This window comes from Kutzneria sp. NPDC052558 (assembly GCF_044547355.1).
Lineage (GTDB): Bacteria > Actinomycetota > Actinomycetes > Mycobacteriales > Pseudonocardiaceae > Kutzneria.
Genome location: NZ_JBIUAG010000002.1, coordinates 112219 through 169407 on the forward strand (window position 1 = coordinate 112219; position 57189 = coordinate 169407).

The following is a 57189-nucleotide window of genomic DNA, read 5'->3' on the forward strand; positions in this document are numbered from 1 at the left end:
GGGAGTCCAGGTGGCCCTGCCAGTGGCCGCTGGCGTTGTGCTCGGTCTGCCCGTGCCGCCACAGCAGGATTCTGCTCAGGGTCATGAACCGTCCTCACTGGCCCCGTCGTCGAACGGGATCTCCGGGCAGTCCTTCCACAGCCGCTCCAGGCCGTAGAAGACGCGCTCCTCGGTGTGCTGGACGTGCACGACGACGTCGACGAAGTCGAGCAGCACCCAGCGGCCCTCACGGGCGCCCTCGCGGCGGACCGGCTTGGTGCCGGCCTCCCGCATCTTCTCCTCGACGGCGTCCACGATGGCGCCGACCTGACGCTCGTTGGGCGCCGACGCGATCACGAAGCAGTCCGTGATCACGAGCTGGTTCGACACGTCCAGCACCTTGATGTCGTGCGCCTTCTTGTCGGCGGCCGCTGCCGCGGCCACCAGCGCCAGCCGTCGTGCCTCGTCGGTGGCTGCCACGTCACTCCCAGCGTTGTTTACCTACGGTTGAGTGCAAAGGGTACCGTCCCCGGTCCCGCGAAAAACCCGTTGACCTGGGTGGGGCCCTCGCGATCAGATATCGGCACACGGCCGCAAGGGGTGGCCCAACCGAAGGGAGGTGTGCGAATGCTCGGGAAGTCTCTCGGCGCGCTCGCGCTTCGTCCCGTCGGGCGTACGCGATAGCGCGCCAGGACTGACGAGTACGGGTCCCCCGGTCCAGGCGCCGGATCGGGGGATTCCCGTCAGGTCAACACTGGTAGAGGCCGCGCTTGGTGATGTACTGCACCACCCCGTCCGGCACCAGGTACCAGACCGGCTGCCCGACGCAGACCCGGGCGCGGCAGGCCGTGGACGAGATGGCCATCGCGGGCACCTCGATCAGGCTCACCGAGCCCTCCGGCAGGTGGTGCCCGTCGAGTCGGAACCCCGGCCGGGTGACGCCGATGAAATGGGCCCGGGTGAACAGCTCGTCGACCCGCTTCCAGGACACGATCTGCGAGAGCGCGTCCGCGCCGGTGATGAAGAACAGGTCGTCGTCGGGATACCGGTCGGCCAGGTCGGCGAGCGTGTCGGCGGTGTAGGTGGGGCCGCCGCGGTCGATGTCCACGCGGCTGACCGAGAACCGCGGATTGGACGCCGTCGCGATCACTGTCATCAGGTAGCGGTCCTCGGCGGCGGCCACGTCGCGGCCGTCCTTCTGCCAGGGCTGCCCGGTCGGCACGAAGATGACTTCGTCCAGCTCGAACTTGGCCTGGACCTCGCTGGCCGCCACGAGGTGGCCGTGGTGGATCGGGTCGAAGGTGCCGCCCATGACCCCGATCCGGCGCTTGTCGGTCATAACGGTCCAGCGTAGGCAGCCCTCACCCGAACGGCCTGCGCGCACGCCGAAGTGTGAGGAACGGCTAGTCGAGCGGCCGGGGCGCCCGCCGGCAGCAGGCGCCCCGAACCGCTCAGTCCAGCGGGGCCACGACCTTCTCGGTGCCGACCTCGCGCACCAGGATGGCCTCCATCGGGCACGACTCGGCGGCGGTGACCACCTCCTCGTCGGCGTCGACCTCGTCGGCGACCGGGGTCCCGTAGCCGCCGTCGAGCGTGAAGTACTTCGGCGAGGTGCCGGCGCACACGCCGGAGCCGATGCACGTGCCCGAGTCGATCGAAATCTGCCAGCGGCCGTCTTCCGTCACGCTGTCCTCCTCAGCCGGTCCAGGAACGGGTCAATCTTCTCTCACCAGGCGACCGGCAGCGCCTGGAGGCCACGGATGAGCCGTCCCTGCTTGAACGGCACCTCCTCCACCGGCACGGCGAACCGCAGGCCGGGCAGCCGGCGCAGCACGGTGCCGACCGCGACCTGGAGCTCCAGCCGGGCCAGCTGCGCGCCCAGGCAGTGGTGCACGCCGTGGCCGAACGCGATGTGCGGGTTGTTCTCCCGATGGAAGTCGATCTCCTCGGGGTGGTCGAACACGTCGCCGGCACGGTTGGCCGAGGCCATCGCGGTCAGCACGGCCTCGCCCGCCTTGACCACCGTGCCGCTGAGCTCCACGTCCTCGAGGGCGATGCGCGGGGAGCTCACGTTGGCGCCCAGCGGGGTGATCCGCAGCAGCTCCTCGATGGCCGGGTTCAGCAGGCCGGGGTCGTCCTGGAGCTGGCGCAGCAGGTGCGGCTGGGACAGCAGCGTGTAGATGAAGTTGCCGGTCTGGTTGGCGGTCGTCTCGTGCCCGGCGACCAGCAGCGTGATGCCGAACTGGACCAGCTCGGCCTCGGTCAGCCGGTCTTCCTCGTCACGGGCCCGGACCAGCTCGCTGAGCAGGTCGTCGCTGGGCTGCTTGCGGTGCGTCGCGACCAGGTCGGCCAGGTACGCCTTGAGCGCGTCCCGGCCCGCCTGGATCTCCTCGACGGAGTGCGCGGTCAGCGAGAGCACCGCGTCCGACCAGGCCCGGAACTGCGCGCGGTCCTCGTAGGGCACGCCGAGCAGCTCGCAGATCATGGTGATCGGCAGCGGCAGGGCCAGGCCCTCGACCAGGTCGGCCGGCGGGCCCTGGGCCTCGATGTCGTCGAGCAGGCCGTCCACGACCTCCTGCGCCCGGGGCCGCAGCATCTCGATGCGCCGCATCGTGAACGCCTTCGCGACCAGCTTGCGCAGCCGGCTGTGGTCGGGCGGATCCATGGTCAGCAGGCTGGAGTCGGTCTGGATCAGCGGCATGGCCCGGGGGACGTCGGCGCCGAGCGTGGCGGCGCGGCTGAACCGCTGGTCGCCCAGGACGGTCTTGACGTCGTCGTAGCTGGTGGCCAGCCAGGCCTCGCCGCCGTACGGCATGCGCACCCGGCCCAGCTCGCCGGCGTCGCGCAGCCGGCCGTACTCGGGGTCGAGGTCAAGGCGCTGGGCCTCGCTGAACGGGTAAGGGCACGCACCGCGGTCGACTGTCGTCATGTCAGGCTCCCCATGGCCGAACTGAGATGTAAGCTTCCGCTTACATCTCTGACGATAAGCATCCGGCTACCCCGCGTCAACTGATGGGATCGGTGTCGACCCTCTCGAGCAGCACGGCCGCGGCCTTCAGCACCAGCCGGGCCACGGCCTCCGGATCGGCGCTGGCCAGGGGCTCCTTGCGCACGACAGAACGCAGCGTGCCGACCCCGACGATCAAGGCCAGCGCCAGGTCGACCCGCAGGTCGGCGTCCCCGGCGTCGGTCAGCGAGCCCAGCGCCTGGAGATAGTCCTGGCTGAGCTGCTTGCGGATCGCGTCGGCGGCGCTGTCGTGATTGCTGGAGCGCAACGCCGCCAGCCACACGCTCTCCTGGGCGTCCACGCGGTCCGGGTTGAGCATTCGGGCCAGGGTCCTGGCCAGCAGCTGCTCGGGCGGCGACTCGGTGACCAGCGCCTGGTTCTCGGTGGCCAGCACGACGTGGAACAGGTCTTCCTTGCTGCCGTAGTAGCGGAACAGCAGCGCCTGGTTCACGCCCGCCCGGTCGGCGATGTCGCGGACCGTCGTCCGCTCGTAGCCGCGTTCGGTGAACAGCTCCTGGGCGGCGCGCAGCAAGGCCGCCCTGGTCGCCGATGCGTCACGTCTGCGGTGTTCGGGCGCTTCTGAAGTCACGCCCGTGAACGTACCGGCGGGATCAGGAGGAGGCGCGGACGTGACCGTCGCCCCACACCACCCACTTCGTCGAGGTCAGCTCGGCCAGCCCCATCGGGCCGCGGGCGTGCAGCTTCTGGGTGGAGATGCCGATCTCCGCGCCCAGGCCCATCTCGCCGCCGTCGGTGAACGAGGTCGCGGCGTTCACCATCACCGCGGCCGCGTCGACCCGGGCCACGAAGTCCCGTGCCGCCCGCACCTCGTCGGAGACGATCGCCTCGGTGTGGCCGCTGCCGTGCTCGCCGATGTGCTCGACGGCCTCGTCCAGCGAGTCGACGACCCGCATGGCGATGTCCAGGGAGAGATATTCGGTGTCCCAGTCGGCGTCGACGGCCGGCACCACGTCGGCCAGCTCGGCGGCGCGCTTGTCGCCGTGCACGGTGACGCCGTGCTCCTTGAGCCGGCGCACGGCCTCGGGCACGAACCGCTCGGCGACGTCCGCGTGCACCAGCACGGTCTCGGCGGCGTTGCACACGCTGGGCCGGCGGGTCTTGGAGTTGATCAGAATCCGGTGCGCCATCTCGAGATCGGCGGCCCGGTCCACGTAGACATGGCAGTTGCCGACGCCGGTCTCGATCGTCGGCACGGTCGCCTGCTGCACGACGGCGGAGATCAGGCCGGCTCCGCCGCGTGGGATGACCAGGTCGACCAGGCCGCGGGCGGTGATGAGGTGGTGCACGGAGGCACGGTCGTGACACGGCAGCAGCTGGATCGCATCGGCCGGGAAGTCGTTGTCCGCCAACACCTCGCGCAACACCTTGACCAGCGCGGTGTTGGAGTGCTCGGCGCTGGAGGAGCCGCGCAGCAGCACCGCGTTGCCGGCCTTGAGCGTGAGGCCGGCGGCGTCGACCGTGACGTTCGGGCGAGCCTCGTAGACGATGCCGACGACCCCCAGCGGCACCTGCACCTGGCGCAGCTCCAGGCCGTTGGGCAGGGTCGAGCCGCGGCGCACGTCGCCGACCGGGTCCGGCAGGCCGGCGACCGAGCGCAGGCCGTCGGCGATGCCGGCGATCCGCTTCTCGTTCAGGGCGAGCCGGTCCAGCAGGGCGTCGCCGATGTCGGCGGCCCGGCCGGCGGCGAGGTCCTGCTCGTTGGCGGCCATGATGTCGGCGGCCTTGGCCTCGAGGGCGTCGGCCATCGCCAGCAGCACGGTGTTCTTGCGCTGCGTGTTGGCGGTCGCGAGGGTCTTGGCGGCGACTCGGGCCCGCCTGGCGGCGTCGTGGACCTGGTCCAGCAGCTCGTCGGTCACCTGTAGGATTGTAGAACAATCTCGCTCGGCCCGGAATATGCCCGTCGACCTCGGGCGGCCGAGGCATTGCCAGAATCGTGGTGTAGGCATGTGGTCATGGACGACCACGCCTTGCGCGAGCAGGCCGAGGAACACCTCCAGGCCCTGGCCGGTCCGGAGGCGAAACTCCGCGACGACCAGTGGACGGCGATCAGTGCCCTGGTGTCGCAGCGCCGGCGCGCGCTGGTCGTGCAGCGCACCGGGTGGGGCAAGTCGGCGGTGTACTTCATCGCGACGGCGCTGTTGCGCTCCCTCGGCGAGGGGCCGACGGTGATCGTGTCGCCGCTGCTGGCCCTGATGCGCAACCAGGTGGAGGCGGCGGCCCGCGCGGGGGTGCGCGCGGCGACGATCAACTCCGCCAATCTCGGCGAGTGGCAGGACGTCCAGGACGCCGTCACCGCCGGCGGCGTGGACGTGCTGCTGGTGAGCCCGGAGCGGTTGAACAACCCCGACTTCCGCGACAACGTGCTGCCCAGCCTGACCGCGAGCGCCGGCCTGCTCGTGGTGGACGAGGCGCACTGCATCTCCGACTGGGGCCACGATTTCCGCCCCGACTACCGGCGGCTACGCACACTGCTCGGCGAGCTGCCGGAAGGCGTGCCGGTGCTGGCGACGACCGCGACCGCCAACGACCGCGTGGTCCGGGACGTCGCCGACCAGCTGGGCATCGGCGGCGCCCAGACGGTGGTGCTGCGCGGCCCGCTGGACCGGGAGAGTCTGCACCTGGCCGTGGTCACGCTGCCCAGTCCGGCGGCGCGGCTGGGCTGGCTGGCCGAGAAGCTGACCGAGCTCCCCGGCTCCGGCATCGTCTACACGCTGACGGTGTCGGCGGCCGAGGACGTGGCCTCTTTCCTGCGCGAGCGCGGGTTCGAGGTGGCGGCGTACTCCGGCAAGACCGACCCGGCCGAACGCGAGCGCGCCGAGGCGGACCTGCTGGCCAACCGGGTCAAGGCGCTGGTGGCCACCTCGGCGCTGGGCATGGGTTTCGACAAGCCGGACCTGGGCTTCGTGGTGCACCTTGGCGCGCCGCAGTCGCCGATCGCCTACTACCAGCAGATCGGCCGCGCCGGCCGCGGTGTGCGGCGGGCGGAGGTGCTGCTGCTGCCGGGACGGGAGGACCGGGAGATCTGGCAGTACTTCGCGTCGCTGGCCTTCCCACCGGAACACGTGGTGCGGCAGGTGTTGGACGCGTTGGCGGGCAGCGACCGTCCACTGTCGACGGCGGCGCTGGAGCCGATGGTGGAGCTGTCCCGCAGCCGGCTCGAAGTCGTGCTCAAGGTGCTGGACGTGGACGGCGCGGTGCACCGCGTGCGCGGCGGCTGGGTGTCGACCGGCCAGCCGTGGCAGTACGACGAGGAGCGCTACGGTCGGCTCGGCGACGCGCGCCGGGCCGAGCAGCAGGCCATGCTCGACTACCAGGCCACCGACGGCTGCCGGATGGAATTCCTGTTGCGGCAGCTGGACGATCCGGCCGCCGCGCCGTGTGGGCGGTGCGACAACTGCACGGGACGGCGGTGGAGCGTCGAGGTGTCCGGGACCGCGGCGACGGCCGCGCAGGACCGGCTGAATCGGCCCGGCGTGGAGATCGCGCCGCGCAAGATGTGGCCGAGCGGCATGTCCGGGCTGGGCGTGCCGCTGTCCGGCAAGATCTCGGCCGGGCAGCAGGCCGAGGAGGGCCGGGCGTTGGGCCGGCTCACCGACATCGGCTGGGGCAACCGCCTGCGTGACCTGCTGGCCGACACCACGCCCGACCAGCCGGTGCCGGACGACGTCTTCCAGGCCTGCGTGCAGGTGCTCGCGTCGTGGAAGTGGGACCAGCGGCCCTCCGGCGTGGTGACGATCGGCTCCCGCCGCCGGCCGAAGCTCGTCGCCAGCCTCGGCGAGCGGCTGGCCTCGATCGGGCGGCTGACCTATCTCGGCGAGATCACCTCGGCCGGCGAGGGCACCCGCCGCAGCAACAGCGCCCAGCGCCTGGCCGGTCTCTGGCAGGGGCTGCACGCCCCGTCCTGGCTCGCCGACGGCGCCTTTGCCGGCCCCGTGCTGCTGGTCGACGACCTGGTGGACAGCGGCTGGACCATGACGTTGGCCGCGCGCCTGCTCCGGGAAGGAGGTGCGCCCGCGGTTCTGCCCTTCGCGCTCGCGGTCACGAACTAGAAGCTCGTCGGTCGGCCTGTAACGCGAGGGACCCCCACGAGCGATCTCACGACAATCCGCTCATCACGGAGGAGAGTCGTGAGCACTCTGGGGACGGCCGACCGGCAGGCGCTGCTGCTGGCCCGGGCCGAAGAATTCGCGAAGATCATCCTGGTCACCGTGCGCCGGGAGTTTCCCAATCACATCAGCCACCTCATGACCGGGCCGGGCGACCTGCCGAACCGGCCGAAGGACGTCTATCCGGCGTTCTACGGCTGCCTGGACTGGCACTCGTGCGTGGAGATGCACTGGGCGGCCGTGCGTCTGCTGCGCACGGCGCCGGACCGGGTGCCGGGCGACGAGATCCGAGCGGTGCTCGACGAGCATCTGACGGCCGACAACATCGCGGTGGAGACGCGCAGCTTCACCGAGTTCAGCAAGCACGCGCGGCCGTACGCCTGGGGCTGGGAGCACATGCTCCAGCACGAACTGTCCACCTGGGACGATCCCGACGCCCGGCGGTGGGCGGCGAACCTGACGCCGCTGACCGAGACGATCACGGACGCGTTCGTGAGCTGGCTGCCGAAGGCGACCTACCCGGACCGGCAGGGCGCGCACTTCAACAGCGCGTTCGGCCTGTCCCGGGCGCTGCCGCAGGCCCGCGCGCTGGCCGAGCGGGGCGAGCCGGGGCTGCTGACGGCCATCTCGGACGCGGCGCACCGCTGGTTCGACAATGACATCGACTATCCGGCCCGGTGGGAGCCAGGCGGCGCCGATTTCCTGTCGCCGGCGCTCTGCGAGGCGGAACTGATGTCGAACCTGTTCAGCCCAACCGAGTTCACCCAATGGTTCGATCGATTCCTGCCGGACATCGCAAACAGCGGCCTGTTCACACCGGCCGTCGTTTCCGATGACTCCGACGGCCAGATCGCGCATCTGCACGGAGTGAACCTGAGCCGGGCCTGGTGCCTGCTCCGACTGGCCGCAGCCCTTCCTCCGACCGATGTCCGCCGGGCCGAGATGCCCAGCGCGGCGGCCACGCACGCGCTCCCGGAACTGGACCTGACCAGCGGAACGGACTACATGGTCGAACATTGGCTCGCCGCTTACGCGGTGCTGCTGCTGACCTGACGCAAAGGGGAGCAAAACGGATTTATCGCCGCCGGAGAACCCCCCGAAAGTAGCTACCGCGGCACGATCACGCACTGAAAGATCGGTACGGGTTCCGCCGGGGAATCTGATCAGTTCCCCGGCGGAATTCCGGGAATTAACGCCTGTCCCTCCACCACCCCTGCATGGCCCTCCCGCGTCGCCGATCAGCGAGTGGGAGGCGCCGGTGAAAGGATCGGAAATGCTCGCCACTCGTCTCACCCGTGCCCTGGTCGCGGCCGCGCTGGCCAGCGCCAGCCTGGCCGGCACGGCCGTCGCCGCCACCGCCCCCGCCGGCTTCGGGCCGCACATCAGCTTCGGCCACGGCGCGGGCAGCAGCTTCTCCGGCGGCAACTGGGGCGGCTACGCCAGCTTCGGCAGCTGGACCACCGCGACGGCCAGCTGGGTCGAGCCGTCGGTCACCTGCCGGTCCACCAACGACCTGTTCGCGCCGTGGGTCGGCATCGACGGCGACGGCTCCTCCACCGTCGAGCAGACCGGCGTCGCCACCGACTGCTCCAGCGGGCACGCCGTCTACCAGGCGTGGTACGAGATGTACCCGGCCGCGCCGGTGTACTACAGCAACGCCGTCAGCGCCGGCGACCACTTCACCGCCACCGTCACCCGCTCCGGCAGCAGCTACACGCTGACCATCAGCGACACCACCAAGGGCTGGACCAAGACCACCACCAAGTCGCTGAGCACCGCCAAGCACTACTCGGCCGAGGCGATCATCGAGTCGCCCACCGACTCGTACCCGACCGTCAGCGGCAACACCATCTCGTTCACCGGCGTGAAGTTCGACGGCAAGACCCTCAAGGCCACCAACCCGTCCGCGCTCAACGCCGACGACCGCGGCACCAACACCTGGATCCCCGGCGCCGTCGGCGCCGACGGCACCAGCTTCTCGATCACCAGGCACTGACCAGCGCCTGCGGCAAGGCAGCCGCACCCGTCACGGGCGACCCCTGTGGCGGGTGCGGTTCTCATTTTTCCGGGGCACGGCCCTATGTGGTCCGGGGCAGCGCTAGACGCGGGTCGGGAGCGGGACCAGGTCGTCGGCGTGCACGACCTCGCGGCGCTGCTCGGGGGCGAGGTTCTGGCTGGAGCGGCCGATCATCGTGGGGAGTTCGACGGCGTCGAAGGCGACCACGCCGCGGGCGACGACCTTGCCGGCGAGGTCGGTGAGGTCGACCACGTCACCGGCGTCGAAGTCGCCGTGGACGCCGGCGATGCCGGCGGCCAGGAGGGAACGGCGGCGGGTCACCACGGCGGCGACGGCGCCGTCGTCGAGGGTGAGCCGGCCGGCGGAGTCGGCGGCGTGGGCGAGCCAGAAGCGGCGGGCGGACAACCGGGAGCCGGTGGCGGCAAAGGCGGTGCCGGTAGTGGCGTTGGTGAGAGCGCCGGCCGCATCGCCGGCGGTTGCCGAGGCGGAGGTCGCCAAAGCAGAGGCGGCGTCGGCGGCGGAGGCGAGGAGGACGGGGATGCCGGCGGAGGACGCCAGGCGGGCGGCGGCGAGTTTGGAGGCCATGCCGCCGGTGCCTACGCCGGAGGCTCCGGTGGCGCCGGCGATGACGTCGGCGAGGTCGGACTCGTCGGCGACCTCGGTGATGCGGCGGGCGCCGCCGAGGCGGGGGTCGCCGTCGTAGAGGGCGTCCACATCGGACAGGAGGACGAGGGCGTCGGCGCCGATGAGGTGGGCGACGAGGGCGGCGAGGCGGTCGTTGTCGCCGAAGCGGATCTCGTCGGTGGCGACGGTGTCGTTCTCGTTGACGACGGGGACGACGCCGAGGGCGAGCAGGCGGGAGAAGGTGCGCTGGGCGTTGCGGTAGTGGGAGCGGCGCACGACGTCGTCGGCGGTGAGGAGGAGCTGGCCGACGGTGAGGTGGTAGCGGGCGAAAGAGGTGGCGTAGGCGTGCACCAGCTCCAGCTGCCCGACGCTGGCGGCGGCCTGCTGGGTGGCAAGGTCCTTGGGGCGCTTGCCGATGCCGAGCGGGGCCAGGCCGGCCGCGATGGCGCCGGAGGACACCAGCACCACCTGGCTGCCGGCGGCCGACCGTGCGGCGAGGGCGTCAACCAGGGCGTCCAGCCGGCTGGGGTCCAGCCCTCCGACCGCGGTGGTCAGTGAGGACGATCCGACCTTGACCACGATCCGCTTCGCGGCGGCGACCGCCTGGCGGGCCTGCGACACGCCCTACTCCTCGTCGAAATCAGACTCTGTGTCGTCGTCGGCCGGCCACTCGCCCGGGGTCCGCCGGGCCTTGCGGGCCGCCTTGCGCTCGGCCGCGCCGACCCGGCTGTTGGTCTCCAGCCGGACGTCGGTGCCGCGACCGGTCATGAGTACCGCGATGCCGGCCGGCGTGGACGGTTCCCAGTCGAACGTCACATCGCCGATGGTGACCGGGCAGCCCGGCACCGCGCCGGCCTTGGCCAGGGCCTCCTCGACGCCGAGCCGGGCCAGCCGGTCGGCGAGGTAGCCGACGGCCTCGTCGTTGGAGAACTGGGTCTGGCGGATCCAGCGCTCGGGCCGGCTGCCGCGCACGATGAAGCCGCCCTCGTTCTCCGGGTCGGGCTCGACCCGGAAGCCGGCGTCGTCGACGGCGATCGGCCGCAGCACGATGCGGGTGGGCTCCAGGATCGGCTGCGCGGCGCGGTGTTCCTCGACGGCCTTGGCCAGGGCGAAGCTCAGCTCCCGCAGCCCGGTCCGGCTCACGGTGGAGATCTCGAACACCGGCAGACCGCGCGCCTCCAGTTCGGGGCGGACGAGCTCGGCGAGGTCCTTGGCGTCGGGCACGTCGGTCTTGTTCAGCACGACCAAGCGCGGCCGGTCGGCCAGCTCGCCGCCGAGCGACGGGGTGTACCGGGCCAGCTCGGTCTCCAGCGCGTCGATGTCGGACAGCGGGTCGCGGCCGGGCTCGAAGGTGGCGCAGTCCACGACGTGCACCAGCACGGCGCAGCGCTCGATGTGCCGCAGGAAGTCCAGGCCGAGGCCCTTGCCCTCGCTCGCGCCGGGGATCAGGCCGGGCACGTCGGCCATGGTGAACACGGAGTCGCCGGCGGTGACCACGCCCAGGTTGGGCACGAGCGTGGTGAACGGGTAGTCGGCGATCTTGGGCCGGGCCGCGGACAGCACGGCGATCAGCGAGGACTTGCCGGCCGAGGGGAAGCCGACCAGGCCGACGTCGGCGACGGACTTGAGCTCCAGGACCAGGTCCCGGGCCTCGCCCTCCTCGCCGAGCAGCGCGAAGCCGGGCGCGCGACGGGCCTTGGAGGCCAGCGCCGCGTTGCCGAGGCCGCCGCGGCCGCCCTGGGCCGCGACCAGCCGGGTGCCGGCGCCGATCAGGTCGGCCAGCACCTCGCCGTCGGGGCTGAGCACCACTGTGCCGTCGGGCACGCGCAGTTCGAGGTCCTCGCCCTGGGCGCCGTCCTTGTTGGAGCCCTGGCCCTGCCGGCCGTTGGTGGCGCGGGCGTGCGGGCGGAAGTGGAAGTCCAGCAGGGTGTGCACGCTGGGGTCGACGACCAGCACGACGTCGCCGCCGCGGCCGCCGTCGCCGCCGTCCGGGCCGCCCAGCGGCTTGAACTTCTCGCGGTGCACCGAGGCGCAGCCGTTCCCGCCGTTACCGGCCGCCACGTGGATGGTCACGCGGTCAACGAAGCGAGACACGAGAAGTACTTCCTTCCAGAGCATGAAAAACGAGGGGTGACCGGTGCTGTGCGCCGGTCACCCCTCGTCAGATATCAATCCTCAGGCGGAGGCGACAACCTCGACCGGGACGATGTTGACGGTCTTGCGACCGCGCTTGGCGCCGAACTCGACAGCGCCGGCGGCCAGGGCGAACAGCGTGTCGTCCTTGCCGCGGCCCACGTTCACACCGGGGTGGAACTTGGTGCCACGCTGGCGGATCAGGATCTCGCCGGCCTTGACGACCTGACCGCCGAAGCGCTTGACCCCAAGGTACTGCGGGTTGGAGTCACGGCCGTTACGGGAGCTGGATGCACCCTTTTTGTGTGCCATGGCTGATCAGGTCCTCTACTTGGTGATGGCGGTGACCTCGACGCGGGTCAGCTTCTGACGGTGACCCTGGCGCTTGTGGTAACCGGTCTTGTTCTTGAACTTGTGGATGCGGATCTTGGGGCCCTTGGTGTGCTCGACGACCTTGGCGGTCACCGAAACCTTGCCCAGGGCGTCGGCGTCAGCGATGACATCGGAGCCATCGACGACGAGCAGCGCTGGGAAGCTGACTTCGGCGCCCGGTCCACCGTCGAGCTTCTCGACCTGGACGATGTCGCCGACGGCAACCTTGTACTGCTTGCCGCCAGTCTTGACGATCGCGTACATCGGGACGGAAGTCTCCTGCTACTCGACGTTGACGGGGCACGCACGGCCCAAGCACAGGGAACATCCCCAGAGGAAAACCAACACCGAGGAATTCCAACCAGCTTGGACTGGCGCGCGACGGGGCCCTCCGGATGGGGGCCAAACAAGAGGTTACGGGCCGGGTGGACGGGAGGTCAAACCGGGGTCCCCGTAGCCGGCACAAGGTGACCGTGGTCACCCCGGACAGGCGTCACCGGCCCGTGGGCGAGTGCCCACGGGCCGGTGAAACGCCTGGTCAGTCCTGTGTCGCAGTGCCCGCCGACGGCGGGCCGGCCGGCCGGGACGCGGCCCGGCGGCGACGCCGTGTGGTGGAGGCCACCGGCTCCGGCTCGGACGCGTGGTGGCCGTTGGCGGCGGCGGTCGGCTGCTCCGGCACCTCGTAGGCGACGGAGACCCCGGCCTGCCCGGTGACCGCGGCCGCGGCGACCGCGGGTGCGGCCTCCTCGACCGGGCCGGCGGCGGCCTCGCCGGTGGCGACGGCCGGCTCGCCGGACCAGCCGAAGGCCGACCGGGCCGGCTCAGCGGCCGATTCGGCGGCAGCGACCGGCTCGGACGCGGACGGCTGGCCGACGGCTTCGCTCGGGGTGGACAACGCCGCGGCGGCCTCGGTGGCCGCCAGGGCCTCCGCGGCCGGCGAGGCCTCGGTCTCGACGACCCGCTCGGAGGTGTGCGCGCCGGCGGTGGAAGCGGCCTCGCCAGCCGGGCCATCCGTCTCGGCGACGGCCGCCGGGGCGGCCTCGTCCTGCCCGCCGGCGGTGGCGGCCTCCTCCGAGGTCACCTGCTCGACGTCGGCGGCCGGCTGCTCCTCGGTGCGGTGCCGGTTGCGGTTGCGCTTGCGACCCGATCCGGCCGGCTTCTCGGCCGGAGCCTGCTGCTGCTGGCCGCCGTTGCCGGTGGACGAGCCGGTGGCCTGCCCGTTGCCGCCGTTGCCGTTGCCGTGGCTGTGCCCGAGCGGCTCGGTGCTGACCACGACGCCCCGGCCGCGGCAGTGCTCGCAGGTCTGGCTGAACGCCTCCAGCAGGCCGGTGCCGACCCGCTTGCGGGTCATCTGCACCAGGCCCAGCGAGGTGACCTCGGCGACCTGGTGGCGGGTGCGGTCCCGGCCAAGGCACTCGGTCAGCCGGCGCAGCACCAGGTCCCGGTTGGACTCCAGCACCATGTCGATGAAGTCGATGACGATGATGCCGCCGATGTCGCGCAGCCGGAGCTGGCGGACGATCTCCTCGGCCGACTCCAGGTTGTTCCTGGTGACCGTCTCCTCCAGGTTGCCACCCGATCCGGTGAACTTCCCGGTGTTGACGTCGATGACGGTCATCGCCTCGGTGCGGTCGATGATCAGGTAGCCGCCCGAGGGCAGCCAGACCTTGCGGTCCAGCGCCTTGGTGATCTGCTCGTCGATGCGCTGCTCGGTGAACACGTCGTTGAGACCGACGTGCTTGCGCAGCCGGTCGGCCAGGTCGGGCGCGACGTGCCGGACGTAGCCGTCGATCGTCTCCCAGGCCTGCTCGCCCTGCACCACCAGCTCGGAGAAGTCCTCGGTGAACAGGTCGCGCACGACCTTGACCAGCAGGTCCGGCTCCTCGTAGAGCAGCTGCGGGGCCTGGGCCTTGGGCGCGTCGGCCTTCTCCTTGATGACCTCCCACTGGGCCTGCAGACGGCGCACGTCGCGGCCCAGCTCCTCCTCGGCGATGCCCTCCGAGGCTGTGCGGATGATCACGCCGGCGTCCTCGGGCACGACCCGCTTGAGGATGTCCTTGAGGCGCTTGCGCTCGTTGTCGGGCAGCTTGCGGCTGATGCCGGTGGCGCCGCCGCCGGGCACGTACACCAGGAAGCGGCCGGGCAGGCTGATCTGGGTGGTCAGCCGGGCGCCCTTGTGGCCGACCGGGTCCTTGGTCACCTGGACCAGCACGCTGTCGCCGGTGGACAGCGCCTGCTCGATCTTGCGGGCCTTGCCCTCCAGGCCGGCGGCGTCCCAGTCCACCTCGCCGGCGTAGAGCACGGCGTTGCGGCCGCGGCCGATGTCCACGAACGCCGCCTCCATGCTGGGCAGCACGTTCTGCACCCGGCCGAGGTAGACGTTGCCGACCAGCGACCCGGTGCCGGCCGAGGTCACGAAGTGCTCGACGAGCACCCCGTCCTCCAGGACGGCGATCTGGGTGCGGTCGCCGCGCTCGCGCACGACCATCTTGCGGGCCACGGCCTCGCGGCGGGCCAGGAACTCGGCCTCGGACAGGATCGGCACGCGGCGGCGGCCGGCCTCCCGGCCGTCCCGGCGGCGCTGGCGCTTGGCCTCCAGCCGGGTCGAGCCGCGCACGCTGCGCACCTCGTTGTTGGCCGCGGTGGCCTCGGCCCGCTCCTCTTCCCGGGTCGGCGGCGCGTTGCGCACGTGCACGACGGTGTTGGGCGGGTCGTCCTCGGCGGCGGCCGCCTCCTCGTCGGAGCCGCCCTTGCGGCGACGACGGCGGCGACGGCGACGGCTGCCGCCCGCGCCCTCGTCGGCGTCGCTGTCCTCGGTGGACTCGGCCTCGGCCGGCTCCTCGGGCTCGCCCTCGGCCGACTCGGCGTCCTCATCGGACTCGGCGTCGGCGCTGTCCTCGGGGCCGCCCTTGCCGCGACCACGGCCACGGCGGCCGCGACGGCGGCGGCGACGGGCGTTGCCGTCCTCGTCGTCGTCGGCATCGACGGCCTCGTCGGCGGCCTGGGTCGGCTCCTCGTCCTCGTCGTCCTCGACGACGAGCTCCTCGACGACCACCGGCTCGGCGGCCTTGCGGCGGCGCGAGGGGCGGGGCTCGACGGCCGCGGTGGGCTGCATGAACACCACCGACGGCGGGGCGAAGACCGGGGCCAGGGCCACCGCGACCTCGTCGTCGGCGTCCTCGGGCTCCGGCTCGTCCTCGGCTTCGACCCGCTCGGCCAGCGCCTGGGCCAGCTCGTCGTTGGCGACGAGCACCTCGTCGGAGTCGTCCTCGACGTCCTGGCGCCCGGTGGCCAACAGGGTGGCGGCCACCTGCTCGGCGACCTCGCGGCTCACGCTGGACTGCGGGCTGCGCACGACCTCGCCGAGGTCGGCCAGCGCGGCGAGCACCTCTCGGCTGCTCGTGTCCAGCGCCTTGGCCAGCGCGTGCACCCGCAGCTTGGGAGGGAACTCGGGAATGGGTGTGGTGCCATCCCCGCCGGGCCCGCCGGCGGGGATCCTCGTCTTCGACATGTAGCTCCTCCGCCCCCGGGCGCGTCCAGTGTCTGGACCGCGGCCACACAGGGGCCCGTTCTGTTCTGTCTCCGTCGCGGTCGGCGACGGGAAACCTTGCCTGGCGCCACCCGGCTTCCTGGCGGGGCCAGGCCTGCGGGCGGCAGGTCATTCGACGACGGGCTGGTCCGGCTCCTGCTCCCTGGCCGGGTCCGCCGTCCCGCGCCCCTCGGGGGCGAACGGGTCGGCGAGCCCACCCGCGTCGTCGAGCCGCCCCTGCGCCAACCGGGTCGCCTTGGCGGGTACCGGGGGCTCGAGGCCGGCGACGACGCGGAGCGCACTCAGCACGTCATCGGGTCGTACCGCAGGGGTCAGCTGCCGTACCACCATCACGAGTATCCCATACGGGGAAGACGCGGCCGTGTCGTCGTCCTTACGCGGAATCGGCGCGTCCGCCAAATCACCCGTTGCGCCCACCCGATGATCACTGAGCGTCGCGGTGAGCGAGGTCACATCACCCACCTCGGCGGTGACCACCCCCGGCCGCACGTCCATGATCCGCCGGCCGTCCTTGGTCAGCCGCTCCACCTCGACCGACTCGGCGGCCAGCAGGGCGTCCACGGCCCGCCGCAGCTCGGCCGGGTCGACCCCGGGCAGCTCGACCAGCCAGCGGCTGGCGTCGATCCGCTCGGCCAGCGAGCCGGCCGCGGCCTGCACCGCGTCGACCACGTCCAGGCCGGGCGGCAGCGCCTGGTCCAGGGCCCGCCGCAGCGCCTCCGGGTCGATCCGCTCGACCACCTGCACCTCGACGTACTCCGCCTCGCTGGCCACCCCGGTCGGCGCCGCCCCGATCCAGGAGATCTTCGGGTGCGGGCTGAAGCCCTGCGAGTACGCCATCGGCACGCCCGCGCGGCGCAGCGCCCGCTCGAACGTGCGCGCGACGTCCCGGTGCGAGGTGAACCGGAGCCGACCCCGCTTGGTGTAGCGCAGCCGGAGCTTCTGCACCGCGGCGGCGGACGGGTTGGGCGAGTCTTGGCGGCTCAGGACTACTCTCCTTGGCTGGTTCGACGGGTCCGGTAGGACGGTACCCGGCCGGTTGCGGGGACACTGATGTCCACCGCCGGCTTGTCCGGCGGGCGGGCGATGGTTACCGTCCGGCTGATCGCTGACGTGGGTGACCCCGAAACACCCACCCCAGAGATGGAGGTCTCCTGTGCCTCTGCTCCGCCGGTCACAGCTGGCGGCACTGGCGGCCGCCCTGCTCGCGGCAGGGTGCCTGAGCGCGCCCGTCGCCGGGGCCGAGGACCAGGTCCAGTCGACATGCGTGCAGCCCGGGCCCACCCTGCGCTACCTGGTCGTCTTCGCCAAGGGCACACCCGAGGCGGACGCCGACGCCCAGATCACGACGGCCTGCGGCACGACCACCGTCTACTACGCCCCGATCGCCGTGGCCGTGGCCACCTCCCCCGACCCCGGGTTCGCGACCAAGATCGGCCCGGACCGGGCCTACAGCGCCCAGGGCGAGGCCTGGACCTCGAACGGGCCTTCGACCCGCAAGAAGGCCGACGAGACGATGTCCGCCGCCTCGCTGCTGACCAGCACGGAGTCGGTGCCGACAGCGGACCGCAGTGGCGAGCAGTGGGACATGCGGCTGATCAACGCCGGCCAGGCCCACCAGATCACCGAGGGCGACCCCCGGGTCGTCGTGGGCGTGCTGGACTCGGGCATCGACCCCCGCCACCCGGACCTGACGCCGGCCCTGGACCCGCAGCTGTCGGTGGGCTGCCTGACCGGCAAGCCGGACCCGAGCGTGGCGGCGTGGGCGCCGACGACCTCGCCGCACGGCACGCACGTGGCCGGCATCATCGCCGCCGCGGACGACGGCAAGGGCGTGACCGGCGTGGCGCCGGGCGTGCGCCTCGCGTCGGTGAAGGTCGTGGACGACGACGGCTACATCTACCCCGAGTACGCCGTGTGCGGCTTCATGTGGGCCGCCACCCACGGCATCAGCATCACCAACAACAGCTACTACGTGGACCCGTGGGAGTACACCTGCGGCAACCAGCCGGGGCAGCGAGTGGTCACGGAGGCCATGAAGCGGGCCGTGGACTACGCGACCTCGCAGGGCGTGCTGAACATCGCCGCGGTCACCAACTCGGCCGCCGACCTCACGCAGCCCGGCACCGACACGCGCAGCCCCGACAACTCCCCCAGCCACGGCGTGCGCCAGCTGAGCTCGGACTGCGCGGTGCTGCCGGCGGCGGAGCGCAACGTGGTGGCGGTGTCCTCGGTCGGCTCGGACCAGCTCAAGGCCGGCTACAGCTCGTACGGCCTCGGCGCGGTCGACGTCACCGCGCCCGGCGGCGACGTGCGCCAGAAACCGTCCAACAACGACAACCCGTGCGTGCTGTCCACGGTGCCCGGCGGCTACGGCGACTTCTGCGGCACCTCGATGGCCGCCCCGCACGTGGCCGGCGTGGCGGCGCTGCTGGCCTCCACGCACCCCGGTGACACGCCCGCGCAGCTGACCCAGCTGCTCAACCAGCAGGCCAAGCCGGTGCAGTGCCCCAGCGACTACGACCTCAACGACACCGGCGTGCAGGACGCCTACTGCTCCGGCTACGCGTCGTTCAACGGCTTCTACGGCCACGGCATGGTGAACGCGCTGGCCGCCGTGGCCAGCGGCACCGCGCCCAAGCCCGTGGCCAGCGCCCCCGACGCGCCCACGGCCGCGGGCAGCGCCCAGGGGTCGACCGGCCGCGCGACGGCGTCGCAGCAGCCGATCGGCCCGGAGCAGCTAGCTGCTGGTCAGTGACGGGTTCCTGACCGGGGAGCCGACGCCGACCGGGGAGATCGGCAGCAGTTTGCGGCCGGTCGGCCCGACCTGGATGTCGGTGCCCATGGCCGGGCAGACACCGCAGTCGAAGCACGGGGTCCAGCGGCAGTCGTCCTGCTCCTGCTCGGACAGGGCGTCCTGCCAGTCGGCCCAGAGCCATTCCTTGTCCAGCCCCGAGTCCAGGTGGTCCCAGGGCAGGACCTCGGTCTCCTCCCGCTCCCGGGTGGTGAACCAATCCAGGCTGACGCCCAGCGGCTCCAACTCGGCGGCCGCGGCGTTCACCCAGCGGTCGTAGGAGAAGTGCTCGCTCCAGCCGTCCAGCCGGCCGCCGTCGCGCCACACCCGCTCGATGACCCGGCCGACCCGGCGGTCGCCCCGGGACAGCAGGCCTTCGATCAGCGAGGGCTTGCCGTCGTGATAGCGCATGCCGATGTTGCGGGCCAGGCTGCGGTCGCCCTGGTTCACCTCGGCCCGCAGCTTGCGCAGCCGGTCGTCGACGGTGTCGGGGTCGCACTGCGGGGCCCACTGGAACGGCGTGTGCGGCTTGGGCACGAAGCCGCCGATGGAGATCGTGCAGCGAATGTCCTTGCGGCCACTGGCTTCCCGGCCGGCCTTGATGACCTCCTTGGCCATCCGGGCGATCTGGAGCACGTCATCGTCGGTCTCGGTGGGCAGGCCGCACATGAAGTACAGCTTCACCTGCCGCCAGCCGTTGGAGAAGGCGGCGCTGACCGTGCGGATCAGGTCCTCCTCCGACACCATCTTGTTGATGACGCGGCGGATCCGCTCGCTGCCGCCCTCGGGCGCGAAGGTCAGGCCGGACCGGCGGCCGTTGCGGGAGATCTCGTTGGCCAGGTCCACGTTGAACGCGTCGACCCGGGTGCTGGGCAGGGAAAGCCCGGTGTTGGTGCCGGCGTAGCGGTCGGCGAGGCCCTTGGTGATCTCGGCGATCTCCGAGTGGTCGGCGCTGGACAGCGACAGCAGGCCGACCTCCTCGAAGCCGGTGGCCTCAAGGCCGGTCTGGATCATCGCGCCGATGCCCTCGATGGAGCGCTCCCGCACCGGCCGGGTGATCATGCCGGCCTGGCAGAACCGGCAGCCCCGGGTGCAGCCGCGGAAGATCTCCACGCTCATCCGCTCGTGCACGCTCTCGGCCAGCGGCACCAGCGGCTGCTTGGGGTAGGGCCACTCGTCCAGTTCCATGGTGGTGCGCTTGAACACCCGGTAGGGCACGCGGTCGGTGTTGGGCACCACGCGCTGGATCCGGCCGTCGGCCAGGTACTCCACGTCGTAGAAGCGCGGGATGTAGACGCCGCCGGTCTCGGCCAGCCGGGTCAGCAGCTCGTCGCGGCCGCCGGGGCGGCCTTCGGCCTTCCACTCCCGGATGATGTCGGTGATCTCCAGGACGGCTTCCTCGCCGTCGCCCAGCACCGCCGCGTCGATGAAGTCGGCGATCGGCTCCGGGTTGAAGGCGGCGTGCCCGCCGGCCAACACGATCGGGTCGTCCTCGGTGCGGTCGGCGGCGTGCATCGGGATGCCGGCCAGGTCCAGGGCGGTGAGCATGTTGGTGTAGCCGAGCTCGGTGGAGAAGCTCAGGCCCAGCACGTCGAAGGCCCGCACCGGGCGGTGCGCGTCCACCGTGAACTGGGGGACGCCGTGCTCGCGCATCAGCGCCTCCAGGTCCGGCCACACCGTGTAGGTGCGCTCGGCCAGCACGTCCTCGAGCTCGTTGAGGATCTCGTAGAGGATCATGACGCCCTGGTTGGGCAGGCCCACCTCGTAGGCGTCCGGGTACATCAGGCACCAGCGCACGGCGGCCGAGTCCCAGTCCTTGACCGTCGCGTTCAGTTCGCCGCCGACGTACTGCACCGGCTTGGACACCCTCGGCAGCAGAGGCTCCAACGCGGGGAAGACCGACTCGACACTCACCCGACAAGCGTAACGCTCACGTCAGCAGCAGCGTGCCCAGGCGGCGGGTGGCCAACCAGGCCCCGACCACCACCATGATCGCGAAGTAGCCGATGTGGCCGAGGATTCCCCAGCTCACGGCCCCGCTGGAGAGCTGGCGCATGAGCTCGATGCCGTGGTAGAGCGGCAGGCATTCGACCAGGATCCGGATCGCCCCCGGGTAGACGGTGATCGGGTAGAAGGTGGTGGAGAACAGGAACATCGGCATCTGCACCAGCAGGACCAGGTCGAAGTCCTGCCAGGACCGCATCAGGGTGGCCGCGGCCATGCCGACTGCGGCGAAGCCGAAGGCGATCAGCAGCGCGGCCGGCAGGGCCAGCACCGCCCAGGGGCTGGCGACCAGGCCCAGCGCGGCCATCACGGCCAGGAAGCCGGCGGCGTAGATGCCGCCGCGCAGCAGCGCCCACGAGGTCTCCCCCAGCGCCACGTCCATCGGACCGAGCGGGGTGGCCAGCATGGCGTCGTAGACCCGGGCGTGCTTGAGCTTGAGGAAGATGTTGAACGTGGAGTCGTGGATCGCCCCGTTCATCGCCGAGGCGGCCAGCAGGCCCGGGGCCACGTACGCGGCGTAGCTGATCGGGCGGCCGTCCGGCGCGGCCTGCTGGCCGACGATCGCGCCGAAGCCGATGCCCAGCGCGAACAGGTAGAACAGCGGCTCGACCACCCCGGACGCGACCAACAGCCAGTTGCGGCGGTTGACCAGCGCCGACCGCTCGACCACGGCCCGCGCCCGGCCGGCGTAGCTGCCCATCGGCACGACGCGCAGCAGAAGTCCCTGGGACATCGTTCAGACCTCCAGCCGGACGCGGAAGCGGCGGCGGGCCACCAGCAGGCCACCGGCAGTCAGTGACAGCAGGTAGGCCAGGTGGCCGGCCGCGGTGAGCGGGTCCATGTGCCCGAACTCGGCCGCCCGGGCCAGCTCGTTGCCGTGCCACAGCGGCGTGACCCAGGCCAGCGGGTGGCTCCAGGCCGGCAGCTGGCTGATCGGGTAGAACGTGCCGGCGAACAGCGACATCGGCACCATGACGAAGCGGAACACGTTGCCGAAGGTGTTGCCCTCGTCGTTGACCGAGGCGGCCAGCGCCAGCATCCACGAGCCGAAGGCCAGGCCGGACAGCACCGCCACCGGCGCCGCGAGCAGCACCCGGGCGTCGGTGAACGCCCCGAACAGGCTGGCGACCGCCAGATAGGCCAGGCCGGACAGCAACACCCGCAGCGCCACCCACAGGACCTGGCCGGCCAGCAGCTGGCCCACCGAGACCGGGGTCGCGATGATCGCGTAGTAGCGCCGGTCCCATTTGATGCTGCCCAAGATGGGGAACGACGACTCGCTGGCCGCCACCTGGGTGGACAGCATCACCAGCACCGCCGGCGCGAGGTAGACGACGTAGGGCAGGCCCTCGGTGGCCGCGCCCGGCCTGATCTGGCTGCCGAGCCCGAAACCCATGGCCCCCAAGAACATCAGCGGCGTCAGCAGGCTGGAGACCACGGTGGCCCGCCAGTTGCCGCGGTACCAGGTCCACAGGTTCTCCAGCACCAGGCCGACGGCCGCGACCGGATGCACCGCCCTGCCGGTGGACGCCATCAGTCCACCAACGTCCGGCCGGTCAGGCGCAGGAACACGTCCTCGAGCGTGGCCCGCCGCACCAGGCTGGAGACCGGCCGCACGCCCCGCCGGTTCGCCGCCGCCAGCACGGCTTCCCCGTCCGCGGTGTAGAGCAGCAACCGGTCCGGCAGCACCTCGACGCGGTCGGCCAGGTCCTGCACCAGCGGCACGTTGGCCTGCTGCTGGTCGATCGGGAACCGCAGCTCCAGCACCTCGCGGCTGGAGTGCTCGGCGATCAGGGCCGCCGGCGAGCCCTCGGCCACGATACGGCCGCCGTCCATCACCACCAGGCGGTCGCACAGCTGCTCGGCCTCGTCCATGTAGTGCGTGGTCACGATGAGCGTGACGCCGGACTGTTTGAGCCGGAACAGCCTGTCCCACAACAGATGTCTCGCCTGCGGGTCCAGCCCGGTTGTCGGCTCGTCGAGCAGCAGCAGCTCGGGCTCGTTGACCAGGGACCGGGCGATGGTCAGCCGCCGCTTCATGCCGCCGGACAACGGCTCCACCTGGTCGTCGGCCCGATCCGACAGCTGCGCGAACTCCAGCAGCTCGGTCGCACGGGCCCGGACCTGCGGCCGGGACAGGCCGAAATACCGGCCGTACACCTGGAGGTTCTGCCGGACGGTCAGCTCGCTGTCGAGATTGTCCTGCTGCGGCACCACACCGAGCCGGGCTCGGATCCGCGGGCCGTCCCGCTCCGGATCCATGCCCAGCACCCGCAGCTCGCCCGCGGTTCTCGGCGACGTGCAGGCGATCATGCGCATGGTCGAGGACTTGCCGGCGCCGTTCGGGCCGAGAAAGCCGAAGGCCTCGCCCCGCCGCACCTTCACGTCGACCCCGCGCACCGCTTCGAAGTCGCCGAACCGTTTGACCAGGCCGCCCGCCTGCACCAGGACCGCGTCGTCACTCACACCCGCGACGCTAGCGCCCACCCCTGACAGAACGACCCGCCCCGCATGCGGGAAGGACGCCTTACCCGCGTAAGACATCCTTCCCTGCGTGCAGCAGGTTCCCTCAGAGGCTCGGGAACCAGATCTTGATCTCGCGCTCGGCCGACTCCGGCGAGTCCGAGCCGTGCACCAGGTTGAACTGGACCTCCAGGCCGAAGTCGCCCCGGATGGTGCCCGGCGTCGCCTTCTCCACCGGGTCGGTGCCGCCGGCCAGCTGCCGGAACGCCGAGATCGCCCGCGTGCCCTCCACGACGATCGCCACCAGCGGACCGCCGGTGATGAACTCGACCAGGTCGTTGTAGAAGCCCTTGCCGGCGTGCTCGCTGTAGTGCTCCTCGGCCACGGCACGGTCAGCCGTGCGCAGCTCCAGCGCGGCCAGCTTCAGGCCCTTGCGCTCGATCCGGGCGATGACCTCGCCAACCAGGCCACGGCTGACGCCATCCGGCTTGACCAGCACAAGCGTGCGCTCGCTCACGACTGTTCCTTCTCCTTCACGCGGGTGTCATCGCCACGGGCGGTAGCACGGGCGGCATGAGCAGGGTAACGACCCGCATCCCCACAGCTGGAAGTAGGTACGCGCATCCTCCGTCACTCCGTGACCGCAGGACAGCTACTCGGCCGCCAGCCGTGGCGTGAAGTCCTTCGAGCGCTCCTCGTAGTCCTCAGCCTTGGCCAGGTACTCCTTCGCCGCCTCGGCGTCGCCGCGAGCCGCTGCCCGCATCCACTCGGCTCGCATCCGATAGCCCATCAGGTAATCCAGGAATTCGGTCTGCGACTCCTCGGGCTGATCTTCCAGCCGGCCGATCAACGCGCTGCGCATGATGTCCGCGATCGCGTCCACTCGCGTGGCCGCGTGCAGCATGGTCTCCTTCATCTGGACTTGGACCCCGTGCTGGGCGTGCAACCGGTCCAGCCACTCGTGCCGGCGCTCGGGAGACATCGCGTCCAGCTCGGCGCGAACGTCCTCAGGGAGATCAAAGGGCACGGGATCGTCCATGATCACCTCTCTTGACTGGCCGCCGAGCGCGTCACTCAGGAAGGACCAGCCTCTCCGACATCACCTGTGAATGAGCGAGCCGGCCGAAGAGGTAGGTGCAGGCGATGTCCTCCGTGGCGACGACTATCCGGCCGCGCTTGACTCCGCGCTCGTAGAAGAATACCTCCCATTGGTCGTCTTCGGTCTTCATGACGCAGTAGTGGTCCTCGGCGACCCCGCCAACCGCGATCGTTGTCGCGGGAAGGCCGATGTGCTGCAAGTCCGCCAGCAGATTACGCGTGTTCATTCTGCCCTTGGTACCAGAGGCGGTCAGCGGACCAAGCCAAGACGCAGGTCTAGTCGCGCCTTACCTGCAAGACCCCATTCATCAGCTGCTGGGCAGCGAACCGGCCGATCAGGTAGAAGCAGGCGTCTTCCTCCCTGGCGAAAGGCACCTCGTCGAATCTGCTGCCGCGCTCGCTCCAGAACACGTGCCAGGTGCCGTCGTCCTCCGCCGTCAGGCACCACCGTTCGTTGGCCTCCCCGCCGATGGCGTACTTGTCCGCCGGCACGCCGAAGAGATCGAGGTAACCACCCACCGTGTTCGTCAAAATGACCATCAGATCTCCTTCAAGTAGCCGGCGAGGACCAGGTCCTCAACAGAGTGCGGGGACAGGTACTGGATCCCACCACCGGGGAACCCCATGGCCGGGGCGATCCCTCCCATCCAAGCGGGTATCTCCTTGACGACCTCGTACCGGTGGTAGCCCTTCTCGAGTGAGTCGCCAGGGATCGCTCGATCGTCGAAAGGTGTTCCAGCCGGGGACAGGTAGCGCCCGTCAGGATCGCCGAAGCGATCGATGACGGTGCCGCGTTCGAGGACCACCGGGTGTCGATCCTCTGAACTGGAGAACCCGTCGGGGTAGCGAGTCTTGTCTGGCCACTCGTAGTTGTCGTACCCCTCGGGGGTCTTGCCGTGGTGGTAGCGGGTTCGCCACTCGTCCTTGCCGAGACCGGCGTAGCCGTCCCCGCCCTGGAGGAGCTTCTTGACCTCGTCGGAGTCGGCCGGCAGGCCGGCCTTGAACGGCGAGTTGCTCGGCACGCCGCCTTGCGCCAACTGCGTCTTCCTGAAGGCGGCTAGTTCGAGGTCTTGCTTGTCGACCAGGTCGGCGTCGGGGTGGGTGAGATACCGCGTCTGGACGGGACCGTCGGGGCCGTTGAGGGCGCCGGTGGCACCGTTCGAGTAACGGTACTTCTGCGGGTAGTGGGGATCCGTGGTGATGTCGCCTCGACGCCCTGGAGTCTTGCCCTTGGTGTCGAAGAGATCCCCGCTGATCCGCGTCCGCTCGCCTTCTTTACCCTTCGGCAGTCGCGCGACCGTCCGGTCCTTGCCGCTCACCGACTTGGCGGACGGCGACTTCTTGTGTGTGGCGCTGCCCTTCGGGTCGATCTTGCCTTTGGTGTCGGGGTGCAGCTTCTTCAGCAGTCCGGCACCGTGTTCGTCGGCTTGCTCGTGCAGGTCGGCAGTGGTGTGCAGGCGCTGGCCCGCGCCCTCGACGACGCGACCACCCTCACCGAAGACCTTGCCGGTGATCCCCAGGCCCTTGCCGAAGGCCTTGCTGATCACGCTGCCGAGCCCGGACCGGTCCCCGCTGGCGTGCGAGATCAGCCGCTGTCCGGCCGACTCCAGCTTCTGGCCGCCGCCGGCCAGCTTCCCGCCGAAGGTGCCCAGCTTCGTGCCGGATCGGCGCAGGTGCTCGGGGTTGGTATGGATCTTGCTCACCGGCTGCTCGCGAGCGCGCGGCCCATCTCGTACAGCTTGGTGGCCAACGTCTGCGAGGTCGCGGGCGCGGCGGTGATCCACACCTCGCGGCTCGCGTTGTGCTGGCGCTGGATAAACCATCGCCCGGACTCGACGTCGATCACCTTGAGCGGGAACGCGTTGCGGCGCCGACGACCGTTGCGGTCCCGGACCGCGACATGAAGCTCGGCACCGCCGGTGCGCGGCTCGTCGGCCAACCTCTTCAGCCGCGTGACCGCCGGGTCCGTGCGCCCCTGCCCCGCGAAGACGCTGAACTCCTCTTCCGCCTGCCGCCCGACCGGGCCGTCGACCGCGGTTGCCGGCACCGTCAGGGACTGCCCGTGCGCGGCCGGCACCGGCGGCAGCTGCCCGATCAACGCCTCAGCAACCGAGTCGCCACGGACCGGGTGCAGAGCCAGAGTCGTGTCGTCCAGGATCGCCAGCAGGCCCCAGCCACCGCCGGCCACGGCCAGCGCCGTGAACGGCTCTCGGCGCTGCTGGTGAGCGAGGTAGCCGTAGAACTCGACCTCGGGCCGAGCCAGCAACCGAAACGTGCTCACCAGCGCGGGATGAACCCCGCGTTGCCGGTCGAACAGCCCGAGCTGGGTCAGTTCCTCGCTGGCCCGCACGGTCGCCTGGGCACGGCGTTGCGGATCTGCCGTGTCCGGCAGCACGAACAGGGCCTCCGGCTGGTCGCCGATGTTTTCGCTGGTCCAGGTCAGCGCGTAGGTGGATCGGGACAGCACGACGCTGGTGTCGAGCATGGACTATTCGCCGATCACGCCGCCGGCCGGCAGCGACGACGGCAGGTCGCCCACGACCTCGTTGCCATGCTCCTCGGTGACCAGGTAGGCGGCCGTCTTGTGCTCCTTGTCCTCTTCCTTCTTGCCACCACGGCCACCGGCACCAGGACCACCAGCGCCAGCTTGCCCTGCGGCACCGCGAGCCCCGGCGGCACCGGCTCGTCCGGCCATGGCCTCCTGGGCAGCTCCTGCACCCGCCGCGTTGCCGGGCCCAGCCGCGCCGCCGCGCCCGCTGGCCGCGCCGGGCCCGCTGCCGTAACCGGAGCCCGAACCACCACCGAACCCGCCGCCATAGCCGCCGCCGGCGAACACGCTTCCGGACCCGAACCCGCCGTCAGCGCCGCTACGCGACCCGAAGGTGGAGTCGTAGCCACCGGTCGCCGGCGGGGTGGGGTTGCCGAACTGGCCACCGGAGTACCCGGCCAACCCGGTCGACGTGTCGCCCGAGCCCGGCAGCACCGGCGGCTGGTTGGCCGAGGAGCCGCCCGGTTGCCCGCCGCCAGCGGGCGGGGCGACCGGCTGCCCGCCGGTCGTGACATGGCGGTCCTGCGATCCGCCGAACGTCGGGCTGTACGAGCGGGGCTCGCTGATCCCCGGCCCGCCCGGCGGCGTCGGCCCCGGCACGACGTTGCTCTGCCCGGGCGTCACTGTGTCGCCCTTGGGGATGCCCGAGGCGTGCGACTGCGTCGGTGGCTGATAGCTGGAGTAGGCCTGCTGGTTAGTCTTCGTGCCCGCCTGGTAAACGGCGGCGGTGGCCGCGCCGCTGGCCGCGCTGATCACGTCCATCGAGATCGGGTTGGTCGCCGGGGGCGGGTTGTCCGGCATCGGCACCACGCTGTTCTTGGTGCTGTCGAACACCTGCGTCTGCCCGGCGTAAGCGGACTGTTTGGCCGCCATGTGCTGGCTGAAGCTCTGCGCGATCGTCTGCGACTGCCGGACGTTGGCCAAACCCTCCTGGGCGGCGGGTCCCTGCCAGGACTGCTCCACCTTCGCGGTCACCTTCGCCGCGCGGCTGGCGTAGTCGTCGTAGTCGCTCTGGAGCGACTTGGCGGTCGCCTCGGCCACGCCGTAGGACTTCGTGCCGGGGCCGTTGTGGAAGTACTTATGGATCGTCGCGGGGTTGGTGCCCTTGACCGCGCCGTCGAAGAAGACCGCGTCGCTGACGGTGTCGATGTTGTGCTCGATCTGCTGCCCGTAGCTCTGGTTGCCCGTCACGGTCGACACGACAGTGCCCGCCGCCGATCCGACCGCGTGGCCCACGGCGTTACCGACGTGGCTGATCGTGCTTTGGAGATCATCGAGGAGGCTCATCTACGATCCCCCCTTTATTGTCGTCACCATCGCCGTCGCGATCGCCTGAACCCGAGGGCACGGATTGCTCCCGTCCGGCCCACCGCTGTTCATTGCACCCATAACGTCGATCGCCAACTGATTTGTCAGGCCTACGGAAACTTCACATGTTCCTTGAGACCGAGTGTCATCGGTCATTGCGATGACGGCCGGATATCCGGCAATATCGGACAGTGGCACGAACGCCTTGTATGTGTCCTTCTGGCTATAGATGCTCGCGAGGCCGCTTCCGGAGGTCAGGAAGATGATGCTCAGCCCAAGGTGTGACGGACCGGTGTCCGCCCAGCCGCAGTGGGGGCCGAGCGGGTCGTCGATGACCTTGCCGCCGGTCGTTGTGATGTTCAGCTGCCCAAGTTGCGCCGAGGTCAATACTGAACACGGGGCTTTCTGAAACCTCGCGCTATCGAGCGGATGTGCGACGTTCGGCGTTCCCGCCGGCAGGCTGGAGGTTGAGGACGTGTTGGTGTTGGTGGGCGTTCCGGTGCCCCCGACTGGCGTTGGGGAGCATCCGGCGACAGTCATCGTGACGCTCGCCGCAGCCAACAACACCATTAGTCGCTGTCGCACTCAGTCGCCCTTCTTCTTCAGCCCCTGGGCGCCGGCTTGGTCGGCACCGGTGTAGTAGTTCTTCGCAGCCTTGAGGTTAGCGATATCGTTTTCGATTTTCTTTTGCCACGCCTGAAGGTCTGTTATGTGCTGCTGGTGGGACGCCTGCATGGGGTTGTGGAAGCTGGCCGTGACCGGCTCGTTGCCCCATGCGGGATTAGTGATATGTAGCAAGCTCTGCGCCTTGGGCATCGACTTGGTCCGGATGTCGTCGAGGATCGACTGAAGCTCGTCGATCGCCTCCTGCGCCAGGTCCGGGTCGTAGTACGTCCCGTCACTCGTGTGGAAGCCCGCCACGCCACGACCCCCGTCGCTCGCCCCAGTGTCGTCCAGGTAGACGCAGCCCGCCTCCTGCCGGTTCCCGAGCGTACCGAGTACGTCGACCCCGCGTGGGCGGGCTGCGACTATCTGTAATCGACTGAACGGGTGATGCTCAGCACGGTCCAAGTCCGAACGCCGGCCGGGAAACCCCAGCACGACGTGCCAAAGAGACCACCACGTCATGATCCGACGACAGCACCGACACATGCTGGGGAAAGAACTCCTCGACCGAGATCTTGAACCACCGCTGTCGCCCATCGCGAGTGACCAGAGCGGTCGTGGTGTGCTCCAGGCCCACCAAGACCGCGTCGTTCGGCCCGGCCCCGTAAACGTGGATCTGCTCGCCGTCGAGGAGATCAACAATCCGTCCGCACAAATCTCCGGCCGTAACCGGGGGCTGGTCAGTGGTCACGATACGGTCCTTTTCGATGGTTGGGTCGGGTTGCATGTCCGGACCGCGAAGCAGCACCCGCGCTTGGACGGCAGCGAGCGCGAAGTGCGTCTCGACGGCGTTCCACATGTCCGAGGGGGTTGTGGGAATGCCCGCAACTCGGTGCAGCAATCCGAGCGCGACGCAGGGGCCTCCCAAACGGCAGCCTCCAGGTGTTGCTGTGGTGGGCTGGCAGCTTCCGGGATCACTGCGGTTCTCGCTCGCAACGACAGCGGGGCGTCCTCGGCCGGAAGGCTCGGATCAGGTCCGCGTGGCCCTCAGCGTCCAGTTCTCGCAGGCCGCTCAAGATCTCGGGCACGACGGCGGACCGGGTCTCGCCGGTGTATGTGCGGCGCGGCCGAATCAATCGCGCGGTCAACGACTCGGTTCGGGTCATGATGTCCTCGCTGCGGCCGCCCGGCTCGGCGCACGACAAGGACGCCCGTGATTGGTGCGTCGACGAAGTACGGAGGCACTGCTGCGGTGGGCTACGCAAACCCTCTGGCGGACTGTGGCCACTCCAGCCGGGATGTGGCCCCGCTTGGCACCCACGCGTGCCGTGGCCGAGCATAGTCGGCCGCGATCAGGCGGTGGTCCAGGCTTCCCTCGAACGGACGGACCATCTGCCGGCAAGGTGGGCGGACGGAAGCTCACATGCCGTGGCGATGGCCGCCACCGCGGGCCAACGCCATAACCGTGAGCTCAGGCAGAATCGGCGCACCTCGTCCTCGACAGGTGGGGCCGTGGTGACGGGAATCTCCGCGCGGCAGCGCAACCGGTCAGGCGCCGAACTGTTTCAGGCAGGCGAACTGCCCGGACAGGTTGGACTGGTAGAACCACGTGTCGTCGGTGCCCGGGGTCTTCGCGCAGGCCGTCTTGCCGTCCGTGCCGCTGACGACGTCGAGCACCTGGTAGGTCTTCGTGCTGGAGCCGCCGCAGGCCACCCGCTCGACCAGGCCGGTGCCGTCCAGGTCCATCTTCACGCACTGGCCCTTGGGCACCGCCAGCGACGCGCAGTACCGGGTGGACACCTCGTCGTCGTACCAGGTGTCGCCGTAGGAGTCGAAGACGGCCGGGCACTTCGACGACTTCGGGATCACCAGGTTGATCTGGAGCGCCGCCTTGTCCGAGGTGCAGGAGACCTGTTCGCTGGATTCCACGTCCAGCCACGTGCAGTCGTTGACGTGGTACTGGTTGCTGTTCACGCTCGAGGTGCGAGGCACCCGGCTGGTCGTCTTGGTGGTCGACGTCGTCGACGTGCTCGCCCCACCGGCCTCGGCGCTGTGCCGGCTGCTGATGATGCCGACCACCGCCCAGGTGCCCAGCCCCAGCATCAGCACCACCGCCGCGATGGTGGCGACCACCGCCCCGGCCTGCGACTTGCGCGGCGGCGACGGCGGCGGCCCCCACGACCCCGGCTGCGGGTACGGCCCCGTCATCGTCGTCCTCCCCCGTTCGACTGCCAGTCCCAGCATTCTGGCCCCTGGCGTCCGGACTCAGCCCTCCGGGGTTGTTTGGGAGACCGGGTCGAGCCGGGTGCTCACATTGACCGCCGTGCCACGGTCCGAGTCACTCACCGCAGGTCAACGCCATGATCTCCTCGGTCGTCATGTCGATGTCGCCACGCTTGAGCAGGGATTCCGCGCGCCGTCGCTCTCCCGTCGCCTGACCGATGTCCTTCACAACGCGCACCCCGTGCTCGTCGATCACGAACTTGATCTCGTCGCCCGGACGCAGCCCGCACTGCTCTCGGATCTCGACCGGGATGGTGACCCGGCCCCGGCTGGTGATCTTCATGGCGTGGCCCTACTGCTGCTGGCTGGGCAGCGTGCCCTCGGCGAGCCGGCGGGCGACGTCGCGGCGCACCCAGAGCAGGTAGGCCCAGACCAGGCCGAACAGCACGCCGACGACGCCGAGCGGGACGCTGAGGGCGAAGCCGACGAGCATGAGGACCTGGAGCACGAGGGCGAAGGGGATGCCCCACGGGCGGCCGAAGAAGCCGGCGGACACGACCATCAGCAGGGCCAGCACGGCGACGGCGGTCACCGGCCAGCCGGAGAGGTGGTCGACGCGGCCCAGCACGAACAGGGCCAGGCCGGTGACGATGGCCTCCAGCACCATGGTGCCGGCCATCACCCCGCGGATGCCCTTCATCGGGTCGGGGGCGGTCATTGGGGCTCCTTGCCGAACATCGCGCGGGCGGCGCCGGCGGTGACGACGGAGCCGGTCACCACGACGCCGCTGGTGGACACGGGCTCGCCGTCGGTCTCCTCGGCCAGCCGGATCGCCTCCTCGAGGGCGTCGTCCAGCCGCGGCTCGACGACGATGCGGTCCTCGCCGAACACCTCGCGGGCCAGACCGGCCAGCTTGTCGGCGTTCATGGCCCGCGGGGAGCCGTTGTTGGTCAGCACGACCTCGGTGAACACCGGCTCCAGGGCGGCCAGGATGCCGTCCACGTCCTTGTCCTCCATCACGCTGACCACGCCGACGACCTTGCGGAAGGCGAACTGCTCCGTCAGCGCGGCGGCCAGGGCGCGGGCGCCGTGCGGGTTGTGGGCGGCGTCGACGAACACGCTGGGGGCGTTGCGGACCCGCTCCAGCCGGCCGGGCGAGGTCACGGTGGCGAACGCCTCGCGCACGGCGTCGACGTCCAGCTTGCGGCCGGCCCCGGCGCCGAAGAAGACCTCGACGGCGGCCAGCGCCTGCGCGGCGTTCTGGGCCTGGTGGATGCCGAACAGCGGCAGGAAGATCTCGTCGTACGCGCCGCCGAGGCCCTGCAACCGCAGCAGCTGGCCGCCGACGGCGGTCTCGGTCTGCAACACGCCGAACTCCAGGCCCTGCCGGGCCACGGTCGCGCCGACCTCGGCGCAGCGCTGCAACAGCACCTGCGCGACCTCGGGGCGTTGCTCGGCCAGCACGGCCACCGAGCCTTCCTTGATGATGCCCGCCTTCTCGGCGGCGATGCCCAGGATGTCGGTGCCGAGGAAGTCGGTGTGGTCGATGTCGATCGGCGTGATCACGGCGACCTTGCCGTCGGCGATGTTGGTGGCGTCCCACCGCCCGCCCAGCCCGACCTCGACCACCGCCACATCCACCGGCGCGTCCGCGAACGCGGCGAAGGCCATGCCGGTGAGCACCTCGAACTTGCTCATCCTGACGTCGGACTTGGCGTCCACCATCGCGATGTACGGCTCGATGTCGCGGTAGGTGTCCACGTACTGCTGGGCGCTGATCGGCGCCCCGTCCAGGCTGATCCGCTCGGTGGCCAGCTGGAGGTGCGGGCTGGTGTACCGGCCGGTGCGCAGCCCGATGCGGGTGAACAGCGCGTCGATCATGCGGCTGGTCGAGGTCTTGCCGTTGGTGCCGGTGATGTGCACCACCGGGTAGGCCCGCTGGGGCTGGCCCAGCAGGTCGGCCAGCGCGGCGATCCGGTCCGTGGACGGCTCGATCTTCGTCTCCGGCCAGCGGGTGTCCAGTTGGGACTCGACCTCGCGCAGCGCGGCGAGCGCCTCGGGATCGTTCTGGGGCACGCTGGTCTCCGGTGCGCTGGACGACGGGGTTACCAGCCGAGTCTACGACTTGCGCCGATCCGGACCCCGGCGGTCCGGATCGGCGCTGGTCGTCACAGCTGGACCGCTACCTCGAGGTCGCCGTCGGTCTCGCGGTAGCGCAGCTCACCGATCCGACCGGCCGCCACCAGGTCGTCGGCGAAGCCCCGGACCAGCGCCAACGTCGCGGGATCGGCGGCCAGCTCGACCGAGGCCACGTCCGCCCGCATGGAGAGCTTGGCGGTGGACTTGGCCTTGCGGACGGCGGCGATGGCGGCCGAGGCGAGCTCCAACGCCCTCGGGTCACCGGGCGTGCCGAGAGTCGAGGGCCACGGCGCGAGGTGCACGGAGCCGTCCTGCCACCAGGACCACACCTCCTCGGTCACGTACGGCAGGTACGGCGCGAACAGCCGCAGCAGCGTGGACAGCCCGGTGCGCAGGGCGACCCGGGCCGAACCGGCGCCGTCCAGGCCGTAGGCCCGTTCCTTGACCAGTTCGAGGTAGTCGTCGCAGAACGTCCAGAAGAAGCGCTCGACCCGCTCCAGCGCGGCGGTGTGCTCGAAGCCGGCCAGGGCAGTGGTCGCATCGTCCACAACGGACGACAGTGCGGTGATCATGGCCTGATCCAACGGATGCGCGACACTGTCCGAAGTGGACGGCTCGTCGAAGGACAGTGCGAACCGGCTGGCGTTGAGCAGCTTGGTCGCCAGCCGCCGGCCGATCTTCATCTGCTTCGGGTCGAACGCGGTGTCGGTGCCGGGCCGCCCGCACGCCGCCCAGTAGCGCACGCCGTCGGAGCCGTGCTCGGCCAGCAGGTCGTCCGGGGTCACCACCTTGCCCGCCGACTTGGACATCTTCTTCCGGTCGGGATCGAGGATCCAGCCGGAGATCACCGCGTCCGACCACGGCAGCGTGTCCAGCTCCTGCTGCGAGCGCAGCACCGAGTAGAACAGCCAGGTCCGGATGATCTCGTGGCTCTGCGGCCGCAGGTCCATCGGATAGGTCAGCGCGAACAGCTCCGGATCCTGCTCCCAGCCGGACACGATCAGCGGCGACAGCGAGGACGTCATCCACGTGTCCATCACGTCCGGGTCGCCGACGAAGCCGCCGGGCGCGCCGCGCTGGGATTCCTCGTAGCCGGGCGGAACCTGACTCGACGGGTCGACCGGCAGCGCCTCGGCCGAGGCCAGGATCGGGGCCTCGTAACGGGGTTCGCCGTTGGCGTCCAACGGATACCAGACCGGGAACGGCACGCCGAAGAAGCGCTGCCGGCTGACCAGCCAGTCCGAGTTGAGGCCCTTGGCCCAGTCGTCGTACCGGTTGCGCATCCACGCCGGGTGCCACCGGAGCTCGGATCCCCGGCGCAGCAGCGTCTCCCGGTGTTCCAGGCTGCGCACGAACCACTGCCGGCTGGAGACGATCTCCAGGGGCTTGTCGCCCTTCTCGTAGAAGTTGACCGGGCGGGTGGTCGGCCGAGGCTGTCCGATCAGGTCGCCGGATTCCCGCAGCAGCTCGACGATCCGCTTGCGCGCGCTGAACGCCGTCAGCCCGACCAGTTCGTCGTACGGCGAGGCCGGCACGCCCTCGGGCGGCTCCGGCAGGAACCGGCCGTCGCGGCCGATCACCGTGCGGGTCGGCAACTTCAGCTCACGCCACCAGCGCACGTCGGTCAGATCGCCGAAGGTGCAACACATCGCGATGCCCGCGCCGCGCTCCGGCTCGGCGTCCGGGTGCGCGAGCACCGGGATTTCCATGCCGAACAAGGGAGAACGCACGGTGGTGCCGACGAGGTCCCGGTACCGCTCGTCGTCCGGATGCGCGATCAGCGCGACGCAGGCCGGCAGCAGCTCCGGCCGCGTGGTCTCGATCTCCACCGGGCCAAAGGAAATCCGGTGCCACGCGCCGGCGTGGTCGCGTGCTTCGAGCTCGGCCTGGGCCACCGCGGTCTGGAACGTCACGTCCCACAGCGACGGCGCTTCCGACTGGTAGGCCTGGCCTTCGGCCAGCAGCCGCAGGAAACCCAGCTGGGCCACGCGTTGGGCGTGCGTGCCGATCGTGGTGTACGTCAGCGACCAGTCGACCGACAGCCCCAGCCGCCGCCACAGCGCCTCGAACGCCGCCTCGTCCTCGACCGTCATCCGTTGGCACAGCTCGACGAAGTTCCGGCGGGAGATGCCGACCTGGTGCTTGCCGGTGGTTTCCGCCGGCTCGTACGCGGGGTCGTAGGGCAGCGAGGGATCGCAGCGCACGCCGTAGCGCAGCTGCACGCGCCGCTCGGTCGGCAGCCCGTTGTCGTCCCACCCCATCGGGTAGAACACGTGCTGGCCGCGCATGCGCTGGAACCGGGCTACTACGTCGGTGTGGGTGTAGCTGAAGACGTGGCCTACGTGCAGCGACCCGCTCACCGTCGGCGGCGGCGTGTCGATGGAAAACACCTCAGCACGGGAACCGGGCCGGTGGAAGCGGAACGTCTCGTCCGCGGCCCACCGGCCCGACCACTTGTCCTCGATGCCCTCCATCGACGGGCGCTGCGGAATTCCGTCACCCGTCATGGAGAAATCACCCTTCCGGCAGTGCGTCCAAACGCGCGGCCACCCGCGCGATGTCGGCGACGGCGGCCTCCCGGCGCGCCTTGATCTTGTCGACGACGGCGGCCGGGGCCTTGTCGACGAAGGCCTGATTGTTCAGCTTGCCGTCGCACTGGGCCAGCTCTTTTTCCGCCGCGGCCAGGTCCTTGGCCAGCCGCTTGCGCTCGGCCGCCACGTCGATCGTGCCCGAGGTGTCCAGCTCGACCAGCACGCCGCCGATCTCCAGCGAGGCGCTGGCGGCGAAGCCGTCGCCCGGCTCCTCCAGCCGCGCGATGGCCCGGATCGAGGCCAGCTGGCCGACGATGTCGGCTTCGTCCACACCGGACAGTCGGGCCGGCACCTTCTGGCCCGGCCGCAGCCCCTGGTCGGCGCGGAACCGCCGGACCTCGGTGACCAGCTTCTGCACGGTGTCGATCCGCCGCGCGGCAACGACATCGGCCTCGACCGTGGACGCCGTCGGCCAGTCGGCGACCATCAGCGACTCGCCGCCGGTCAGCTCGGTCCACAGCGTCTCGGTGATGAACGGGATCACCGGGTGCAGCAGGCGCAGCAGCGTGTCCAGCACATGCCCGAGCACCGCCCGGGTCGCCTCGGCCCGCTCGCCGCCCTCGGCGATCTGCACCTTGGCCAGCTCCAGGTACCAGTCGCAGCACTCGTCCCAGGTGAAGTGGTAGAGCGCCTCGCACAGCTTGGCGAACTCGTAGCGCTCGAACAGTTCGTCCACTTCGGACACGACCTGGGCCGCGCGGTCCAGGATCCAGCGGTCGGCGTCGGTCAGCCGGTCGCGGGCCGGCACCGGCACGGCCGTGGTCGCGCCGTTGAGCAGCGCGAACCGGCTGGCGTTCCACAGCTTCGTGCAGAAGTTGCGGGAGCCGCCGGCCCACTCCTCGGCCAGCGCCATGTCGGCGCCCGGGTTGGCCCCGCGGGCCAGGGTGAAGCGGGCCGCGTCGGCGCCGTAGGCGTCCAGCCACTTCAGCGGGTCGATCACGTTGCCGCGGGACTTGGACATCTTCTTGCCGTTGGCGTCGCGGATCAGGCCGTGCAGGTACACGTGGTCGAACGGCTGCGCGCCGTCCATCGCGTACAGGCCGAACATCATCATCCGGGCGACCCAGAAGAACAGGATGTCGTAGCCGGTGGACAGCACCGTGGTCGGATAGAACTTGGCCAAGTCGGCGGTCTTGTCCGGCCAGCCCAGCGTGGACATCGGCCACAGGCCCGAGGAGAACCACGTGTCCAGCACGTCCTCGTCCTGCTGCCAGCCCTCGCCGGTCGGCGGCTGCTCGTCCGGGCCGACGCAGACGACCTCGCCGTCCGGGCCGTACCAGACCGGGATCCGGTGGCCCCACCACAGCTGCCGCGAGATGCACCAGTCGTGCAGGTTGTCGACCCAGTCGAAGTAGCGCTTGGCCAGCTCCGGCGGGTGGATCGTGGTGCGGCCGTCGCGCACGGCGTCGCCGGCGGCCTTGGCCAGCGGGCCGACGTTGACGAACCACTGCAGCGACAGCCGCGGCTCCACCACCGTGTCGCAGCGCGAGCAGTGGCCGACCGAGTGCAGGTACGGCCGCTTCTCGGCGACGATCCGGCCCAGCTCCCGCAGCGCCGCCACGACGGCCGGCCGCGCCTCGAACCGGTCAAGGCCCTCGAACGGGCCGGCCACCGAGATCACGCCGCGCGAGTCCATGATCGTCATGGACGGCAGCGAGTGCCGCTGGCCGATCTCGAAGTCGTTGGGGTCGTGCGCCGGCGTCACCTTGACCGCGCCGGTGCCGAACGCCGGGTCCACGTGCTCGTCGCCGACGATCGGGATGCGGCGGCCGGTCAGCGGCAGCTCCACCTCGGTGCCGATCAGGTGCTTGTAGCGCTCGTCGTCGGGGTGCACCGCGACGGCGGTGTCGCCCAGCATGGTCTCGGCCCGGGTGGTGGCCACCACGATCGAGGCGGCGCCGTCCCCGTAGCGGATCGAGACCAGCTCGCCCTCGTCCTCGGAGTGCTCCACCTCGATGTCCGACAGCGCGGTCAGGCAGCGCGGGCACCAGTTGATGATCCGCTCGGCCCGGTAGGCCAGGCCGTCGTCGAACAGCTTCTTGAACATGGTCTGCACGGCCCGCGACAGCGGCTCGTCCATGGTGAAGCGCTCGCGGTCCCAGTCCACGCTGTCGCCCAGCCGGCGCATCTGGTCCAGGATCTTGCCGCCGTACTCGGCCTTCCACTCCCAGACCCGCTCCACGAACTTCTCGCGGCCCAGGTCGTGCCGGGACAGGCCCTCGCCGGCCAGCTGCCGCTCGACGACGTTCTGGGTGGCGATGCCGGCGTGGTCCATGCCGGGCAGCCACAGCGCCTCGTAGCCCTGCATGCGGCGGCGACGGGTCAGCGCGTCCATCACGGTGTGGTTGAGGGCGTGGCCCATGTGCAGGCTGCCGGTGACGTTCGGCGGCGGCAGCACGATGCAGAACGGCGGCTTGTCGCTGCTCGCGTCGGCGGCGAAGTAGCCGCTGTCTACCCACCGCTGGTACAGCCCCTGCTCTACCTCGGCCGGATTCCAGGCGGCCGGGAGCTCGGTGGTGTACTGCTGCGGAAGGGTCTCGGTCACGCGAAGAGTCTACGGAGCCCGCCCCGCACCCAACGAACGGGTGACCTGCCGGTTGCTAGAGTGCTCAGGCCGAAACGGGGGGAACCGTGGACGACATCGACAACCATCCCGACCTGACCGACCAGAAGTGGCTGCGCGCGGCCGAGAAGCGGGCCCGCCGGGCGGCCCGACGCACCCGTCCCCGCGGACCCGGGCCGCGGTGGAGCCGGCTGGTCATCCCCGGCGTGCTGGTCCTGTTCTGCGGGGCGCTGATCGTGTTCTACCGGGTCGGCTCGGTCGAACTGCCGAACGCGGCGCCGGCCACCACCAAGGCCCCGCCCACCAGCGCCAGCCTCGATCCGACCACCGTCGAGTCCTCCGGGCACGTCGACCTGGCCCGGCCGTTCGCCACCACGCCCGCCGCGGACTGGCCGACCGAGGTCCCGGCGCCGGCGGCCAAGGCGACCGGCCGCTTCAGCGCCGCCCAGGTCGACGCGGCGTATCGGGCCGTGCAGAAGACCAGCACCGAGGCCCGGCTGGACCCGGAGGTCATCCTCCGGCACAACAACGACCCGTACCTGGCCACGCTGAATCCCCGCGTCAAGCTGCCCGACCCCGGCGAATGGGTCACCCGGATCGCCGACGGCTACCGGCTGCTTCCGGCGCCGCCCAAGGTGTCCGGCGACATGACCAGTTCCGTGGACGAGCGGGGCGAACTGGTCGTGCACGCCAACTTCGTCTACGCCTACGCGTTCGAGCCGCCGTCGCACCTGGCCCCGTCGACCCCGTGGGACATCGTGTCGGTGATCCACGAGAACGCCGACTACCGGATCGTGGACGGCAAACCGTGGCCGTCGACCGAGAAGGCGTACGACTACTCGATCAACTGCGACCTGTTGCGGCAGGGACTGCTGGGGCCGGGGTACTCCGGCCGCCGCGGCACGCCGCAGCCCGACGCCGAGGCGCCGCCGGCCTACTTCGACCCCAAGCACCCGGTGACCGGCCCGGCCAACTGCTGACCCGTCTGGCCAGCCTTTTCCGGCAGGCGGACAATGGCGGGCATGACGCGCAGGCCTCCGCAGCAGGACGTCGACGAGAGCAAGATCAAGGTCGGTGAGCCGACAACGTACGCGGCCGGGGTGAAGGGCGTGCTGGTGTCGCTCCAGCACGGCTGGGACGAGATGGGCGTCACCCGCAGCGTGCGGACCCTGCGGCTGCTCAACCAGCGGGAGGGCTTCGACTGCCCGGGCTGCGCGTGGCCGGAGGCCCAGGGGCACCGCAAGCTGGCCGAGTTCTGCGAGAACGGGGCCAAGGCCGTCGCCGAGGAGGCCACCACCCGGCGTGTGGGCCCCGAATTCTTCGCCCGGCACTCGGTGGCCGAACTGGCCGAGAAGACCGACTACTGGCTGGGCAAGCAGGGCCGGCTGACTCACCCGATGGTGTTGCGTGAGGGCGCTTCCCACTACGAGCCGATCTCATGGGACGACGCGTTCGCCCTCGTCGGGAACTCGCTGCGGGGGCTGGCCGACCCCAACGAGGCGATCTTCTACACCTCCGGCCGCACCAGCAACGAGGCCGCCTTCAGCTACCAGCTGCTGGCTCGGGCGCTGGGCACCAACAACCTGCCCGACTGCTCCAACATGTGCCACGAGTCGTCCGGCTCGGCGCTGATCCAGACCATCGGCGTCGGCAAGGGCTCGGTCAGCCTGGCCGACGTCACCAATGCCGACCTGCTGCTGGTGGTCGGGCAGAACCCCGGCACCAACCACCCGCGGATGCTGTCCGCGCTGGAGGAGGCCAAGGGCAACGGGGCCACCATCGTCGCCGTCAACCCGTTGCCCGAGGCCGGGTTGATGCGGTTCAAGAACCCGCAGAACGTGCGGGGCGTGGTCGGCAAGGGCACCCCGCTGGCCGACGAGTTCTGCCAGATCCGGCTCGGCGGCGACCTGGCCTTCTTCCGGGCGCTGGGGCACCTCGTGCTGGCCGCCGAGGACGCCGCGCCCGGGACCGTGCTGGACCGGGAGTTCATCGAGTCGTGCACGCACGGCTTCGAGGAGTGGGCCGCCGACATCCGCCAGCTCGACTGGGACGAGGTCGACGCGGCGACCGGCCTGTCCCGGGAGCAGATCGCCCACGTGGCCCGGCTGCTGGTCGAGTCCAAGCGCACGATCATCTGCTGGGCCATGGGTCTGACCCAGCACAAGCAGTCCGTGCCCACCATCCGCGAGCTCGTCAACGTCCTGCTGCTGCGCGGTATGATCGGCAAGCCCGGCGCCGGCGTGTGCCCCGTGCGCGGGCACTCCAACGTGCAGGGCGACCGCACCATGGGCATCTACGAGAAGCCCAAGGAGAACTTCCTGTCCGCTTTGGACAGTGAGTTCGGCATCACCTCGCCGCGGGACCACGGCTACGACACCGTCGAGGCCATTCACGCCATGCGGGACGGCAAGGCCAAGGTCTTCTTCGCCGTCGGCGGCAACTTCGTGTCGGCCACGCCCGACACCGAGGTCACCATGCGGGCCCTGCGGTCCATGGACCTCACCGTGCACGTGTCCACCAAGCTCAACATGTCCCATGTGGTTCCCGGCAAGCAGGCCCTGATCCTGCCCACTCTCGGCCGCACCGAACGGGACGAGCAGACCGGCGGCGCCCAGTTCGTCACCGTCGAGGACTCCATGTCCTGCGTGCACCGCTCCCGCGGCCGCCTCGCCCCCGCCAGTTCCTCGCTGCTGTCCGAGGTCGCCATTGTCTCCCGGCTGGCCCGGGCCGTCTTCGGCGAGTCGCATGCCGTGCCGTGGGCCACCTTCGAGGCCGACTACGACACCATCCGGGACCACATTTCCCGTGTCGTGCCGGGATGTTCGGACTACAACGCCCGCGTGCGCGAGCCCGACGGCTTCATCCTGCCGCACCCGCCCCGCGATTCCCGGTCCTTCCCCACCACGACGGGCAAGGCCAACTTCACCGTCAATCCCGTGCAGCTGATCCAGGTTCCCGCCGGCCGGCTCATCCTGCAGACCCTGCGCAGCCACGATCAGTACAACACCACCATCTACGGCCTCGACGACCGCTACCGCGGTGTCCACGATGGACGCCGGGTCGTGTTCGTCAACCCCGACGACCTGTCCGCCCTCGGCATCGCCGACGGCGCCATGGTCGACATGGTCAGCGAGTGGCCCTCCGGCGACGGTGTGGTGGAGCGCCGCGTCAAGCTCTTCCGCGTCATCGCCTACCCCACCGCCCCCGGCTGCGCCGCCGCCTACTTCCCCGAGGCCAATGCCCTGGTGCCGCTGGAATCCACCGCCGAGACCTCCAACACCCCCACCTCCAAGGCCATCATCATCCGCCTCGAACGCAGCTGACCGTCCTCGCCGCGCGCTGATCGGACCCTCCGGTCAGCGCGGCGTTTCACGGCCCCGGACAACGCTTCTGGCACGACCGTCGCCACCACCCGCCTCGTCCACAAGCAGCGTGGCCACCGATCGATTCCCTCGGATCAACCTCGACCCCTTCGCGCACCGCTCATCTCCATGCCGTCCCGGTCCCTGCCCTGATCACCTCGCCCGCTTTCCCTGCCTCATCCCCATTTGTCGGTCCGGGCCACGTCCGTCCTCATCGGACACACGAACGGGCCGGAGCCTGTGCCGGCCCCGGCCCGTTCGTGTGTTCCGTTGTCAGCTCTGGAAGAGCTGCACCACCTTGACGATCAGCTGATATAAGCCGTAGGCGAAGGGCAGCCCGACCCACAGCCAGGCGACCACCATCAGCGCGCTGCGGTTCACTTCGCGTCCACCTCCTGCGCGGCCGGCTCGTCGGCGGCGGCCGGCTCGTGGAACTTGCTGTCGACCGGCCGGATCAGCTCGTTGGCCACGAAACCGATCAGCAGCAGGCCGATCATGATGTAGAAGGACAGCGAGTACAGCGCCGGACCGGACCGGCCGGCGGCGTGCTGGGCGTCGGCGATGCCGTCGATGATCAGCGGCCCGGCCACGCCGGCCACCGACCACGCGGTGAGCAGCCGGCCGTGGATGGCCCCGACCTGGTACGTGCCGAACAGGTCACGCAGATAGGCCGGCACGGTGGCGAAACCGCCGCCGTAGAAGGACAGGATCAGCATCGCGGCCAGCACGAACACGAGCTTCGACGAGCCGCCGGCCAGCACCAGCACCAGGTACAGCAGCGCGCCGACACCCAGGTACACCCGGTACATGTTCTTGCGGCCGATGGCGTCCGAAGTGGACGACCACACGAACCGGCCCAGCATGTTGGTCAGCGACAGCAGCGCCACGAAGCCGGCCGCGGGCGCCGGGCTCACCTTGAAGAAGTCGACGATCATCGGCGACGCCTTCTCCAGGATGCCGATGCCGGCGGTCACGTTCAGGCACAGCACCAGCCACAGCAGCCAGAACTGCGGGGTCTTGATCGCGTTCTTGGCCGAGACGTTGTTGGTGGTGATCAGCTTGTGCGACGTGGCCATCGACGGATCCCAGCCGGCCGGCTTCCAGCCGGCCGCCGGCACCCGCACCAGGAACACGCCCAGCGACATGAAGATCGCGTACACCACGCCGTGCACCGCGAACGTCGCCGCGATGCCCGAAGTGGAGGTGCCGAAACCGGCCAGCATGGCGGTCGACCAGGGTGATGCGATCAACGCTCCGCCGCCGAAGCCCATGATCGCGATACCGGTGGCCATGCCCGGACGGTCCGGGAACCACTTGATCAGCGTCGACACCGGCGAGATGTAGCCGATGCCCAGGCCGAGTCCGCCGACCAGGCCGTAGCCCACGACGACCAGCCAGAACTGCGACGTCGCCACGCCCAGCGCGGCGATCAGGAACCCGGCGCCGAACGCGACGGATGCCACCGCCATCGCCCACCGCGGTCCGTTGCGTTCGACGAGCGTGCCGCCGAAGGCCGCCGACAGGCCGAGCATGACGATCGCCACCTGGAACGGCAGGCCGCTCTCCACCCCGTTGAGATGCAGCGCCTTCTCCAGCGGCGTCTTGAAGACGCTCCACGCGTAGGCCTGTCCGATCGACAGGTGCACGGCCAGCGCGGAGGGGGGCACGAGCCAGCGGCTCCAGCCCTCCGGCGCTACCGTGCGCGAGCGATCAAGGACCCCGAGTCCCATCTCCACTGCCCTCCCAGATAGTTGAGAATGGAACCTATTGGGATCGAGCGTGACTCGGCACGACCGAGTGGCCCACGTAACGACGAGCGGCAGCAGTGACGCGCCGAACGGAATGAAGCGAAGACTTACGAAACTTGGAGGTTCCGTAATGGGAAGGGTGACGGTCCGCCGCCCGGTGCTCAAGCTCTCCCACCAGGGCGAACGCCATCGTCCGGATGCACTAGCGGCCGAAGAACCACTCGAATTGCGTATTGACGGAAAAGCGCTCGCCGTCACGATGCGCACGCCCGGTAACGATGTGGAACTGGCCCATGGCTTTCTGCTCACCGAAGGCGTGATCGGCGGCCGCGAGGACATCTCGGCGGCCCGCTACTGCGCCGGAACCGGTCCCGACGGCCGAAATACGTACAACGTGCTCGACGTCTCACTTTCCCCCGGCGTCGCCCCGCCCGAGGTCGGCGTGGAGCGCAACTTCTACACGACCTCCTCCTGCGGCGTGTGCGGCAAGGCGGCGCTGGACGCCGTCAAGCTCCGCACCCGCTATCTCCCCGCCGACGACGACTGCGGCGTCACCGTCGAGGTGCTCACCTCGCTGCCCGACAAGCTGCGGGCCGCTCAGAAAGTCTTCGACTCCACCGGCGGCCTGCACGGCGCCGGCCTGTTCACCGCCGACGGCACGCTGCTCGTCGCCCGCGAGGACGTCGGCCGGCACAACGCCGTCGACAAGGTCATGGGCTGGGCCGTGCAGTCCGGTCTGGTCCCGCTGCGCGGCTGCGTGCTGATGGTCTCCGGCCGCGCCTCGTTCGAACTCGTACAGAAGGCCGCTATGGCCGGCGTCCCCGTGCTGGCCGCCGTCTCCGCCCCGTCCTCGCTGGCCGCCGAGCTCGCCGACGAGCAGGGCATGACCCTCATCGGCTTCCTCCGCGGCGAGTCGATGAACGTCTACACCGGCGCCGACCGCGTGCTCCGCTGACGCTCCCCCGGCCGGTCGACGACATCGGGCGGGCGAAATCGCCCGTGTCGGCCAAACAGAGCAAAATGCCTGTGAACCGAGTTCACAAGCATTCCGCGGTGTGTCGGCGGCGACAAGCTCGAACGTCACATCGGACCGGGCGGTGGCGCTGACTAGGGTTGGACCATGAGCACACACTTCGACGTCGTGGTGGTGGGGGCCGGCCCCGGCGGGTACGTCGCGGCGATCCGGGCGGCCCAGCTGGGGCTGCGCACGGCGATCATCGAGGACCGGTACTGGGGCGGCGTCTGCCTGAACGTGGGCTGCATCCCGTCCAAGGCACTGCTGCGCAACGCCGAACTGGCGCACCTGCTGACCGGCGAGGCCGAGGCGTTCGGCATCCACGCCGAGGGCGGCATCACGCTCGACTACGGCGCCGCGTTCCAGCGCAGCCGCAAGGTCGCCGACGGCCGGGTCAAGGGCGTCCACTTCCTGATGAAGAAGAACAAGATCCAGCAGTTCTTCGGCTGGGGCACGTTCACCGACCCCAACACGATCCAGGTCGAGCTCACCGACGGCGGCCAGGAGACGGTCACGTTCGACCACTGCATCCTGGCGACCGGCGCGACCACCCGCCTGCTGCCGGGCACGAAGCTGTCCGAGCGGGTCGTCACCTACGAGGAGCAGATCCTCAGCGACAAGCTGCCCGGCAGCATCGTCATCGCCGGCGCGGGCGCGATCGGCGTCGAGTTCGCGTACGTCCTGCACGGCTACGGCGTCGACGTCACGATCGTCGAGTTCCTCGACCGCCCCGTCCCGCTCGAGGACGAGGAGGTCTCGGCCGAGCTGTCCAAGCGGTACCGCAAGCTCGGCATCAAGGTGCTCACCTCGACCCGGGTCGACGCGATCGACGATTCCGGCGAAAAGGTCCGGGTCACCGTGTCCAAGGACGGCCAGCAGCAGGTGCTGGAGGCCGACAAGGTGCTACAGGCGATCGGCTTCCAGCCGCGGGTCGAGGGCTACGGCCTGGAGAAGACCGGCGTCCGGCTGACCGAACGCGGCGCCGTCGACATCGACGCCCGCGGTCGCACGAGCGTGCCGCACATCTTCGCCATCGGCGACGTCACCGCCAAGCTGATGCTCGCGCACGCCGCCGAGTCCATGGCCATCGTCGCGGCCGAGACCATCGCCGGCGCGGAGACCATGGAGCTGGACTTCGTGATGATCCCTCGGGCCACGTTCTGCCAGCCCCAGATCGCCAGCTTCGGCTACACCCAGAAGCAGGCCGAGGAGCAGGGCTTCGACGTCAAGGTGGCCAAGTTCCCGTTCACCGCCAACGGCAAGGCCCACGGCCTCGGCGAGCCCGGCGGCTTCGTGAAAATCATCGCCGACGCCCGGCACGGCGAACTGCTGGGCGCGCACATGATCGGCCCCGAGGTCACCGAACTGCTGCCGGAGCTGACGCTGGCTCAGCAGTGGGACCTGACCGTCACCGAGGTCGCCCGCAACGTGCACGCCCACCCGACGCTCAGCGAGGCCGTCAAGGAAGCCATCCACGGCCTGGCCGGCCACATGATCAACTTCTGACGCGAGCAAGGCCCGCACACCGAATCCCCGTGAGCGGCCGGCCGCCGCTCACCAGTCGCCGGCACCGGCCGCCAGTCACCGGGTCACCGGTCTCCGGCCACCAGTCGCCGGTCGCCGGTCGCCAGTCGCCGGTCGCCGGTCGGTTCGCCGACCAGCGGCCGGCGAGACGGGCGCGGCGCCGATTCCGGCCGGCGCCCCGCGACCCCACAGATCCACATCGACTGCGACCGACCGACCAGCCGACGGTTGCGCCAAACCACAGGTCAGGGTCGGCTTCCGGCGACCAGCGGGCCGGGGCGATCGCCCGAGCCACAGGCGACAGCCGGCGTCAGGGCAGTCGTTCGGCGGCGAAGAGGACCGCCCGTCAGGTCGCCCGAAACGACACTCGCCCGACGGCCGAGGGGCCGCCGGGCGAGTGAGGGGTCGAGGGTCAGGCCGACTTCTCGCGGCGTTCGCGGCGGCTGGGCTGCCGGGCAACGATGGTCGGGTTGACGTTCTCGCGCACGGTCTGCTCGGTGATGACCACCTTGGCGACGTCGGTGCGGCTGGGGATGTCGTACATCACGGGCTGCAGCACCTCCTCCATGATGGCGCGCAGGCCGCGGGCGCCGGTGCCGCGAAGGATCGCCTGGTCGGCGACGGCTTCGAGGGCGGTCTTGGTGAACTCCAGCTCCACGCCGTCCATCTCGAACAGCTTCTGGTACTGCTTCACCATCGCGTTGCGGGGCTCGGTGAGGATCTTGACCAGGGACGGCTTGTCCAGGTTGGTCACGCTGGCCACGACGGGCAGGCGGCCGATGAACTCGGGGATGAGGCCGAACTTGATCAGGTCCTCGGGCATGGTGTCGCCGAAGATGTCGGAGGACTCCATCTCGGCCTTGGTGCGGATCTCGGCGCCGAAGCCGAGGCTGCGCTTGCCGACCCGGTCCTGGATGATGCGCTCCAGCCCGGCGAACGCGCCGGCCACGATGAACAGCACGTTCGTCGTGTCGATCTGGATGAACTCCTGGTGCGGGTGCTTGCGGCCGCCCTGCGGGGGCACGCTGGCGGTGGTGCCCTCGAGGATCTTCAGCAGCGCCTGCTGCACGCCCTCGCCGGAGACGTCGCGAGTGATCGACGGGTTTTCACTCTTCCGAGCGATTTTGTCGACCTCGTCGATGTAGATGATGCCGGTCTCGGCTCGCTTGACGTCGTAGTCGGCGGCCTGGATCAGCTTGAGCAGGATGTTCTCGACGTCCTCGCCAACGTAGCCGGCCTCGGTGAGCGCGGTGGCGTCGGCGATGGCGAACGGCACGTTGAGCAGCTTGGCCAGGGTCTGCGCGAGGTAGGTCTTGCCGCAGCCGGTGGGCCCGAGCATCAGGATGTTGGACTTGGCCAGCTCGACGCCGTCGTCCCGGCCGTCGCGGTTGCGATCGCCCGCCTGGATGCGCTTGTAGTGGTTGTAGACCGCCACCGACAGCGTCCGCTTGGCATCGTTCTGGCCGATCACGTACTGGTCGAGGAAGTCGTGGATCTCGGCCGGCTTGGGCAGCTCGTCCAGTTTGACGTCGCCCGCCTCGGCCAGCTCCTCCTCGATGATCTCGTTGCAGAGGTCGATGCATTCATCGCAGATATACACGCCTGGACCGGCGATGAGCTTCTTCACCTGCTTCTGGCTCTTCCCGCAGAAGGAGCACTTCAGCAGGTCTCCGCCGTCACCGATACGCGCCATGACCGCTGACCTCTGTCCCCTCCGGTGGTCCGACTGCCGCCGGCTCACCTGGCTGTCACGATGGCCCGACCCACTCGGGTGGGTCGCGCACGTTCTCCACGACGGTACCCGCCCGCGCTGGCGAGCGGGAGGACCAGCGTGCCCCGACCGTGTCGAACCAGGCGATTACTAGCCGGATTCGGCGTGTCGGCCGGGGCCGCGGCCCCGATTTTCAGCTCTGCGCGGACAGCTTCCGGTACGGCAGCACCTCGTCGACGATGCCGTAGGCCCGGGCCTCCTCGGCGGTGAGGATCTTGTCGCGGTCGATGTCCGCGGCGATCTCGTCCGGGGTCTTGTTGGTGTGCCGGGCCAGCGTGGTCTCCAGGGCGCGGCGCACCCGCTGGATCTCGTTGGCCTGGATCTCCAGGTCGGACACCTGGCCGTAGACGCCCTCGGTGGCCGGCTGGTGGATCATGATCCGGGAGTTGGGCAGCGCGCGGCGCTTGCCGGGCGAGCCGGCGGCCAGCAGCACGGCGGCGGCCGAGGCGGCCTGGCCGAGGCACACGGTGGCGATGTCGGGGCGCACGTACTGCATGGTGTCGTAGATCGCCATCAGCGAGGTGAACGAGCCACCGGGCGAGTTGATGTACATGATGATGTCGCGGTCGGGGTCGACCGACTCCAGGTACAGCAGCTGCGCCATCACGTCGTTGGCCGACGCGTCGTCGATCTGCACGCCGAGGAAGATGATGCGCTCCTCGAACAGCTTGTTGTAGGGGTTGGACTCCTTGACCCCGTAGCTGGTGCGCTCGACGAACGACGGCAGCACGTAGCGGGACTGGAGTGGCTGGAACTGGCTCACTGAGGACTCCTGGCGTCGCATGTCGCTTGGTCGAGCTGGCGGGGTCGGGGGCTGTTGTCCGGCGGCCGCCCCGCGGCTGGCTTGTTTCCGACTTTAACGAACGCGGGCGACGCCGACGTGTCGACGCCGCCCGCGTTCGCTCAGGGCGTCACTCCTGCTCGGCCGCCTCGTCGGCGGTCTCGGCGGCGGTCTCCGCCGCGGCCGGGGTGCCGAACAGTTCGTCCAGGTCGATCGTGTTGCCGGTGGCGTCGGTGATCGTGGCCTGGCTGACGACGGAGGCCAGGGCCTTGCCGCGGCGCACGTCGGCGAAGATGGCGCCGAGCTGGCCGGCCTGCTGGGCCCGCTGCACGTACTCGTCGGGGCTGATACCGAAACGCTGGGCCTGGAAGACGATGCGCTCGGACAGCTCGGCGTCGTTGACCTGGACCTTCTCGGCGTCGGCGATGGCGTCGAGCACGAGCTGGGTCTTGACCGCCTGCTCGGCGGCGGTGCGCAGCTCGGCGTCGAACTCCTCGGGGGTCTGCCCCTGCTCCTTGAGCCACTCGTTGAAGCGGTCGTCGTCGTGGTCGAAGGCGTGCACCGCGTCGTGCTTGCGGGTCTCGACCTCGGCGGCGACGATGGCCTCGGGCAGCGGCACCTCGGTGACCTCGAGCAGGGCCTCCAGGACCTTGTCCCGGGCCTGCACGCCCTGCTGCACCCGGTTGACCCGGCCCAGCCGCTCGCGCAGGTCGGCCTTGAGCTCGTCGAGGGTGTCGAACTCGCTGGCCAGCTGGGCGAACTCGTCGTCGGCCTCGGGCAGCTCGCGCTTCTTGATGTTCTCGACCTTGACGGCGACCTCGGCGTCGCGGCCCTCGTACTCGCCGGCGACGAGCTTGGTGGTGAAGGTCTTGGTCTCGCCGGCGTTGGCGCCGATGAGGGCGTCGTCGATGCCCTCGACGAGCTGCCCGGAGCCGATCTCGTAGGACAGGCCGGTGGTGCGGGCCTCCTCGACCTCGTCGCCGTCGACGGTGGCGGACAGGTCGACGGTGACGAAGTCGCCGTTCTCGGCCGGGCGGTCGACGCCGGTCAGGGTGCCGAAGCGGGCCCGCAGCTCGTCGAGCTGCTTGTCGACGTCCTCGTCGGTGGTCTCGACGTCGTCGACGCTGACGGCGAGCTCGCCGAACGCCGGCACGGTGATCTCGGGGCGGATGTCGACCTCGGCGGTGAAGGCCAGGTGGTCGCCGTCCTCGATCTTCGTGACCTCGATGTCGGGCCGGCCGAGGGCGCGGACCTCGCCCGCGTTGACCGCCTCCATGTACTTGGCCGGGATGGCCTCGTTGACGACCTCGTCGAGGACGGGCGCGCGGCCGATGCGCGACTCCAGCACGCGCGGCGGCACCTTGCCCTGGCGGAACCCGGGGATGCGGACCTGGCCGGCGAGCTTGCGGTAGGCGCGGTCGAAGTTCGGCTTCAGCTCGTCGAACGGCACCTCGACGTTGATCCGGACCCTGGTCGGGCTCAGCTGCTCGACGGTGCTCTTCAACGTGGTCTCCTCGTACGAACAAATACGTGCACAGACGTCCCGGCGGCACTACACCCCGGGTTTGGATGCCCCAAGTCTAGGTCGACCCCCAAGCGCCGAGCCCCCGACCCCCACACGCCCCCTCGCCCACACCCTCGCAGCGTGTAGCCCGAAGCCCACACACGGCCATCGCGTAGGCCGAAGCCCACACACGGCCAGGGTGTAGGCCGCAGGCCACACCCGGGGGTCCAGGGGGCGGAGCCCTCCTGGCTTGGGGTCTGGGGCGAGAGCCCCAGAAAACACCCCCGCCGATAACGGCGAAAGGGCCACCACCGGTGGCCCTGAGCACGACGAACTCGTCGGGGTGGCGGGATTTGAACCCACGGCCCCTCGCTCCCAAAGCGAGTGCGCTACCAAACTGCGCCACACCCCGTTCGCGCCGTCTTGGCGATGGCGCGTGCATGAGCGTAGCGCGACCCGCTAAGCTCCCGCATGCACCCGGGTGGTTGGGGTGCGTGCGGGTGTAGCTCAATGGCAGAGCCCCAGCCTTCCAAGCTGGTCATGCGGGTTCGATTCCCGTCACCCGCTCTTTTTTGTGCCCGGATTGTGTTGAGCGCCACATCATCTGGTGGTGAGCACGATGGCCGTGGCGTCGTCGCGGTAGCCGTCGTCGGTTTCGCGGGCGGCGGCGACGAGGGCGTCGGCGAGGGCTTCGGGATTGTCCTGGTGTTGGCGCGTGAGGTTTTCGAGTTCGTCGTGGGGCACGGTGTCGAGGCCGTCGCTGAGCAGGAGCACGAGTTGGTCGGCGGGGGCCGAGGTGACGGCGACGTTGGTGACGGTGGCACTGGAGAGGGTGACGCGGACCCAGCTGTCGTGCAGGGGCGCGAGGTCGGCGGCGCCGTTGCCGCGGAGGTAGGCGCCCATGGTGTGGGGGTCGGTGCGCAGGTGGAGGGCGTCGCCGTCCCAGGTGTAGGCGTGGGAGTCGCCGACCCAGGCGAGGTGGGTGGGCCGGCCGGGCACGGTGAGGGCGAGCACGATGACGCCGTCGGGCATGTGGGGGTGGATGCCGGGGTCTTCGACGAGCGCGGCGGCGGCGAGCACGCCGGCGAGGGCGCCTTTGGTGGCGCCGATGCGCACGGCGCTCTCGGCTAACAGGCTCATGGTGTGGGCGCCGTGGGGGTCGTTGCCGATGCCGTCGACGATGGCGGCGACGGCGACGCCGGTGGACGCCTGGTAGAGGGCGGCGGCGTCCATGTTGTGGTCGCGGACGCCGCGGCGGGTGGCGGTGGCGGCGCGGCGGCCGTGGGTCAGCTGGTGGGTCGTGCCCAACGTCAGCCTCGCTTCCGTGAAAGAGAACTGGCGGCGGCCCCGGTGTTCGGGGCCGCCGCCAGCGGGTGTTCAGCGCAGGCCGACGAGTTCCATGGCCCGGTTGAGGGTGGCGTCGGCGACTTCGGCGGCCTTGGCGGCGCCGTCGGCGAGCACCTGGTCGAGGTGGCCGGTCTCGTTGTGGATCTCGGTGAAGCGGGCCTGGATGGGCCCGATCTTGTCGAGCACGAGTTCGGCGAGGTCCTTCTTGAGGGTGCCGTAGCCGCTGCCGTCGAATTGGTCGAGGGTCTGCTCGCGGGTGGCCCCGGACAGGGCTTCGTGCAGCACGAGCAGGTTGTCGACGCCGGGCGAGAGGTTCTCACGATCAACCGCGGTGCCGGTGTCGGTGACGGCGCGCATGATGGCCTTGCGGATCTTCTTGGGGTCGTCGAGCAGGCCGATGGCGTGGCCTTCGGTGGTCTCGGCCTTGCTCTTGCTCATCTTGGCGGTGGGGTCGTCCAGGCCCATGATGCGCGCGCCGCTCTTGCGGATCAGCGCGTCGGGAACGCGGAAACACTGACCGAACATCGAATTGAACCGGTTGGCGATGTCCCGGGTGAGTTCGACGTGCTGCCGCTGGTCGTCGCCGACCGGCACGTAATTGGCCTGGTAGAGAAGAATGTCCGCGGCCATCAGCGCCGGATAGGTGAACAGTCCGGCGCTGGGGTTGGCGCCCTGGGACTTGGACTTGTACTGGGTCATCCGCTCCAGCCAGCTGACCGGGGTGACGCAGTCGAAGATCCAGCCGAGTGTGGCGTGCGCGGGCACCTTGGACTGCAGGAACAGCACGGACCGCTCGGGGTCGAGGCCGCAGGCCAGGTAGAGGGCGACGATCTCGCGGATCCGCCGGCGCAGGTCGTCGGCCTTGATCGCCTCGGGAATGGTGAGGGCGTGCAGGTCGGCGATGAAGAAGAAGTTCTCGTATTTGTCCTGTTCCTCGGCCCAGACGCTGAGCGCACCGATGTAGTTGCCGATCGTCAGGTTGCCGGTCGCGGTAATACCGGACAGCACCCTTGGCTTCGCCTGCGCTGCGGCGTCCGTCATCTCTGCCCCTCTAATTCAACGGCTTATTTACCAGGGAATTCTACCCTCCGGACGCCGGACGAATTCGGCGACCTGCGAAGATCGGCCGGACGGCTGCCCGGGCCGCGGGCGGTTAGGGTGGGCTGGTGGCGCACCACCAGCCCGTCGACCGGTTGTCGACCGTCCGGCACTCGCGCAGCGTGTTGTTCGTGGTGAACACGGTCGCCTCGGCCAACCGGCTGTTGGACGTGGTTCCCTTGTTCGAGGCGGATCTGCGGGTGCAGCTGGTGTTCACCACGCCGCCGAACTCGACCGTGACCGACGGCGTGGCCGAGGTGTTCGCGGAGCTGGACGTGCTGGCGATCCCGTGGGAGCACGCGCTGGAACGGGATTTCGACTTGGCGATCACCGCCAACCACAGCGGCGAGCTGCACCGGCTGCGGGCGCCGGTGGTGATCATTTCTCACGGGGTGGGTTACAGCAAGAAGGCGGCCCAGAGCCCAGAGCCCAGAGCCCAGAGCCCAGAGCCCAGAGCCCAGAGCCCAGAGCCCAGAGCCCAGAGCCCAGAGCCCAGCATACGGCCTCTCCCGGGATTGGTTGCTGCACAACGGGAATCTTGTCGCCGACACCCTCGTGCTCTCGCACGAGGAGCAGGTCGAGCGCTTGGCCGCCACCGTGCCGGAGGCGCTGCCGGCGGCCTATGTCGCCGGCGATCCCTGTTTCGACCGGATTCTCGCGAGCATCAGTCGGCGTCCGATCTACCGTGCGGCGTTGGGATGTGACGAGGACGCCACGCTGATCGTCGCCAGTTCGACCTGGCGCACCGGCTCCGCTTTCGGCACATGGCCGACGTTTCTGCGCCAACTCCTGGCCGAGCTCCCGCCGGACCAGTTCCGGGTGGCGGCGGTGCTGCACCCGCACGTCTGGCACGGCCACAGTCCGCACCAGATCCGGGCCTGGCTGGCCGACTGCGTCCGCGCAGGGCTGATCCTGATCCCGCCGCTGGAAGGGTGGCGCGCCGCCCTGATCGCCGCCGACATTGTTGTGGGCGACCACGGTGCGGTCACCTGTTACGCCGCCGCACTCGACAAACCCGTTGCCCTGGCGGCATTCGACGAGGACGAGATCATCGGCGGCACCGCGGTGTCCACTGTGGTCGAACTCGGCGCCCGGCTCGACCGACACGCTCCCTTGCTGCCGCAACTCCGGGCCGCCAACACTTCCTGGCCGGGCGTCCGCGAACTCGTCAGCTCACGCCCGGGCGAGGCCGCACGCCTGCTTCGATCGCTTTTCTACCAACGACTCGGTCTGTCCGAACCGGACGGTGGCATCGTCGAGCCGCCGCTTTCCCTTGCCGGCTTGACGGTCGGCACCGGCGTGCAGGCGTTCACCGTCGCCGCGGTGGTCGGCGAAGACGGAGTCGCGCACCTCCAACGCCGTCGCACCGATGTGCGCCCGATCCCCACCGGCCCGGCACATCTGGTCGTGCATGCCGACCATCCGATCCGCGAACACCGCACCAACGCCGACATCCTCTTCACCGAGCGGACCGACCACCTGGCGATGCTGTTCGGACAGGCCCCCGGCTGCCGGATCGTGGTGTCCACAACCGCCGGCACCGCAACGATCCGCGGCCGCGAACAACCGATCCGCCTCCACGGCTGCGATCCGCTGCTCGCGGCCTCGGCGTTGTTCGCCCTCAACGGCGAACCGCCGGCCGATATGCGGATCGTCGCCGACGGTCAGGCCTACTCCTGCACGTTGTCGAGCTGATTCCGCAGGTCCTCCACAATCGTCCGCTGACGCTCGGAGCCGTCCTCGGCGAACAGCCGCTCCGCCTCGGCATAGGCCGCCCGGGCGGCCTCGACGTCACCGAGCGCGGCCAGCGCACGGCCGAGCTCCAGCTGGCACTTGGCCTTGTTGTCGGTCTCGGACGTCGGCTGGAAGTGGTGCCACGCCGCCATGATCTCGTCCCGCGCGGCTGCGGGCTCGCCCAGCTTCAGCAATGCCCGGCAGCGCTGCAATCGCAGGATCGCGAACTCCCGGGAATCATCGGCGACCGCCCACGCGAGGTCGAAGCAGCGCAACGCCTCCCGGGCGTCTCCGGCCTGGAGCGCGATCTTGCCCAGCCACTCCAGCGCGCTCTCCTGGCCTTGCCGGTGCCCGATGCGCGCCGCGACGCCGTGCGAGGTCTGGAAACACTCCCGTGCCCGGTCCAGCTCGCCGATGCCCAGATACGCCGACCCCAGCTGGGACGCCATCCGCATCTCCGCCTCGGCGTGCCCGCACCGCTGCGCGGCCCGGAGTCCCAGCTCGTGCGTGGTGATCCAGTCCTCGTAGTGGCCGTGCAGGTGATACAGGCCCCACAATGCCTCGCACAGCTGCCACACCAGGTCGTCATGCCCGGCCGCCTCGGCCAGCTTGACGGCGCCGGCGAGGTTGGCCCGCTCACGTTCCAAGCACGCCAACACATCCGCGCGCGTGATCGTCAGCGGGCGGCTCGGCTGCCGGTACAGCGGCCCGCTGCGCGGACGTCCGGACAGGAGTCGGTCGAAGGTGACGGTGTAGTCGAGATACCACTCGGCAATCCGCCGACTCAGCTCGTCGGCCGGCCCGTCGGACTTGGCCCGCGCGTGCGCCTGGGCCAGGTCGTGGAAGTGGCACCGCTCGTCCTCGACGGTCAGCAAACCCGCATGGGCCAACGAGTCCAGCGCGTCCTCGGCGTCATCGGGATCGCCGCCGATCATGTGCGTGGCCAGCGCGACGTCGAAATCGGCGCCCGGGTGCCAGGCCAACACCCGATACGCACCGGCGGCCGGCTCGCCGAGGCTGCCGTAGGCGATGTCGAGATGGGTGACGAGCAGCTGCTTGGTGTCGTCGTCGAGGGCGTCCCAACCGTGCTCGGCGAGCCGCCGCAGGAACCGGGCCTTCTTGCCGGCCGACACGCCGATCAGCTGGCATGCCATCAACTCGATCGCCGCTGGAAAGCCGCCTGCGGCCCGGACGACGATCTCGGACTCCTCGGCGGTGAGCTCGATGTCGTGCCGCAAGAGCAGATCACCGAGCAATCGGTGCGCGTACTCCGTCTCAAGCGGCGGCACCGGGACATAACCGAAGTCGGGACCGAGATCCCGAAGCAGCCATCGACTCGTCACCACCACCGTGCAGCCCGCGCCGGCCGGCCGGAAATAGGCCACCTGGGCCGCGTTGAGGACGTCGTCGAGCACGAGCATCAGCTTCTTGTCGGAGCCGTAATCGCGCAGTTGGGCCGCCCGCCCGTCGGCCGTCGGGGCGATGTCGTCACGGTCGAGACCGAACGACATCAGCAGAGCGCCCAGACTCTCTCCCGCCGATTCCCGCTCACCGAGATCGGGATTGGCGAGCTTGAGAAAACGCACTCCGTCCGGATATTCGGACTCGTGGCGGCCGGCCCACACGGTGGCCGCGCCGGTGGTGCCGACGCCGCCGGGACCGTGAAAGCAGATCAGCGTGGGCTCGCCCGCGGCGAGGGCGCGGTCGCGGTGCCTGTCGGCCTTCTCGTGCACGCCGTGGCGGTTGACGAAACAGGCCGGCGGACGGGGCGCGGCCAGGCCGACGGCCACCCGCTCGCGGGCGGCCTGCACGATCACCCGATCGATCGTCTCGGCCTGGATGACCGTTCCGGAGAGATTGCCCGAAGCCTGGTTCGCCACGCCCGGAGACTACCGACGATCAAGGACGGCTAGGCCGGCCTTGACCGGTATTCACCCGCCACGACGAGCGCGAACAACGCCAGGGTGATGACGTGCACGCTGGTGCACCACTCGCAGATCTTGCCGATGACCACGAGCTCGACGGCGACCAGGTAGACGACGAACAGCAGCCCGACGCCGACGCCGGCCAGGCGCAGCCAGCGCACCGCCGGCAGCTCCGAGCGCCAGGCCCACGGGCTGGTCAGCACCACCATCGGCACGAAGTAGACCAGGCCGAGCACCGCGACCGGGATGCCGAGGATCACCGACTGCGGGCTGGAGGTCACCTGGGCGCAGTTGATCACCGAGTTGGCCTGGCAGATCAGGGTGGCGTTGTCGGTGTAGTGGCTGATCGTCATGTAGACCGCCACCGCGAGCCCGGCCAGCGACAGCAGCAGCGTGCTGACGACCAGCCACCTCGGGTAGGCGCTCGTCGACTCCGACGCCTGGGTGCCTGCGGACATGGTCGCAGGATACGTGGATCAGACCGGCACGGTCAGACCGTAGGCGCGGCAACAGTTGCCAGCGGCAAAATTGACCGCGAAAGCTTCCGCGTCGGCGACGGTCAGCACGTCGTCGGCGAGCCAGTCGTCGATCAGCCGGCCCAGCGCCCGCCGCCACAGGGTCGCCCCCAGGTGGTGCAGCTCGGGCAGGCCGAAGCCGTCGGAGGAGAAGCAGACCGAGCCGAACGGCGCCAGCTCCAGCAGCTCGGCCAGCACGCTGCCGGCCCGGTCACCCACATAGGGGATGGCCAGGCCGACGTCGACGAGCACGTGCGGGAACAGGTGGGCGAGATAACCGGCGTTGCGGTGGAACGGCCACGTGTGCAGCAGCGCGATCGTGGCGCCGGTCGACTTGGTGGCGCGCAGGAAGTCGCCGAGCAGGGCCGGGTCGGCGCGGTGCAGCCGCAGGTCGTCGTCGCCGAAACCGGTGTGCAGCTGGAGCGGGACGTGCAGCTCGGCGCTGAGCCGGGCGCCGAGGTGCACCAGCCAGGCCAGCAGAATCGGATCGTCCATCCGCTTGCCGCCCCAGCGCAGCCACGCGCTCGCGGCCGCCGCGACCTCGACGTCGGTCGGCGGCTCGGCCGGCAGGTCCAGGCCGGTGCGGTACGCGACGACGCTCTTCAGCCCGACGGCGCCGGCCTGGATTCCGTCGCGAATCTCGTTTTCGACGAAATCGAGGAAATCGGCGACGGGCACGTCGGCGGCGGCGACGCGCTCGGCGACCGACTCCAGGCGGAGCA

General features: G+C 70.2%; 52 protein-coding genes and 2 tRNA genes (2 of these 54 cut by a window edge). 10 read left to right on the forward strand and 44 right to left on the reverse strand.

The window, feature by feature from the left end; genetic code table 11:
- The 7 genes from ACIG5F_RS03520 to ACIG5F_RS03550 form a co-directional block, all read right to left on the reverse strand.
- Positions 1–85: the 5' portion of a histidine phosphatase family protein gene (locus ACIG5F_RS03520; RefSeq protein WP_396515795.1), read on the reverse strand. It extends 524 nt beyond the left edge of the window; the window shows 85 of its 609 coding nt (coding positions 1–85); the start codon lies at positions 83–85; its stop codon lies off the left edge, out of view.
- Positions 82–459, reverse strand: a complete 378-nt coding sequence (gene rsfS / locus ACIG5F_RS03525) for a ribosome silencing factor (RefSeq protein ID WP_396515796.1) — start codon at positions 457–459, stop codon at positions 82–84. The genes ACIG5F_RS03520 and rsfS overlap by 4 nt, the downstream gene beginning before the upstream one ends.
- A gap of 268 nt (positions 460–727) precedes the next feature.
- Positions 728–1318 (reverse strand): nicotinate-nucleotide adenylyltransferase, encoded by a 591-nt coding sequence (nadD, locus tag ACIG5F_RS03530; RefSeq protein WP_396515797.1) that lies wholly within the window; start codon positions 1316–1318, stop codon positions 728–730.
- Between the two features lie 112 nt (positions 1319–1430).
- Positions 1431–1664, reverse strand: a complete 234-nt coding sequence (locus tag ACIG5F_RS03535) for a ferredoxin (protein WP_396515798.1) — start codon at positions 1662–1664, stop codon at positions 1431–1433.
- 41 nt (positions 1665–1705) lie between these two features.
- Entirely contained in the window at positions 1706–2908 is a 1203-nt protein-coding gene (locus tag ACIG5F_RS03540; RefSeq protein WP_396515799.1) for a cytochrome P450, read from the reverse strand.
- A gap of 76 nt (positions 2909–2984) precedes the next feature.
- Positions 2985–3575, reverse strand: a complete 591-nt coding sequence (locus ACIG5F_RS03545) for a TetR family transcriptional regulator (RefSeq protein WP_396515800.1) — start codon at positions 3573–3575, stop codon at positions 2985–2987.
- Positions 3576–3597: 22 nt separating this feature from the next.
- Positions 3598–4863, reverse strand: coding sequence for a glutamate-5-semialdehyde dehydrogenase (locus ACIG5F_RS03550; RefSeq protein WP_396515801.1), 1266 nt, complete (start codon positions 4861–4863; stop codon positions 3598–3600).
- A 96-nt stretch (positions 4864–4959) separates the two neighbouring features.
- On the opposite strand from ACIG5F_RS03550, the gene ACIG5F_RS03555 reads away from it, so the two are divergent.
- From ACIG5F_RS03555 to ACIG5F_RS03565, 3 genes are all read left to right on the forward strand, one after another.
- On the forward strand, positions 4960–7056 hold the full coding sequence (locus tag ACIG5F_RS03555; RefSeq protein WP_396515802.1) for a RecQ family ATP-dependent DNA helicase: 2097 nt from the start codon (positions 4960–4962) through the stop codon (positions 7054–7056).
- Between the two features lie 78 nt (positions 7057–7134).
- A complete protein-coding gene (locus tag ACIG5F_RS03560) occupies positions 7135–8166 on the forward strand; it encodes a DUF2891 domain-containing protein (RefSeq protein ID WP_396515803.1) in 1032 nt (343 codons plus the stop codon).
- A 220-nt stretch (positions 8167–8386) separates the two neighbouring features.
- Positions 8387–9109, forward strand: a complete 723-nt coding sequence (locus tag ACIG5F_RS03565) for a G1 family glutamic endopeptidase (protein ID WP_396515804.1) — start codon at positions 8387–8389, stop codon at positions 9107–9109.
- A 102-nt stretch (positions 9110–9211) separates the two neighbouring features.
- Here the strand turns inward: ACIG5F_RS03565 and proB are convergent, their stop codons facing one another.
- The 6 genes from proB to ACIG5F_RS03595 all read right to left on the reverse strand — a co-directional run bounded on the left by proB (position 9212) and on the right by ACIG5F_RS03595 (position 16754).
- Positions 9212–10375 (reverse strand): glutamate 5-kinase, encoded by a 1164-nt coding sequence (gene proB / locus ACIG5F_RS03570; protein ID WP_396515805.1) that lies wholly within the window; start codon positions 10373–10375, stop codon positions 9212–9214.
- A 3-nt stretch (positions 10376–10378) separates the two neighbouring features.
- On the reverse strand, positions 10379–11872 hold the full coding sequence (gene obgE / locus ACIG5F_RS03575) for a GTPase ObgE (RefSeq protein ID WP_396515806.1): 1494 nt from the start codon (positions 11870–11872) through the stop codon (positions 10379–10381).
- 57 nt (positions 11873–11929) lie between these two features.
- Complete coding sequence (gene rpmA, locus ACIG5F_RS03580) at positions 11930–12199, reverse strand: 50S ribosomal protein L27 (protein ID WP_396515807.1); 270 nt, start codon at positions 12197–12199, stop codon at positions 11930–11932.
- 15 nt (positions 12200–12214) lie between these two features.
- Positions 12215–12523, reverse strand: a complete 309-nt coding sequence (gene rplU / locus ACIG5F_RS03585) for a 50S ribosomal protein L21 (protein WP_043717997.1) — start codon at positions 12521–12523, stop codon at positions 12215–12217.
- A gap of 274 nt (positions 12524–12797) precedes the next feature.
- Entirely contained in the window at positions 12798–15770 is a 2973-nt protein-coding gene (locus tag ACIG5F_RS03590) for a translation initiation factor IF-2 N-terminal domain-containing protein (RefSeq protein WP_396515808.1), read from the reverse strand.
- Between the two features lie 147 nt (positions 15771–15917).
- The gene (locus tag ACIG5F_RS03595) at positions 15918–16754 is read right to left on the reverse strand and encodes a TIGR03936 family radical SAM-associated protein (protein WP_396515809.1); all 837 of its coding nucleotides are present in this window, start codon (positions 16752–16754) and stop codon (positions 15918–15920) included.
- Positions 16755–16962: 208 nt separating this feature from the next.
- Between ACIG5F_RS03595 and ACIG5F_RS03600 the strand changes: the two genes are divergently transcribed.
- Positions 16963–18564 (forward strand): S8 family peptidase, encoded by a 1602-nt coding sequence (locus ACIG5F_RS03600; RefSeq protein WP_396515810.1) that lies wholly within the window; start codon positions 16963–16965, stop codon positions 18562–18564.
- On the opposite strand, the gene ACIG5F_RS03605 is transcribed toward ACIG5F_RS03600, so the two are convergent.
- The 20 genes from ACIG5F_RS03605 to ACIG5F_RS03700 all read right to left on the reverse strand — a co-directional run bounded on the left by ACIG5F_RS03605 (position 18547) and on the right by ACIG5F_RS03700 (position 38125).
- Positions 18547–20514 carry a TIGR03960 family B12-binding radical SAM protein gene (locus ACIG5F_RS03605; RefSeq protein ID WP_396515811.1) on the reverse strand — a complete coding sequence of 656 codons (1968 nt, stop codon included), beginning with the start codon at positions 20512–20514 and terminating at the stop codon, positions 18547–18549. The two genes, ACIG5F_RS03600 and ACIG5F_RS03605, sit on opposite strands and share 18 nt — an antisense overlap.
- 16 nt (positions 20515–20530) lie before the next feature.
- Positions 20531–21337, reverse strand: a complete 807-nt coding sequence (locus ACIG5F_RS03610) for an ABC transporter permease (protein ID WP_396515812.1) — start codon at positions 21335–21337, stop codon at positions 20531–20533.
- A gap of 3 nt (positions 21338–21340) precedes the next feature.
- Positions 21341–22138: an ABC transporter permease gene (locus ACIG5F_RS03615; protein ID WP_396515813.1), complete on the reverse strand. Its 798-nt coding sequence runs from the start codon at positions 22136–22138 to the stop codon at positions 21341–21343.
- Positions 22138–23070, reverse strand: a complete 933-nt coding sequence (locus ACIG5F_RS03620) for an ABC transporter ATP-binding protein (protein ID WP_396515814.1) — start codon at positions 23068–23070, stop codon at positions 22138–22140. The genes ACIG5F_RS03615 and ACIG5F_RS03620 overlap by 1 nt, the downstream gene beginning before the upstream one ends.
- A 103-nt stretch (positions 23071–23173) precedes the next feature.
- Entirely contained in the window at positions 23174–23584 is a 411-nt protein-coding gene (gene ndk, locus ACIG5F_RS03625; RefSeq protein WP_396515815.1) for a nucleoside-diphosphate kinase, read from the reverse strand.
- A 135-nt stretch (positions 23585–23719) separates the two neighbouring features.
- Positions 23720–24106, reverse strand: coding sequence for a hypothetical protein (locus ACIG5F_RS03630; RefSeq protein ID WP_396515816.1), 387 nt, complete (start codon positions 24104–24106; stop codon positions 23720–23722).
- A 31-nt stretch (positions 24107–24137) separates the two neighbouring features.
- On the reverse strand, positions 24138–24392 hold the full coding sequence (locus ACIG5F_RS03635; protein WP_396515817.1) for a hypothetical protein: 255 nt from the start codon (positions 24390–24392) through the stop codon (positions 24138–24140).
- 49 nt (positions 24393–24441) lie between these two features.
- Positions 24442–24705, reverse strand: coding sequence for a hypothetical protein (locus ACIG5F_RS03640; RefSeq protein WP_396515818.1), 264 nt, complete (start codon positions 24703–24705; stop codon positions 24442–24444).
- Positions 24705–25949: a TNT domain-containing protein gene (locus ACIG5F_RS03645; protein WP_396515819.1), complete on the reverse strand. Its 1245-nt coding sequence runs from the start codon at positions 25947–25949 to the stop codon at positions 24705–24707. Before ACIG5F_RS03645 ends, ACIG5F_RS03640 begins: the two co-directional genes overlap by 1 nt.
- On the reverse strand, positions 25865–26650 hold the full coding sequence (locus tag ACIG5F_RS03650; RefSeq protein ID WP_396515820.1) for an ESX secretion-associated protein EspG: 786 nt from the start codon (positions 26648–26650) through the stop codon (positions 25865–25867). Before ACIG5F_RS03650 ends, ACIG5F_RS03645 begins: the two co-directional genes overlap by 85 nt.
- 3 nt (positions 26651–26653) lie before the next feature.
- Positions 26654–28000: a hypothetical protein gene (locus ACIG5F_RS03655; RefSeq protein WP_396515821.1), complete on the reverse strand. Its 1347-nt coding sequence runs from the start codon at positions 27998–28000 to the stop codon at positions 26654–26656.
- Positions 28001–28606 carry a DUF3558 domain-containing protein gene (locus tag ACIG5F_RS03660; RefSeq protein WP_396515822.1) on the reverse strand — a complete coding sequence of 202 codons (606 nt, stop codon included), beginning with the start codon at positions 28604–28606 and terminating at the stop codon, positions 28001–28003. It lies immediately after the preceding gene.
- A complete protein-coding gene (locus ACIG5F_RS03665) occupies positions 28607–28942 on the reverse strand; it encodes a DUF2563 family protein (protein WP_396515823.1) in 336 nt (111 codons plus the stop codon). It abuts the gene before it with no gap.
- Between the two features lie 136 nt (positions 28943–29078).
- On the reverse strand, positions 29079–29486 hold the full coding sequence (locus ACIG5F_RS03670; protein WP_396515824.1) for a hypothetical protein: 408 nt from the start codon (positions 29484–29486) through the stop codon (positions 29079–29081).
- A gap of 689 nt (positions 29487–30175) precedes the next feature.
- The gene (locus ACIG5F_RS03675; protein WP_396515825.1) at positions 30176–30835 is read right to left on the reverse strand and encodes a hypothetical protein; all 660 of its coding nucleotides are present in this window, start codon (positions 30833–30835) and stop codon (positions 30176–30178) included.
- Positions 30836–30965: 130 nt separating this feature from the next.
- Positions 30966–31193 carry an AbrB/MazE/SpoVT family DNA-binding domain-containing protein gene (locus ACIG5F_RS03680; RefSeq protein WP_396515826.1) on the reverse strand — a complete coding sequence of 76 codons (228 nt, stop codon included), beginning with the start codon at positions 31191–31193 and terminating at the stop codon, positions 30966–30968.
- Positions 31194–31202: 9 nt separating this feature from the next.
- Entirely contained in the window at positions 31203–31568 is a 366-nt protein-coding gene (locus tag ACIG5F_RS03685) for a DUF4233 domain-containing protein (protein WP_396515827.1), read from the reverse strand.
- Complete coding sequence (locus tag ACIG5F_RS03690; RefSeq protein ID WP_396515828.1) at positions 31565–32926, reverse strand: bifunctional folylpolyglutamate synthase/dihydrofolate synthase; 1362 nt, start codon at positions 32924–32926, stop codon at positions 31565–31567. Before ACIG5F_RS03690 ends, ACIG5F_RS03685 begins: the two co-directional genes overlap by 4 nt.
- A gap of 92 nt (positions 32927–33018) precedes the next feature.
- A complete protein-coding gene (valS, locus tag ACIG5F_RS03695; protein ID WP_396515829.1) occupies positions 33019–35496 on the reverse strand; it encodes a valine--tRNA ligase in 2478 nt (825 codons plus the stop codon).
- 7 nt (positions 35497–35503) lie between these two features.
- The gene (locus ACIG5F_RS03700; RefSeq protein ID WP_396515830.1) at positions 35504–38125 is read right to left on the reverse strand and encodes a valine--tRNA ligase; all 2622 of its coding nucleotides are present in this window, start codon (positions 38123–38125) and stop codon (positions 35504–35506) included.
- 86 nt (positions 38126–38211) lie between these two features.
- Between ACIG5F_RS03700 and ACIG5F_RS03705 the strand changes: the two genes are divergently transcribed.
- Positions 38212–39123 carry a hypothetical protein gene (locus ACIG5F_RS03705; protein WP_396515831.1) on the forward strand — a complete coding sequence of 304 codons (912 nt, stop codon included), beginning with the start codon at positions 38212–38214 and terminating at the stop codon, positions 39121–39123.
- Between the two features lie 42 nt (positions 39124–39165).
- Positions 39166–41466 (forward strand): FdhF/YdeP family oxidoreductase, encoded by a 2301-nt coding sequence (locus ACIG5F_RS03710; protein ID WP_396515832.1) that lies wholly within the window; start codon positions 39166–39168, stop codon positions 41464–41466.
- A 416-nt stretch (positions 41467–41882) separates the two neighbouring features.
- Here the strand turns inward: ACIG5F_RS03710 and ACIG5F_RS03715 are convergent, their stop codons facing one another.
- Entirely contained in the window at positions 41883–43235 is a 1353-nt protein-coding gene (locus tag ACIG5F_RS03715) for an OFA family MFS transporter (RefSeq protein ID WP_396515833.1), read from the reverse strand.
- 148 nt (positions 43236–43383) lie between these two features.
- Between ACIG5F_RS03715 and fdhD the strand changes: the two genes are divergently transcribed.
- Together fdhD and lpdA are read left to right on the forward strand one after the other, a co-directional pair.
- The gene (fdhD, locus tag ACIG5F_RS03720; protein WP_396515834.1) at positions 43384–44208 is read left to right on the forward strand and encodes a formate dehydrogenase accessory sulfurtransferase FdhD; all 825 of its coding nucleotides are present in this window, start codon (positions 43384–43386) and stop codon (positions 44206–44208) included.
- Positions 44209–44373: 165 nt separating this feature from the next.
- On the forward strand, positions 44374–45774 hold the full coding sequence (lpdA, locus tag ACIG5F_RS03725) for a dihydrolipoyl dehydrogenase (RefSeq protein ID WP_396515835.1): 1401 nt from the start codon (positions 44374–44376) through the stop codon (positions 45772–45774).
- Positions 45775–46204: 430 nt separating this feature from the next.
- Here lpdA and clpX read toward each other — a convergent pair whose 3' ends face one another.
- The 4 genes from clpX to ACIG5F_RS03745 form a co-directional block, all read right to left on the reverse strand.
- Positions 46205–47485 carry an ATP-dependent Clp protease ATP-binding subunit ClpX gene (gene clpX / locus ACIG5F_RS03730; protein WP_396515836.1) on the reverse strand — a complete coding sequence of 427 codons (1281 nt, stop codon included), beginning with the start codon at positions 47483–47485 and terminating at the stop codon, positions 46205–46207.
- Positions 47486–47696: 211 nt separating this feature from the next.
- Positions 47697–48326: an ATP-dependent Clp protease proteolytic subunit gene (locus ACIG5F_RS03735; RefSeq protein WP_396515837.1), complete on the reverse strand. Its 630-nt coding sequence runs from the start codon at positions 48324–48326 to the stop codon at positions 47697–47699.
- A 148-nt stretch (positions 48327–48474) separates the two neighbouring features.
- Positions 48475–49848, reverse strand: coding sequence for a trigger factor (gene tig / locus ACIG5F_RS03740; protein ID WP_396515838.1), 1374 nt, complete (start codon positions 49846–49848; stop codon positions 48475–48477).
- 338 nt (positions 49849–50186) lie between these two features.
- Positions 50187–50260 (reverse strand) — tRNA-Pro (locus tag ACIG5F_RS03745).
- Between the two features lie 84 nt (positions 50261–50344).
- Between ACIG5F_RS03745 and ACIG5F_RS03750 the strand changes: the two genes are divergently transcribed.
- A tRNA-Gly gene (locus ACIG5F_RS03750) sits at positions 50345–50415 on the forward strand.
- 33 nt (positions 50416–50448) lie between these two features.
- On the opposite strand, the gene ACIG5F_RS03755 is transcribed toward ACIG5F_RS03750, so the two are convergent.
- The 3 genes from ACIG5F_RS03755 to ACIG5F_RS03765 all read right to left on the reverse strand — a co-directional run bounded on the left by ACIG5F_RS03755 (position 50449) and on the right by ACIG5F_RS03765 (position 52675).
- Positions 50449–51156, reverse strand: coding sequence for a hypothetical protein (locus ACIG5F_RS03755; protein ID WP_396515839.1), 708 nt, complete (start codon positions 51154–51156; stop codon positions 50449–50451).
- A gap of 69 nt (positions 51157–51225) precedes the next feature.
- Positions 51226–52236, reverse strand: a complete 1011-nt coding sequence (gene trpS, locus ACIG5F_RS03760) for a tryptophan--tRNA ligase (RefSeq protein WP_396515840.1) — start codon at positions 52234–52236, stop codon at positions 51226–51228.
- Positions 52237–52348: 112 nt separating this feature from the next.
- Positions 52349–52675, reverse strand: coding sequence for a hypothetical protein (locus ACIG5F_RS03765; RefSeq protein WP_396515841.1), 327 nt, complete (start codon positions 52673–52675; stop codon positions 52349–52351).
- A gap of 137 nt (positions 52676–52812) precedes the next feature.
- Here ACIG5F_RS03765 and ACIG5F_RS03770 point away from each other — a divergent pair, with 137 nt between their 5' ends.
- Positions 52813–53988 (forward strand): hypothetical protein, encoded by a 1176-nt coding sequence (locus ACIG5F_RS03770; protein WP_396515842.1) that lies wholly within the window; start codon positions 52813–52815, stop codon positions 53986–53988.
- On the opposite strand, the gene ACIG5F_RS03775 is transcribed toward ACIG5F_RS03770, so the two are convergent.
- The 3 genes in view from ACIG5F_RS03775 to ACIG5F_RS03785 are tightly spaced (at most 29 nt apart) and all read right to left on the reverse strand, a layout consistent with a single transcriptional unit that may run on beyond the window.
- Positions 53964–55907, reverse strand: coding sequence for a hypothetical protein (locus tag ACIG5F_RS03775; protein ID WP_396515843.1), 1944 nt, complete (start codon positions 55905–55907; stop codon positions 53964–53966). The genes ACIG5F_RS03770 and ACIG5F_RS03775 overlap by 25 nt on opposite strands.
- A 29-nt stretch (positions 55908–55936) precedes the next feature.
- A complete protein-coding gene (locus tag ACIG5F_RS03780) occupies positions 55937–56410 on the reverse strand; it encodes a vitamin K epoxide reductase family protein (protein WP_396515844.1) in 474 nt (157 codons plus the stop codon).
- Positions 56411–56428: 18 nt separating this feature from the next.
- Positions 56429–57189 carry the 3' portion of an amidohydrolase gene (locus ACIG5F_RS03785; RefSeq protein ID WP_396515845.1) on the reverse strand. 370 nt of this gene lie beyond the right edge of the window, so 761 of the gene's 1131 nt are visible here — the last part of the coding sequence; its start codon lies off the right edge, out of view — the gene reads right to left on this strand; the stop codon is at positions 56429–56431.

Bases quoted from the DNA above. Each gene is read 5' to 3' on its own strand.
- rpmA (WP_396515807.1), bottom strand. From the start codon at position 12,199: ATGGCACACAAAAAGGGTGCATCCAGCTCCCGTAACGGCCGTGACTCC.
- ACIG5F_RS03540 (WP_396515799.1), bottom strand. From the start codon at position 2,908: ATGACGACAGTCGACCGCGGTGCGTGCCCTTACCCGTTCAGCGAGGCC.
- ACIG5F_RS03675 (WP_396515825.1), bottom strand. From the start codon at position 30,835: ATGACGGGGCCGTACCCGCAGCCGGGGTCGTGGGGGCCGCCGCCGTCG.
- ACIG5F_RS03610 (WP_396515812.1), bottom strand. From the start codon at position 21,337: ATGTCCCAGGGACTTCTGCTGCGCGTCGTGCCGATGGGCAGCTACGCC.
- ACIG5F_RS03685 (WP_396515827.1), bottom strand. From the start codon at position 31,568: ATGACCGCCCCCGACCCGATGAAGGGCATCCGCGGGGTGATGGCCGGC.
- nadD (WP_396515797.1), bottom strand. From the start codon at position 1,318: ATGACCGACAAGCGCCGGATCGGGGTCATGGGCGGCACCTTCGACCCG.
- ACIG5F_RS03565 (WP_396515804.1), top strand. From the start codon at position 8,387: ATGCTCGCCACTCGTCTCACCCGTGCCCTGGTCGCGGCCGCGCTGGCC.
- trpS (WP_396515840.1), bottom strand. From the start codon at position 52,236: ATGACGGACGCCGCAGCGCAGGCGAAGCCAAGGGTGCTGTCCGGTATT.
- ACIG5F_RS03710 (WP_396515832.1), top strand. From the start codon at position 39,166: ATGACGCGCAGGCCTCCGCAGCAGGACGTCGACGAGAGCAAGATCAAG.
- valS (WP_396515829.1), bottom strand. From the start codon at position 35,496: ATGACGGGTGACGGAATTCCGCAGCGCCCGTCGATGGAGGGCATCGAG.
- ACIG5F_RS03780 (WP_396515844.1), bottom strand. From the start codon at position 56,410: ATGTCCGCAGGCACCCAGGCGTCGGAGTCGACGAGCGCCTACCCGAGG.
- ACIG5F_RS03765 (WP_396515841.1), bottom strand. From the start codon at position 52,675: ATGATCACCACCGGCGCCCGCAGCCGGTGCAGCTCGCCGCTGTGGTTG.
- ACIG5F_RS03590 (WP_396515808.1), bottom strand. From the start codon at position 15,770: ATGTCGAAGACGAGGATCCCCGCCGGCGGGCCCGGCGGGGATGGCACC.
- clpX (WP_396515836.1), bottom strand. From the start codon at position 47,485: ATGGCGCGTATCGGTGACGGCGGAGACCTGCTGAAGTGCTCCTTCTGC.
- ACIG5F_RS03680 (WP_396515826.1), bottom strand. From the start codon at position 31,193: ATGAAGATCACCAGCCGGGGCCGGGTCACCATCCCGGTCGAGATCCGA.
- ACIG5F_RS03635 (WP_396515817.1), bottom strand. From the start codon at position 24,392: ATGAACACGCGTAATCTGCTGGCGGACTTGCAGCACATCGGCCTTCCC.
- rplU (WP_043717997.1), bottom strand. From the start codon at position 12,523: ATGTACGCGATCGTCAAGACTGGCGGCAAGCAGTACAAGGTTGCCGTC.
- lpdA (WP_396515835.1), top strand. From the start codon at position 44,374: ATGAGCACACACTTCGACGTCGTGGTGGTGGGGGCCGGCCCCGGCGGG.
- fdhD (WP_396515834.1), top strand. From the start codon at position 43,384: ATGGGAAGGGTGACGGTCCGCCGCCCGGTGCTCAAGCTCTCCCACCAG.
- ACIG5F_RS03615 (WP_396515813.1), bottom strand. From the start codon at position 22,138: ATGGCGTCCACCGGCAGGGCGGTGCATCCGGTCGCGGCCGTCGGCCTG.
- ACIG5F_RS03640 (WP_396515818.1), bottom strand. From the start codon at position 24,705: ATGGTCATTTTGACGAACACGGTGGGTGGTTACCTCGATCTCTTCGGC.
- ACIG5F_RS03715 (WP_396515833.1), bottom strand. From the start codon at position 43,235: ATGGGACTCGGGGTCCTTGATCGCTCGCGCACGGTAGCGCCGGAGGGC.
- ACIG5F_RS03655 (WP_396515821.1), bottom strand. From the start codon at position 28,000: ATGAGCCTCCTCGATGATCTCCAAAGCACGATCAGCCACGTCGGTAAC.
- ACIG5F_RS03670 (WP_396515824.1), bottom strand. From the start codon at position 29,486: ATGTGGAACGCCGTCGAGACGCACTTCGCGCTCGCTGCCGTCCAAGCG.
- ACIG5F_RS03650 (WP_396515820.1), bottom strand. From the start codon at position 26,650: ATGCTCGACACCAGCGTCGTGCTGTCCCGATCCACCTACGCGCTGACC.
- obgE (WP_396515806.1), bottom strand. From the start codon at position 11,872: ATGCTCTGGAAGGAAGTACTTCTCGTGTCTCGCTTCGTTGACCGCGTG.
- ACIG5F_RS03630 (WP_396515816.1), bottom strand. From the start codon at position 24,106: ATGGACGATCCCGTGCCCTTTGATCTCCCTGAGGACGTTCGCGCCGAG.
- ACIG5F_RS03555 (WP_396515802.1), top strand. From the start codon at position 4,960: ATGGACGACCACGCCTTGCGCGAGCAGGCCGAGGAACACCTCCAGGCC.